The 54580-nt window shown below is 63.6% G+C and carries 61 protein-coding genes and 1 pseudogene (1 of these 62 cut by a window edge); 25 read left to right on the top strand and 37 right to left on the bottom strand.

The features are described from left to right. Positions 1-71 precede the first annotated feature (71 nt). The 5 genes from ACZI8R_RS17580 to ACZI8R_RS17560 all read right to left on the bottom strand — a co-directional run bounded on the left by ACZI8R_RS17580 (position 72) and on the right by ACZI8R_RS17560 (position 5099). The gene (locus ACZI8R_RS17580) at positions 72-899 is read right to left on the bottom strand and encodes a DUF1295 domain-containing protein (protein WP_463380943.1); all 828 of its coding nucleotides are present in this window, start codon (positions 897-899) and stop codon (positions 72-74) included. Beyond that, on the bottom strand, positions 896-2236 hold the full coding sequence (locus ACZI8R_RS17575) for a class I SAM-dependent methyltransferase (protein ID WP_463380942.1): 1341 nt from the start codon (positions 2234-2236) through the stop codon (positions 896-898). Before ACZI8R_RS17575 ends, ACZI8R_RS17580 begins: the two co-directional genes overlap by 4 nt. Continuing rightward, the gene (locus ACZI8R_RS17570) at positions 2233-2976 is read right to left on the bottom strand and encodes a DUF1365 domain-containing protein (protein WP_463380941.1); all 744 of its coding nucleotides are present in this window, start codon (positions 2974-2976) and stop codon (positions 2233-2235) included. The genes ACZI8R_RS17575 and ACZI8R_RS17570 overlap by 4 nt, the downstream gene beginning before the upstream one ends. After that, entirely contained in the window at positions 2973-4316 is a 1344-nt protein-coding gene (locus tag ACZI8R_RS17565; protein WP_463380986.1) for an NAD(P)/FAD-dependent oxidoreductase, read from the bottom strand. Before ACZI8R_RS17565 ends, ACZI8R_RS17570 begins: the two co-directional genes overlap by 4 nt. Positions 4317-4433: 117 nt before the next feature. Continuing rightward, positions 4434-5099 carry a fasciclin domain-containing protein gene (locus ACZI8R_RS17560; protein ID WP_463380940.1) on the bottom strand — a complete coding sequence of 222 codons (666 nt, stop codon included), beginning with the start codon at positions 5097-5099 and terminating at the stop codon, positions 4434-4436. A 192-nt stretch (positions 5100-5291) separates the two neighbouring features. Here ACZI8R_RS17560 and ACZI8R_RS17555 point away from each other — a divergent pair, with 192 nt between their 5' ends. Together ACZI8R_RS17555 and ACZI8R_RS17550 are read left to right on the top strand one after the other, a co-directional pair. After that, positions 5292-5861 (top strand): lipocalin family protein, encoded by a 570-nt coding sequence (locus tag ACZI8R_RS17555; RefSeq protein ID WP_463380985.1) that lies wholly within the window; start codon positions 5292-5294, stop codon positions 5859-5861. A gap of 2 nt (positions 5862-5863) precedes the next feature. Further along, the gene (locus ACZI8R_RS17550; RefSeq protein ID WP_463380984.1) at positions 5864-7210 is read left to right on the top strand and encodes a TIGR01777 family oxidoreductase; all 1347 of its coding nucleotides are present in this window, start codon (positions 5864-5866) and stop codon (positions 7208-7210) included. A 15-nt stretch (positions 7211-7225) separates the two neighbouring features. Here the strand turns inward: ACZI8R_RS17550 and ACZI8R_RS17545 are convergent, their stop codons facing one another. Then, the gene (locus tag ACZI8R_RS17545; RefSeq protein ID WP_463380939.1) at positions 7226-8341 is read right to left on the bottom strand and encodes an acyl-CoA dehydrogenase family protein; all 1116 of its coding nucleotides are present in this window, start codon (positions 8339-8341) and stop codon (positions 7226-7228) included. Positions 8342-8515: 174 nt separating this feature from the next. On the opposite strand from ACZI8R_RS17545, the gene ACZI8R_RS17540 reads away from it, so the two are divergent. The 4 genes from ACZI8R_RS17540 to ACZI8R_RS17525 all read left to right on the top strand — a co-directional run bounded on the left by ACZI8R_RS17540 (position 8516) and on the right by ACZI8R_RS17525 (position 12380). Continuing rightward, on the top strand, positions 8516-9748 hold the full coding sequence (locus ACZI8R_RS17540; RefSeq protein ID WP_463380938.1) for an aminotransferase class I/II-fold pyridoxal phosphate-dependent enzyme: 1233 nt from the start codon (positions 8516-8518) through the stop codon (positions 9746-9748). Continuing rightward, positions 9745-11238, top strand: coding sequence for an NAD-dependent epimerase/dehydratase family protein (locus ACZI8R_RS17535; RefSeq protein ID WP_463380937.1), 1494 nt, complete (start codon positions 9745-9747; stop codon positions 11236-11238). Before ACZI8R_RS17540 ends, ACZI8R_RS17535 begins: the two co-directional genes overlap by 4 nt. Before the next feature lie 32 nt (positions 11239-11270). Continuing rightward, positions 11271-11717 (top strand): alternative ribosome rescue aminoacyl-tRNA hydrolase ArfB, encoded by a 447-nt coding sequence (gene arfB, locus ACZI8R_RS17530; RefSeq protein WP_463380936.1) that lies wholly within the window; start codon positions 11271-11273, stop codon positions 11715-11717. A gap of 198 nt (positions 11718-11915) precedes the next feature. Then, positions 11916-12380, top strand: coding sequence for a sigma factor-like helix-turn-helix DNA-binding protein (locus tag ACZI8R_RS17525; protein ID WP_463380935.1), 465 nt, complete (start codon positions 11916-11918; stop codon positions 12378-12380). 10 nt (positions 12381-12390) lie between these two features. Here the strand turns inward: ACZI8R_RS17525 and ACZI8R_RS17520 are convergent, their stop codons facing one another. Then, the gene (locus ACZI8R_RS17520; RefSeq protein WP_463380934.1) at positions 12391-14133 is read right to left on the bottom strand and encodes a cytochrome c biogenesis protein DipZ; all 1743 of its coding nucleotides are present in this window, start codon (positions 14131-14133) and stop codon (positions 12391-12393) included. Between the two features lie 131 nt (positions 14134-14264). Here ACZI8R_RS17520 and ACZI8R_RS17515 point away from each other — a divergent pair, with 131 nt between their 5' ends. Beyond that, complete coding sequence (locus ACZI8R_RS17515) at positions 14265-14723, top strand: hypothetical protein (protein ID WP_463380933.1); 459 nt, start codon at positions 14265-14267, stop codon at positions 14721-14723. Between the two features lie 43 nt (positions 14724-14766). Here ACZI8R_RS17515 and ACZI8R_RS17510 read toward each other — a convergent pair whose 3' ends face one another. The 13 genes from ACZI8R_RS17510 to ACZI8R_RS17450 form a co-directional block, all read right to left on the bottom strand. Then, complete coding sequence (locus ACZI8R_RS17510; protein ID WP_463380932.1) at positions 14767-15018, bottom strand: hypothetical protein; 252 nt, start codon at positions 15016-15018, stop codon at positions 14767-14769. 29 nt (positions 15019-15047) lie between these two features. Continuing rightward, on the bottom strand, positions 15048-15554 hold the full coding sequence (locus ACZI8R_RS17505; protein ID WP_463380931.1) for a DUF3558 domain-containing protein: 507 nt from the start codon (positions 15552-15554) through the stop codon (positions 15048-15050). A 29-nt stretch (positions 15555-15583) separates the two neighbouring features. Further along, on the bottom strand, positions 15584-16024 hold the full coding sequence (locus ACZI8R_RS17500; RefSeq protein WP_463380930.1) for a hypothetical protein: 441 nt from the start codon (positions 16022-16024) through the stop codon (positions 15584-15586). A gap of 54 nt (positions 16025-16078) precedes the next feature. After that, on the bottom strand, positions 16079-16561 hold the full coding sequence (locus ACZI8R_RS17495) for a DUF3558 domain-containing protein (RefSeq protein ID WP_463380983.1): 483 nt from the start codon (positions 16559-16561) through the stop codon (positions 16079-16081). A gap of 44 nt (positions 16562-16605) precedes the next feature. Continuing rightward, positions 16606-17142, bottom strand: a complete 537-nt coding sequence (locus ACZI8R_RS17490; RefSeq protein ID WP_463380929.1) for a DUF3558 domain-containing protein — start codon at positions 17140-17142, stop codon at positions 16606-16608. Then, positions 17142-17582, bottom strand: coding sequence for a hypothetical protein (locus ACZI8R_RS17485; RefSeq protein ID WP_463380928.1), 441 nt, complete (start codon positions 17580-17582; stop codon positions 17142-17144). The genes ACZI8R_RS17490 and ACZI8R_RS17485 overlap by 1 nt, the downstream gene beginning before the upstream one ends. A 54-nt stretch (positions 17583-17636) precedes the next feature. Further along, positions 17637-18152, bottom strand: coding sequence for a DUF3558 domain-containing protein (locus tag ACZI8R_RS17480; RefSeq protein ID WP_463380927.1), 516 nt, complete (start codon positions 18150-18152; stop codon positions 17637-17639). Positions 18153-18163: 11 nt separating this feature from the next. Then, the gene (locus ACZI8R_RS17475; RefSeq protein WP_463380926.1) at positions 18164-18700 is read right to left on the bottom strand and encodes a DUF3558 domain-containing protein; all 537 of its coding nucleotides are present in this window, start codon (positions 18698-18700) and stop codon (positions 18164-18166) included. Continuing rightward, the gene (locus ACZI8R_RS17470; RefSeq protein WP_463380925.1) at positions 18700-19140 is read right to left on the bottom strand and encodes a hypothetical protein; all 441 of its coding nucleotides are present in this window, start codon (positions 19138-19140) and stop codon (positions 18700-18702) included. Before ACZI8R_RS17470 ends, ACZI8R_RS17475 begins: the two co-directional genes overlap by 1 nt. Positions 19141-19161: 21 nt before the next feature. Continuing rightward, positions 19162-19920, bottom strand: coding sequence for an ESX secretion-associated protein EspG (locus tag ACZI8R_RS17465; RefSeq protein WP_463380924.1), 759 nt, complete (start codon positions 19918-19920; stop codon positions 19162-19164). Then, positions 19917-21140, bottom strand: a complete 1224-nt coding sequence (locus ACZI8R_RS17460; RefSeq protein WP_463380923.1) for a hypothetical protein — start codon at positions 21138-21140, stop codon at positions 19917-19919. The genes ACZI8R_RS17465 and ACZI8R_RS17460 overlap by 4 nt, the downstream gene beginning before the upstream one ends. Before the next feature lie 115 nt (positions 21141-21255). Continuing rightward, positions 21256-21951: a YqeB family protein gene (locus ACZI8R_RS17455; RefSeq protein ID WP_463380922.1), complete on the bottom strand. Its 696-nt coding sequence runs from the start codon at positions 21949-21951 to the stop codon at positions 21256-21258. Further along, entirely contained in the window at positions 21948-22562 is a 615-nt protein-coding gene (locus ACZI8R_RS17450) for a TetR/AcrR family transcriptional regulator (RefSeq protein WP_463380921.1), read from the bottom strand. Before ACZI8R_RS17450 ends, ACZI8R_RS17455 begins: the two co-directional genes overlap by 4 nt. Positions 22563-22642: 80 nt before the next feature. On the opposite strand from ACZI8R_RS17450, the gene ACZI8R_RS17445 reads away from it, so the two are divergent. From ACZI8R_RS17445 to ACZI8R_RS17430, 4 genes are all read left to right on the top strand, one after another. After that, positions 22643-22930, top strand: a complete 288-nt coding sequence (locus ACZI8R_RS17445; RefSeq protein ID WP_463380920.1) for an ArsR/SmtB family transcription factor — start codon at positions 22643-22645, stop codon at positions 22928-22930. Beyond that, complete coding sequence (locus ACZI8R_RS17440; RefSeq protein WP_463380919.1) at positions 22927-23313, top strand: VOC family protein; 387 nt, start codon at positions 22927-22929, stop codon at positions 23311-23313. The genes ACZI8R_RS17445 and ACZI8R_RS17440 overlap by 4 nt, the downstream gene beginning before the upstream one ends. A gap of 161 nt (positions 23314-23474) precedes the next feature. Further along, complete coding sequence (ppk2, locus tag ACZI8R_RS17435; protein WP_463380918.1) at positions 23475-24473, top strand: polyphosphate kinase 2; 999 nt, start codon at positions 23475-23477, stop codon at positions 24471-24473. Between the two features lie 211 nt (positions 24474-24684). Further along, positions 24685-26358 (top strand): MFS transporter, encoded by a 1674-nt coding sequence (locus ACZI8R_RS17430; RefSeq protein ID WP_463380917.1) that lies wholly within the window; start codon positions 24685-24687, stop codon positions 26356-26358. Between the two features lies 1 nt (position 26359). Here ACZI8R_RS17430 and ACZI8R_RS17425 read toward each other — a convergent pair whose 3' ends face one another. Next, on the bottom strand, positions 26360-27400 hold the full coding sequence (locus tag ACZI8R_RS17425; RefSeq protein ID WP_463380916.1) for a beta-ketoacyl-ACP synthase III: 1041 nt from the start codon (positions 27398-27400) through the stop codon (positions 26360-26362). Between the two features lie 244 nt (positions 27401-27644). Here ACZI8R_RS17425 and ACZI8R_RS17420 point away from each other — a divergent pair, with 244 nt between their 5' ends. The 4 genes and pseudogenes from ACZI8R_RS17420 (at position 27645) to ACZI8R_RS17405 (ending at position 30569) form a co-directional block, all read left to right on the top strand. After that, a complete protein-coding gene (locus ACZI8R_RS17420; RefSeq protein ID WP_463380915.1) occupies positions 27645-28538 on the top strand; it encodes a hypothetical protein in 894 nt (297 codons plus the stop codon). A gap of 111 nt (positions 28539-28649) precedes the next feature. Continuing rightward, positions 28650-29189: a potassium channel family protein gene (locus tag ACZI8R_RS17415; RefSeq protein ID WP_463380914.1), complete on the top strand. Its 540-nt coding sequence runs from the start codon at positions 28650-28652 to the stop codon at positions 29187-29189. Between the two features lie 29 nt (positions 29190-29218). After that, positions 29219-29644, top strand: a complete 426-nt coding sequence (locus ACZI8R_RS17410) for a pyridoxamine 5'-phosphate oxidase family protein (RefSeq protein ID WP_463380913.1) — start codon at positions 29219-29221, stop codon at positions 29642-29644. Positions 29645-29703: 59 nt separating this feature from the next. Continuing rightward, positions 29704-30569, top strand: a pseudogene (locus ACZI8R_RS17405) (oxidoreductase). A 1-nt stretch (position 30570) separates the two neighbouring features. On the opposite strand, the gene ACZI8R_RS17400 reads toward ACZI8R_RS17405, so the two are convergent. From ACZI8R_RS17400 to ACZI8R_RS17375, 6 genes are all read right to left on the bottom strand, one after another. Further along, entirely contained in the window at positions 30571-31233 is a 663-nt protein-coding gene (locus ACZI8R_RS17400; protein WP_463380912.1) for a TetR/AcrR family transcriptional regulator, read from the bottom strand. Positions 31234-31303: 70 nt separating this feature from the next. After that, the gene (locus ACZI8R_RS17395) at positions 31304-32449 is read right to left on the bottom strand and encodes an acyl-CoA dehydrogenase family protein (RefSeq protein WP_463380911.1); all 1146 of its coding nucleotides are present in this window, start codon (positions 32447-32449) and stop codon (positions 31304-31306) included. 13 nt (positions 32450-32462) lie between these two features. Continuing rightward, positions 32463-33653, bottom strand: coding sequence for an acyl-CoA dehydrogenase family protein (locus tag ACZI8R_RS17390; protein WP_463380910.1), 1191 nt, complete (start codon positions 33651-33653; stop codon positions 32463-32465). Further along, positions 33650-35341 (bottom strand): class I adenylate-forming enzyme family protein, encoded by a 1692-nt coding sequence (locus tag ACZI8R_RS17385; protein ID WP_463380909.1) that lies wholly within the window; start codon positions 35339-35341, stop codon positions 33650-33652. Before ACZI8R_RS17385 ends, ACZI8R_RS17390 begins: the two co-directional genes overlap by 4 nt. Positions 35342-35366: 25 nt before the next feature. Next, complete coding sequence (locus ACZI8R_RS17380) at positions 35367-36101, bottom strand: SDR family NAD(P)-dependent oxidoreductase (RefSeq protein WP_463380908.1); 735 nt, start codon at positions 36099-36101, stop codon at positions 35367-35369. A gap of 12 nt (positions 36102-36113) precedes the next feature. Continuing rightward, positions 36114-36908 carry an enoyl-CoA hydratase-related protein gene (locus tag ACZI8R_RS17375; protein WP_463380907.1) on the bottom strand — a complete coding sequence of 265 codons (795 nt, stop codon included), beginning with the start codon at positions 36906-36908 and terminating at the stop codon, positions 36114-36116. 135 nt (positions 36909-37043) lie between these two features. Between ACZI8R_RS17375 and ACZI8R_RS17370 the strand changes: the two genes are divergently transcribed. Further along, a complete protein-coding gene (locus ACZI8R_RS17370) occupies positions 37044-37892 on the top strand; it encodes a 3-hydroxyacyl-CoA dehydrogenase family protein (protein WP_463380906.1) in 849 nt (282 codons plus the stop codon). 52 nt (positions 37893-37944) lie between these two features. Here the strand turns inward: ACZI8R_RS17370 and ACZI8R_RS17365 are convergent, their stop codons facing one another. Together ACZI8R_RS17365 and ACZI8R_RS17360 are read right to left on the bottom strand one after the other, a co-directional pair. After that, positions 37945-39096 (bottom strand): acyl-CoA dehydrogenase family protein, encoded by a 1152-nt coding sequence (locus ACZI8R_RS17365; protein ID WP_463380905.1) that lies wholly within the window; start codon positions 39094-39096, stop codon positions 37945-37947. Between the two features lie 69 nt (positions 39097-39165). Continuing rightward, complete coding sequence (locus tag ACZI8R_RS17360; protein ID WP_463380904.1) at positions 39166-39573, bottom strand: hypothetical protein; 408 nt, start codon at positions 39571-39573, stop codon at positions 39166-39168. 460 nt (positions 39574-40033) lie between these two features. Here ACZI8R_RS17360 and ACZI8R_RS17355 point away from each other — a divergent pair, with 460 nt between their 5' ends. The 3 genes from ACZI8R_RS17355 (at position 40034) to ACZI8R_RS17345 (ending at position 42226) form a co-directional block, all read left to right on the top strand. Beyond that, positions 40034-40741 carry a TetR/AcrR family transcriptional regulator gene (locus ACZI8R_RS17355; RefSeq protein WP_463380903.1) on the top strand — a complete coding sequence of 236 codons (708 nt, stop codon included), beginning with the start codon at positions 40034-40036 and terminating at the stop codon, positions 40739-40741. Positions 40742-40849: 108 nt separating this feature from the next. After that, complete coding sequence (locus tag ACZI8R_RS17350; protein WP_463380902.1) at positions 40850-41464, top strand: maleylpyruvate isomerase family mycothiol-dependent enzyme; 615 nt, start codon at positions 40850-40852, stop codon at positions 41462-41464. An 18-nt stretch (positions 41465-41482) separates the two neighbouring features. Then, entirely contained in the window at positions 41483-42226 is a 744-nt protein-coding gene (locus ACZI8R_RS17345) for a dienelactone hydrolase family protein (RefSeq protein WP_463380901.1), read from the top strand. A 14-nt stretch (positions 42227-42240) separates the two neighbouring features. On the opposite strand, the gene ACZI8R_RS17340 is transcribed toward ACZI8R_RS17345, so the two are convergent. Together ACZI8R_RS17340 and ACZI8R_RS17335 are read right to left on the bottom strand one after the other, a co-directional pair. After that, positions 42241-42837, bottom strand: a complete 597-nt coding sequence (locus tag ACZI8R_RS17340; RefSeq protein ID WP_463380900.1) for a maleylpyruvate isomerase family mycothiol-dependent enzyme — start codon at positions 42835-42837, stop codon at positions 42241-42243. Between the two features lie 72 nt (positions 42838-42909). After that, on the bottom strand, positions 42910-43875 hold the full coding sequence (locus ACZI8R_RS17335) for a sigma-70 family RNA polymerase sigma factor (RefSeq protein ID WP_463380899.1): 966 nt from the start codon (positions 43873-43875) through the stop codon (positions 42910-42912). A gap of 103 nt (positions 43876-43978) precedes the next feature. Here ACZI8R_RS17335 and ACZI8R_RS17330 point away from each other — a divergent pair, with 103 nt between their 5' ends. Further along, the gene (locus ACZI8R_RS17330; RefSeq protein WP_463380898.1) at positions 43979-44926 is read left to right on the top strand and encodes an esterase/lipase family protein; all 948 of its coding nucleotides are present in this window, start codon (positions 43979-43981) and stop codon (positions 44924-44926) included. Positions 44927-44938: 12 nt separating this feature from the next. Here the strand turns inward: ACZI8R_RS17330 and ACZI8R_RS17325 are convergent, their stop codons facing one another. The 4 genes from ACZI8R_RS17325 to ACZI8R_RS17310 form a co-directional block, all read right to left on the bottom strand. Further along, a complete protein-coding gene (locus ACZI8R_RS17325; protein WP_463380897.1) occupies positions 44939-45886 on the bottom strand; it encodes an alpha/beta hydrolase in 948 nt (315 codons plus the stop codon). A 72-nt stretch (positions 45887-45958) separates the two neighbouring features. Next, the gene (locus ACZI8R_RS17320) at positions 45959-46813 is read right to left on the bottom strand and encodes an alpha/beta fold hydrolase (protein WP_463380896.1); all 855 of its coding nucleotides are present in this window, start codon (positions 46811-46813) and stop codon (positions 45959-45961) included. A 97-nt stretch (positions 46814-46910) separates the two neighbouring features. Beyond that, a complete protein-coding gene (locus ACZI8R_RS17315) occupies positions 46911-48632 on the bottom strand; it encodes an FAD-dependent oxidoreductase (RefSeq protein WP_463380895.1) in 1722 nt (573 codons plus the stop codon). 15 nt (positions 48633-48647) lie between these two features. Next, positions 48648-49637, bottom strand: coding sequence for an AurF N-oxygenase family protein (locus ACZI8R_RS17310; protein ID WP_463380894.1), 990 nt, complete (start codon positions 49635-49637; stop codon positions 48648-48650). Positions 49638-49874: 237 nt separating this feature from the next. Between ACZI8R_RS17310 and ACZI8R_RS17305 the strand changes: the two genes are divergently transcribed. From ACZI8R_RS17305 to ACZI8R_RS17290, 4 genes are all read left to right on the top strand, one after another. Further along, positions 49875-50318: a DUF4383 domain-containing protein gene (locus tag ACZI8R_RS17305; RefSeq protein ID WP_463380893.1), complete on the top strand. Its 444-nt coding sequence runs from the start codon at positions 49875-49877 to the stop codon at positions 50316-50318. 15 nt (positions 50319-50333) lie between these two features. Continuing rightward, positions 50334-50630, top strand: a complete 297-nt coding sequence (locus ACZI8R_RS17300) for a DUF4193 domain-containing protein (protein WP_463380892.1) — start codon at positions 50334-50336, stop codon at positions 50628-50630. 106 nt (positions 50631-50736) lie between these two features. After that, a complete protein-coding gene (locus tag ACZI8R_RS17295) occupies positions 50737-51723 on the top strand; it encodes a TIGR03557 family F420-dependent LLM class oxidoreductase (RefSeq protein ID WP_463380891.1) in 987 nt (328 codons plus the stop codon). 91 nt (positions 51724-51814) lie between these two features. Next, positions 51815-52759: a zinc-binding dehydrogenase gene (locus ACZI8R_RS17290; RefSeq protein ID WP_463380890.1), complete on the top strand. Its 945-nt coding sequence runs from the start codon at positions 51815-51817 to the stop codon at positions 52757-52759. Positions 52760-52877: 118 nt separating this feature from the next. Here ACZI8R_RS17290 and ACZI8R_RS17285 read toward each other — a convergent pair whose 3' ends face one another. Continuing rightward, positions 52878-53312 carry a nuclear transport factor 2 family protein gene (locus ACZI8R_RS17285; RefSeq protein WP_463380889.1) on the bottom strand — a complete coding sequence of 145 codons (435 nt, stop codon included), beginning with the start codon at positions 53310-53312 and terminating at the stop codon, positions 52878-52880. An 89-nt stretch (positions 53313-53401) separates the two neighbouring features. Continuing rightward, positions 53402-53827 carry a winged helix-turn-helix transcriptional regulator gene (locus ACZI8R_RS17280; RefSeq protein WP_463380888.1) on the bottom strand — a complete coding sequence of 142 codons (426 nt, stop codon included), beginning with the start codon at positions 53825-53827 and terminating at the stop codon, positions 53402-53404. A gap of 58 nt (positions 53828-53885) precedes the next feature. Between ACZI8R_RS17280 and ACZI8R_RS17275 the strand changes: the two genes are divergently transcribed. Beyond that, positions 53886-54580: the 5' portion of an alpha/beta fold hydrolase gene (locus ACZI8R_RS17275; RefSeq protein WP_463380887.1), read on the top strand. The gene runs 157 nt beyond the window's last position; 695 of the gene's 852 nt are visible here — the first part of the coding sequence; its start codon is at positions 53886-53888; its stop codon lies beyond the right edge, outside the window.

Genomic DNA, 54580 nt, shown 5'->3' with positions numbered 1-54580 from the left:
CTGGCACGTCCCCCTTCAGGGGGCGACGACTGCGTAACGGGGCGCGGCGGCGTCAACGTGGCCATCACGATTCACCTCGGTTCCGCTGAGCGTGGTGGAAGGGGAAAGAAGAAGCTGGTGCGCTGCTGGTAGTCCCGATAGCCGGGCCGGGCAATCATCGACTTCTCGAGGAGGCGAGCGCCGGTTGCGTACACAAGGAACCACGTCATGATTGCTGGTGACAGGACCGTGGCAGCTCCAGGCCACACGGCGGCGGCGATCAGCCACAATCCCCACCACACACAGGCGTCGCCGAAGTAGTTTGGATGACGCGTCCATGCCCACAGCCCGGAGTCCATGATTCGGTGGCCGTTCACCCGACTTCTGGCGGCCGGGTCCGCTTTGAACCGTTCCAGTTGACGGTCGCCGACGCTTTCGAAGACCACTCCGACGGCCCACAGGATCACCCCGAGAACGACGATCGTGGCGCCTGCGCCGTGGGCGGGGCCACTGACGGCCGAAATCTGCAGCGGAAGCGACACGAACCACTGGGCGAGGCCCTGTGTCAGAAATATCTTTCGCAGCACGACCGGTGTCGAGTTTCCGCCCGATCGCTCGAGCAAGTCCACGTAGCGCGGGTCCTCGCCCTTCCCCGAGGACTTCGCATACATGTGCCACGAGAGTCGTAGTCCCCACACGGCGACCAGGCCGAGCAACAACCATCGTCTCGATGCGTCACCGCCTCCCACCGCGGCGGCGACAAGGGCAACGAGCACGAACCCGAGGCCCCAGGAAACGTCCACGACGTTGTACCTACCGATGCGCCTACCGATGAGGAAGGTGCACAGCTGGAGTGCAACGACGACCAGGAGACTGCACACGGACACCGCCGTGAACTGCGACAAGGAGAAGCCGTTCACGACGTCACCGCAGGCGGTGTTTCGACGGTTCCGGCCTTCTCGAGCACGATCTGCTGGACGTCTATGTACCCGGAGCGAAACCCGGCTTCCGAGTAGCTCAGGTAGAAGTGCCACATACGGCGGAAGGTCTCGTCGAACCCGAGTTCGTCGGCCCGGGTGCTCTCGGCAGCGAATCGCTCCTTCCACAGTCGAAGGGTTTCCGCGTAGTGCTGTCCCATGCTGAGCCGTTCCCGGACGCGTAACCCGGTGTGGCGTTCCGTCACCGACTCGATGGCCTCGGTGGAGGGTAGGAATCCACCGGGGAAGATGTACTTGTGCACCCAGGTGTACGTGTTGCGGGTTCGGATCATGCGATCGTGTGGCATCGTGATCGCCTGCAGCGCAACTTTTCCACCTGGCGCGAGGAGCGTGTCGAGTGTGCGGAAGTATGTCTCCCAGTACTGGTGACCGACTGCCTCGATCATCTCGACGGACACGATTGCGTCGTAATCACCGTCTACCTTGCGGTAGTCGAGCAGATCGACGTCGACACGATCCGAACACCCCGCCTCTGCAACCCGTTCACGCGCGAGTTGTCGTTGTTCCTCGGACAGGGTGATCGACCGCACGACGGCGCCACGTTCTGCCGCCCGGATGCACAGCTCACCCCAGCCGGTCCCGACTTCGAGCAGTCGGGTGCCGGGTCCGACACCCGCAGCATCGAGCAGGCGGTCGATCTTTCGACGCTGTGCCGCCACGAGATCGGTAGAGGTGGGCTGGATCTGGGGGACCGGTGCTCGTAGCACGGTCGCGTTCCGGACGCGGCCGACCTCGGTGGGTGTCGACGAGAACAGGGCGCTGGAATACGTCATGGTCTCGTCGAGGAAGAGTGCGAACATGTCGTTGGACAGGTCGTAGTGACGAGCGATGTTGGAGCGCGTGTTCTGCTCGGCTCCCAGTTCGTGCACGGGGTGACGTGCCACATACAGGGCTCGCAGCGACTGCAGCGGCCGCGGAATCAGATTCGCCATCCGGGCTGCGAAAATCCCGAGGACATCTGCAAGGTCGGGAGAGGTCCAGTCGCCCGCCATGTACGACTCGCCGAAGCCGATCAGTCCGCCTGCGCCTACTCGTCTGGCGAAGGCGTCGGGATCGCGAATGATCATGCGTGGCAATATCTCGCGCTCCACGTGTGCGCCCACCAGGGCTCCGTCCGGGTACTCGATGCGGACGTCGAGATTGCCTGCGGCCCGGCGGAACAGTCGATCCGCGACTTTGGCTGCAGCCGCGGCACGCACACCCGAGGGAACGTCGGGGGCAGGTGCTCGGTGCGTCTGGTTCCGTGTGGCGTCTCTCATCGGGCAGGGTCCTTCCGGAGGGTTCCGGGCCGGGGGACGACGGGGAGACCGCGTGCCCACAACCGGATTCCTTGAATACGAATGCGCGCCGAGACGACGAGCGGCGCGAGGGGAGTGCGTAGCTGGGTGGTCAGAATTGCGGCTGGGGTCACACTCCGTCGGCATCCCCGCACCGTTGCGGTGAAGGCAGGCTGACCTTCTCGACGGAGAACCACCGTGGACTCGAGGGTGTCGCCCGGCTCCGGCAGGGTCATCTCGTAGTGGCCACCGACATCGTTGAACGGCGAGACATAGAACTGTTTGTCGGTACGCGCACGGCCGTCGTCGTCGAGTTCCACGACATAGCTGTGCCGCTCCCCGTACGTGTTGTGCACCTCCGCGACGACGCACCGAAGACGGCCGCCGGCGTCGTGACACCAGTAGAGGCTCAGTGGGTCGAACACGTAACCGAGGACGCGTGCGTTGAGCAGTGCGGTCACTCGTCCGCCACCGAGATGAATGTCGCGACACCCGAGGAAATGGTCGAGCCGATTCCTCAACGTGTCCGGGGTGCCTTCCGGGGTCGGCTCGAGGTGGTCCCCGGCACGAAATGATGCGAGCGGTCTCAGCCAGCGCGGTCCCACCGGAACCTTGTCGAGGTCGATGTACCAACTGCTGCTTCGGTACTCGAAGCTGTTGCGGATGGGCGCGATTCGCGCGTGCCGAATCGTCGTGTCGTAGATGACGGGCGTGTCTGTCATGCCGACACACCTCCTCGATCGGGATGGTGCGCTGTCTCTACGGGGCTCTCCTCGTCCCAGGACCCGCCGATGCGTTCCGCCGCACGAACACCCGAGCGCGCGCCGTCCTCGTGGAAGCCCCAGCCGTCGTATGCACCGGCGAAGGCCAGGGTGTCCGAGTGCAGTTCGTCCACGCGCGACCGGGCCGCCACCGAATCGGGGGTGTACAAGGGGTGCTCGTACGTCATCTCGGCGATAACGGTCGCAGGATCCACGAGGTGGGCCCCACCGAGCGTCACGAGAAAGCGGCGGTCCTGCACCGAATCGATGCGCATCAGCCTTGTCATGTCGTAGGTGACGATCACACTGTCGGCACTTCCGTCACCGTTGGTGGGAGCCAAGTAGTTCCAGGAAGCGCGCGCCCCGGTGGTTCGCGGCAAGAGAGAAGTGTCGGTGTGCAACTGTGCGCGATTGACCGAATAGGGCATGGCGCCGAGAATTTCGACCTCCGACGGGGTCGGCGGAGAAAGGAGCGAGAGCGCCTGATGCGGATGCACCGCGATCACGACGGCGTCGAAATGCCGAACCTCTCCGCTTTCGAGAACGAGCCACACACCGTCGTCACCGCGACGTACCTCTGTGATTCGCGTGCTCGGCAGTACTTCGTCGAGTCCTGCGGCGACACGTTCGACGTAGCGAGCGGATCCGCCCGTCACGGTGCGCCAGGTGGGTGAGCCGAACACCGAGAGCATCCCGTGGTGCTCGAGGAACGTGAAGAGGTAGCGGGCCGGGTATCGGCCGGCGTTCTCCGGATCGCACGACCACACAGCTGCGACCAGCGGCGTCATGAAGTGCGTGACGAAATAGGGGCTGAAATCGTTGCGATCGAGGAACTCGGTCAATGTGGTGCCGGCGTCTGGGCCGTCGAGGAGAGTTCGCGCTCGCCGGTGGAAGCGTACGACTTCGCCGAGCATGCGCCAGTACCTCGGACGCGCCAAGTTTCGCGGACTTGGGAACAGACCTCGAACCCCCTTCGCGCCGGCGTACTCGAGCCCGCTCGCCTCGTCGCGGACCGACATCGACATGTCGGATTCCTGGGTCCGTACGCCGAGCTCGCAGAAGAGTCGGAGAAGTGTCGGGTAGGTGCGGTCGTTGTGCACGATGAAGCCGGTGTCGATGTCGACGACTGCGCCCGTGTCGAGCTCGAGCCGGTGGGTGTGGGCATGGCCACCGAGCCTCGAATCGGCCTCGTACAGAGTCACGCGGTCGTTGCGGGACAGAACGTGTGCCGCCGTCAACCCGGCGACTCCGCTGCCGATCACGGCGACGTTCCTGGGTTCCCTCTTGTCCATGTCTGGTATTCGGAACCGGCGGGTATTCGGATGGGCAGCTGCGGGTTTCGTACCAGCGCCTATGGCGCAGAACACGCCCGCGCGCATCGGCTGTATGCGCACGGGCGTGTGCTGTGAACGGTTCGACTATCGAGGCATCAGAACCGAATCGACCAGGTACACGGTCGCGTTGGCGGTGTGGACGCCGCCGCAGATCACGTTGGCATCGTTCACCTTCAGTGAATCGCCGGACCCGGTGACGTCGACCGTCCCGCCTTCGACCGTCGTCTGTTCGCCGGCAATGTCGCTCGGCGCGATCTGTCCCGGGACGACGTGGTAGGTCAGAATTTTCTCCAGCATGGCGGAGTCGGTCTTCAAGGTGTCGATCGTTGCGGGGTCGATCTTCCCGAAGGCTTCGTCCACCGGCGCGAAGACGGTGAATTCTCCGCCGTTCAAGGTGTCGACGAGGTTCACGTCGGGATTCAACTGTCCGGACACAGCGGACGTGAGTGTGGTGAGCAAGGGGTTGTTGGCCGCCGCGACCGCGACCGGATCCTGTGCCATGCCGGTCACCGATCCGGGCCCTTCCGGCACGGTCTCGGCGTAGCCGGCACATCCGGGGCCGACGAGATCTGCGGCCGGATCCGCCATGGCGCCGGGCTCGGAAGTCATACCGCCCTCCATGGCTTCTGTGGTCGTCGCGTCGGCTCCCGTTCCTTCTGCGGACGAGTCGTCCTCCGACGAACAGGCGGCGCCGAGCAGCACCAGCGACGAGCTGGCTGCGATTGCGAGAACACGGGTGGTGAAGTTCATGGGAAAGCCTCTCTCCGGTGTGGGTGCACGAGCGCACCGTCGATTGCACTTCGGAGCGGTGGGTACACGCGGATGGGTGAATTGTCGAAGTTTCGATCCAGCAGTCCCGCGGGTCCGAATACCGTGAAAGCCGAAAGAAGGGGAGCAATGAGGCTGAAGAAGTTGTCCATCACGACGGGGGTGGCCTTGATCATGTCGAGCGCAGGCGCAGGTACCGCGCTCGCGCAGCCGACCGGATCGACCGGAATGCCCGAGCCCCTCGCACCCGTTGCGTCTCTCGACGTACCGAGATACCTCGGCGCCTGGAATCAGTTGTCGGCGATCCCACAGCCGTTCAATCTCGACTGCGCACGTGACACCCGTGCCGAGTACACCGTGATCGATGCCGCGAACGTCGGGGTCGCCAACACGTGCAGCACGTGGTCCGGAGGCTCGAGCGGAATCACCGGAAATGCACGCGTGGTGGACCCGGCAACGAATGCGCAGTTGCACGTGAGTTTCCCGAGCGTGCCGTTCCAGAGTTCGCCCGATGGTCCCGCCAACTACGTGGTCACCCATATCGCGGACGACTATTCGTGGGCGCTGGTCGGTGATCCGGCCCGCACGTCCGGTTTCGTTCTCTCCCGTTCGCCGAATGTGTCCCAGGCACAATGGTCCGAGATCCGGGCGACGGTCGAAGCGAGGGACTACAACGCGTGCCTTTTCCTCACGTCTCCGACCACCGGCGGCCGGGAGTCGATCCAACCGCTCTGCACGGTCTGATCATGGGAATCGACTACTCGAGCATCGTCGACGCACCGCGAGACGAAGTATTCGCCTGGCACGCGCGGCCGGGTGCTTTCGCTCGGCTCTCTCCGCCCTGGCAGCCGATGCGACTGGTGCAGGAAGCAGCGTCGCTAGAGTCCGGACGGGCGCAACTGAAATTGCCGGGTGGGGTGCCGTGGATCGCCCAGCACGAGGCGGCTGCGTACGACCCGCCACATCGCTTCGTCGACCGCTCAGTGGCGTGGCCGGCGAAGGTGTTGGTGCCGTGGCGGCACACGCACACGTTCGACGAGGTGACATCGCAGTCGACGCGAGTCACCGATCATGTCGACACCCGGGTGCCGGCTGCGCTGTTGCGGTCGATGTTCGTCTATCGGCATCGAGAACTGGCCGACGACCTGGCGCGCCACGGATGGGCGCAGGGCCGGGAACAGAGCCCACTCACCGTTGCCGTCACAGGAAGTTCGGGACTCGTGGGGAGCGCCCTCACCGCGTTTCTCACCACCGGCGGGCACCGAGTGATTCGTCTCGTTCGTCGCGATGCCCGCGGTGCGGACGAGCGGCGTTGGGATCCGGATGCGCCGGCTTCGAACCTTCTCGACTCTGTGGACGCCGTGGTGCATCTGGCAGGCGCCTCGATCGCGGGACGATTCACCGACAGTCATCGCCGCGCGATCCGCGACAGCCGAGTGGGGCCGACCCGCCGGCTCGCTCAGGTGGCCGCCGACGCCGACAATGGACCGGAGGTGTTCGTGAGTGCCTCGGCTGTCGGGTACTACGGCCCGGATCGGGGCGACCGCACGCTCACCGAGGAATCCGAAAGGGGAGACGGATTTCTCGCTGAAGTCGTGGCCGACTGGGAAGGTGCTTCCGCCCCCGCCGCCGAATCGGGCGTGCGCACGGTGCAGGTGCGAACAGGGATCGTGCAGACACCGCGCGGAGGTGTGCTTCGTCTGCAGTGGCCGTTGTTCGAGGTGGGTATTGGTGGCCGGTTGGGAAGCGGACGGCAGTGGTTGTCGTGGGTGGACATCGACGACCTCATCGACGTGTACCACCGAGCTCTTTTCGATCGCGAGCTCTCGGGCCCGGTCAATGCAGTGTCGCCCGAACCGGCACGCAACTCGGACTACACCGCAGTGTTGGCATCCGTCCTGCGTCGACCCGCACTGCTACCGGTGCCGAAGATCGGGCCCGAAATGCTTCTGGGAGAGCAGGGTGCACGCGAACTCGCGCTGGCAGATCAGTGGGTGTCGCCGGCAAAGTTGATGGCGTGCGGCCACACCTTCCGGCGCCCCGAACTGGAATCGTGTCTTCGACACCAGCTGGGGCGTTTCCGGAACGCATGAGAGCGCCGGTCGCGTTCAGACGAAGGCGAATTCGTCTCCTGCGTGGTACTTGGCCAACGTCTCGGAGACCGAGCGCCGTGATGGCGGGTGGAAGGCGAAGGCGTGGATGGCGCCGGCCAGGTATCCGATGTCGGTGGACTTGATGAAGGCGATTCCGCCGAGCGATTCGATCGCGGCAGACGATGCCCGTACCAGAGCTTCACGAATAGCGATTCGGCACAACAGAAGTCGTACCGATATGTCCTGTCCGCGCTCACCCTCGTCGACTGCGCGCGCGATGTTCTCCACCGCGGACATGGCGTTCTCGATGTCGGCGGCGGCGCGGACGTAGCCCTCGTAGTCGTTCTTCTCAGCGGCCAGCAGCCGTTCGAGGAGGGAACTCGCAGCGCCCAGATAGTTTGCGGTGATCAGCATGCCGAACCACAGGTAGCCCGTCATCTCGTGCTCCCCACCGGGGTCGTCGTCGCCCATCACGAGCACCAGGTCCTCGGGGATCTCCACGTTCTCGAGGTGGACCTCGTCGCTCTCGGCGCCCTCGAGGAACCACGACTCCCAGAACGGGCGAACGGTGACGCCGGGGGTATCGGCCGGAACGAGTGCGATGGCCCGTTCGCCGTCGTCCAACTCGACGCTCGCGGTGAGCAGGTTCATCGAACTCGACAGACTGCACGGCTTCTTGCTGCCGTGGATGATGTAGGTCGAGCCGTTCTTCTTCGCGGTCATGGTGGGGATGAAGACGCTGCCACCACTCACACCCTCGGAGAATCCCGACGCGATGACGGCCCTCTGCTCCACCAACCCCCTGATGAGGGCGCGGTCCTCTTCCGTCGAGCCACGCGCGAATTCGTTCAAGGTGGCGAGCGAGAGGTGATGCATGGTGGTGGCGGCGCCGAGCGCGGGCGAGCGGCTCCCGATGGCGCGCTGGACGCGAACCGCGTCGAGCGCACTGGCGCCGAGGCCGCCGGCATCCTTCGGGATGGTGAGGGCAGTGCCCCCTGCTTCGCTGAACTTCGCGATTGCACCGCTGCCCCTGGCCTCGAGGGTGAGCAGCGGGGTCTCGTCGAGATACGTGGCAAGTTTCGGCAGGTAGGACTGCAACGCTTGCCGTTCACGCGTCATCAGTGCGGTCATGTGCGCTCCTCGAATCGTGCGAGAGCGCCCCGGGTACCCGGGGACTCACTCAGTGGTTCGGAGCGCTCGCCGATCCGGTTTGGTTTCGCCGTCCACCAATCCGCATCCGTGTGCGTGTCGAACCACACAGAGAGCCCGATCGAACGTCCGCATACAGCGAGGAGATTGGTATCGATGGCTGTCAACAAGTTGATCAAGCGTCTCGAAGGCGACGACCGAGTGGAGGTGCTCAGAGCCGGGCGCGGACAGGAGGGGAACCCGTACTTCCGTGTCATGGAGTCCGCTACCGCCCCCGTGGTGCGCGTCGAGGGTGAAGACAGGATCATGCTCGGATCGAACAACTACCTCGGTCTCGCAGATCACCCGGACATTCACAAGGGTGCTCAGGAAGCGCTCGACCGGTTCGGCGGCGCCGTAACGGGCAGTCGGTTACTGAACGGCACGATGGATCTCCACCTGGAACTGGAATCGGAGATCGCCGCCTGGCACGGAACCGAGGACGCCATGGTCTTCACCACCGGCTACCAGACGAACTTGGGGACGATCAGTGCCCTCATGGGCCCAGGTGACGCCGTCATCGTCGACACTTCCGCCCACGCGTCGATTCGCGACGGGTGCAAGCTGTCGGGCGCCGAAACCATCAAGTTCCGTCACAACGACGTCCTGGATCTCGAGCGCGTTCTCTCGGAGGCGGACGGCCGTTTCGACGCGGTGCTCGTGATCGTCGACGGTCTGTACTCGATGGAAGGTGATCTCGCTCCGCTGCGTGCCATTACAGCGGTGTGCGACAGGTTCGGCGCGGCGCTCATGGTGGACGAGGCGCACAGTCTCGGGTTGTTCGGTGCGGATCGGACCGGCGCTGCCGAACTGTTCGGAATCGACCGAGACGTCGATGTCCGGATGGCGTCGATGTCCAAGAGTCCCGGCTCGACCGGCGGGTTCATCGCGGGTTCCAGCGATCTTCTCGATTCGCTGCGCGTGAATGCCAAGGCTTTTCTGTTCACCACCTCGGGCGTACCGGCGGCAATCGGGGGGTCGCTGGCCGCTGTTCGCCTGATCAGGAGCGAGGAGGGTGCACAACGCGCCGCGCAAGCGCTCGCGAACGCGGCTCTGCTGCGTGCCGGACTCGCCGACAGTGGGCTCGACGTCAGCGAGCTGTCCACTCTTCCCAGTGGAGAGAAGACTGTGACGCCCATTGTCGCGCTTCACGTCGGTGACGATCTTGCGGCAATGAACCTGTGGCGAACGCTGTTCGCGAAGGGGGTGTTCACCAGTGCCGCACTGTATCCGGCAGTACCTCGATCCGGTGCCATGCTGCGTCTGTGCGTGATGGCGACGCACACGGAAGCGCAGATACAGCAAGCGACCTCCATCATTGCCGAGACCGTGACCGAGGCGTCGGCATGAGAGTTGCCGTCACCGGCGCCACAAGTGATTTCGGTACCGCGATTCTTCCTGTGCTGCTGGAAGACCCGGAGATCGACGGCGTGATCGGACTCGGCCGTCGCCCTCTCGGCCGCAGTCACCCGAAGCTCGAGTCGGTCAGGATGGATATCCGTGACCCAGAGATCGAAGACGTGTTCCGAGGCTGTGATGCAGTAGTCCATCTGGCCTTCGTCGTGGAAGAGATTCGCGACAAGAGCGTCACGCACGACATCAACCTTCGTGGTTCCCGCAACGTCATCGACTCGGCGGGGCGGGCGGGGGTGCGCCGTGTGGTGATTGCCTCGAGCATCAACGCATACGGCCCCGACCTCCACCCCGCGCCGGTGGACGAAAGCGTCTACCCGGCAGGCGATCCGGTTCGCTACTACTTCCACGACAAGGCGGAGGTCGAGCACTACGTCGAATGGTGGATGCGGCAGCATCCGGGCGAGATGGCCATATCCATGCTGCGCCCCACGTATATTGTCGGCCCGGACTTCTCGAACGACGGCATCGACCAGCTGACCGGAGCGGTCGGCGCTTTTCCGAGGGCGGACGTTGCTGCGTACCAGTTCCTACATCAGCGGGACATGGCCGACGCCTTCCATCGTGCGACGAAGCAAGATCTGGTCGGGCCGTTCAATCTCGGCCCCCGTGAGTGGGTGGGTGTCCGCGAACTCGCGGCCATGCAGGGTCAGAAGATGTTCTCGGTGCCGGAGAAGCCGGCGATCGCGATCGCGAACCTTGCGTTTCGACTGCGGCTCACACCGTTTTCCGGACAGTGGGTGACGGCGGGGGAGGTCGTCGTCGATTCGACACGACTGACCGAAGCGACCGGTTGGCAGCCCACGCTCACTGCGCGCGAAGCTGCGGCGATCATGATTCTGTTGCAGGGCAAGGCATTGCTACGCGCCGGCGATGCCCTTGGTCGGCATGACGCGTGCGAGCTGGCACTCGAGCCGGCCTCTGCCTTCGTGGGTGTGGACGGTCGCGACGTCGAGCACGACCAACTTCCGGTCCGCGACGGTTCGGTCCACGTCGAGATTCACCGCGGTGCAGACAACGGCGGGACGGTTGTCGTTCCTGCCCCGATCGGTTTGCATGCGCGCTATCTCACCTCGGTGGCGGCCGAACTCGTCGAGCACGGTGTGAACGTCGTACTGGTCGACCTACCGGGGCACGGGCTCAGCACGGGTAAGCGTGGTCATGCGCTGTCGCGGCCGGTGGCGGAGGCGTTGATCGCAGCCGAGCTTCATGCGCGCCGCCAATTCGGCGGTGACCCGAAAACGATCAGGTTCGGTGTGCCCGGATCTGCTCGCCCGAGCCGTCTGCCCGCATTGTCGAGGCGGACGACGCGCATCGATCCGGCGGACGGATTGCTTCCGAAGCGGGTGCGTCATGACGGCGGCCTCACCGGTCTCACTGTCGTAGGGTCCGTGCAGGAAGCGGCCGACCTCGCGCAGGCGCACTGACCGAGATCCGCTGTGGGTGCCAGACTGGGAGCATGAGTGACGATGACGGCGAGGTGAGCTCGGATCTCGCCATCACCCGTTCGTTGACGGTACCGGCGGCGGAACTCGTCTGGCGCTTCTCTCGATCGGGCGGCCCCGGTGGACAGGGCGTCAACACCACCGACTCCAGGGTCGAGCTGGCGGTGGACCTGGAGACCTTGTCGACACTGACCGCCACGCAACGGGAGCGTCTCGAGGAGAGGCTGCGATCGAGGCTGGTGGGCGGCGTTCTCACCGTCGTGTCGTCCGAGACCCGGTCGCAGCTGAGGAACAGGAGAGCAGCCCGGACCCGGTTGGCCGCGCTACTTCGGTCCGCACTGCTCACCGAACCGCGCACGCGGCGTCCGACCAAAGCGACGAAGGGCTCGCAACGGCGTCGGCTGGAATCGAAGAAGAAGCGGGGACAGGTCAAGGACCTGCGAAAACGCCCCGAATCCTGATTCCCCCTGTGAGTGGTTGACGAGTCTCTGGACTCTCGGACCACTCACGGGAGTGGGCCGTAGGTATGACTACGTCTCCTCCTTCAGGGGGAAAACCCCCAGTGCAAATTGGGTACTGGGCCTGATGTGGTCGCGCTCACGATGTCGCACGATTGATCGTGAAGGCGAATCGGTGCTGGTGAACGGGGGTTCGATCAGATGAGTGATCTCGACGACGAGTTGCGTACGGCGGCGGCCGACGCGGATTCGGGTGATCCCGATGCTGTCGAACGTGCCCTGGCGGTGCTGTGGCCACCGATGATGCGTTTCTGCAGGGCAAGGATCCCGGCGGGACCGGAAGCGGAGGCTCGCGCGGCGGAACTCGCCCGAATGGCCTGCCTGAAGGTCACGAGGAATCTGCCGGCGATCGCGCGGGCCAGACATCCGCACCGAGAGGTCTACCGGATACTGCGCAGCGTGGCGGCGAAAGCGCGTATCGCGCCCGCCGGCCCCGAATCGGGTCTACTCGGCGATCTCGACCCCACAGCCCGTGAGGTCGTGACCTTGCGGATCATCGACGGACTGTCCGCGTACGACACGGCCGGATTGCTCGAACTTCCCGTGGGACGGGTGCTCATGATGCAACACCAGGCGATGCAGACGCTGCGCGCCCAGGTCGCCTGAGCGCGGGCTCTCACCCATAGGTGAAGGAAAAGGCTTGCAGCCCTTCGCTGAGTTCGACCTCCAGCTCCCCGGGCGCATTGGTTTTCGCTTCGTGTACGGGATGCAATGTCGGTGGGCCGGAGATGTCGAGCACGCGCTTCTCGCCGTTTTCCGTGATTGTCACCGAGCCTTCGCCGCCGACGACGAGGTACACGTCCTTCGCTCGGTACCGGAGATTGATCCCTGCGCTCTCCCCGAGTGCCGTGGCTCCCTGATAGTCGAGACCCCACCTGCCGCGCAGCGCGAACGAGTTGTCGGGCTGATCAGCTGGATAGTCGAACGTTCCTTCCCCACTACGGTATTCGTTCTCGCCTCCGTAGTTGATCCGCTTGCCGACACTCAGGTACGTCTCCGGGGTTGTCGGCTCCCGCGGTGTTCGATCGACGCCCTCGGCAGGGGCGGGCAGCGCCGCATCGCCCTGAACGTCCTGTAGCAGTTGACGGATCAGGCTCTCGGTCACGTCGTAGTCGCCCTCCCCGAACTTGACGTGCCGCACGGTGCCCTCTGAGTCGATAAGGTAGTGCGCCGGCCAGTACCGATTGCGGTAGTTGGTCCAGGTGGACAGATTGTTGTCCTGCGCGATGGGGTAGGTGATGCCCAGATCACGGGCCCCGGCCTCCACATTGCGGGTCTCTTTCTCGAAGGCGTACTCGGGTGCATGTACGCCGATCACCTCGAAACCTTCGTCCTGGTAGGTCTCGTACCACTTCTGGACGTGGGGGATCGACCGCTGACAGTTGATGCACGAATAGGCCCAGAAATCGATGAGCACGACTTTGCCGCGCTCGGCTTTCAGATCGATGGCCTGACCGTCGGGGGTGTTCAACCACTGTGTGATTCCGGTGAGATCCGGTGCGGTCCCGCAGCTTTCCAGCTCGGTCGCGCCATTGGTGCACTTGTCGAGATCTCGGTTCTGATCGTTGACGATGCCGCCGAGGTTCAGCTTGTCCTGGACGTTCTCCGAGTCTCCGACCTTGTCCTGGAGGGCGGTGGTGTAGTCGGGAACGGCGCGTTGGAGCAGTTGAGGAAGGTCGAACACGAGACCGACTGCCAGCGCGATCATCACGACACCACCGATCACGCGAATTCGACGTTGGTGGCGCCGAAACGTCGTGACACGTTCTGCCACACGACGACCGGCCAGCGCGAAGAACAGTAGCGGGATGGCGGCGCCTATCGAGAAGGACACGGTCAGTACCACGGTGTCCACACCGATCTCACCGGTGGATCCGGCGACGGCGATGGCCGCGAGGACCGGGCCCGCGCACGGGACATACACGGCGCCCAACGTGAGCCCGAGTACGAAACCTCCTCGCTCGGTGCCTACACGGCGTTGCGGTATCCACGAGAACGGCTTCTCGAGGGCCTGCTCGAACCTCGGGACGATGAGTCCGATTCCGATCAGGATCAGCACGACGAGGCCGGCCCATCGCACCAGGTCCTGGGGTAGTCCCAGCGCGGACAACAGTGCCGACCCCAGCAGGGTGAAGGTCGCGAAGCTCAGGACCAACCCCGCGATCACCAGGTAGGGGCGGAGCCGTGATGGTCGGGTCGCTACGGCTACGGCGCCGCCTTGCTCGCTGCCGGCCGGATTGTCGCCGCGCGCGCTCTGGACACCGCCGGACAGGAAGATGACCGGCAGAACCGGAAGGATGCAGGGCGAGATGCCGGTGATCAATCCACCGACGAAGCCGATCAGAGCGAGTGTTCCCATGCCCGGTATTCGGCGCTGCGACCACCGCGGATCGGTGCATGTGCCCCGGAAACACCTGACCTGACCGGGTAGATCGTGCAGGATGGGGGTGCCGGTCCCGAAGTGCTCGCAGACGAACGGAATGGTGTGTCGTGAAGCAGTTTGCGAAGTGGTTGTTCGGTCTACTCGCGGTGGTGGTCGTTTTGGGGATCATCGTCGCGGTATTCCTGTACTTCAATGCTGGAAAAGAGGACACCGAAGAGCGCACCTTGGCCGATGCGCAGTATTCGATCGGGGGCAAGCCCACTACGTGCACGGAGTTGTTCGGGGCGCCGTGCGATTACACGATGCAGACCGGATACAACCGCTGGGGCGCGCACCTCGAGCAGTTCGTGAACTCGGGGGCGTACGGGTCGTTCGCTAGAGACATCGGATTCGTACCTTCGGCGAAGCTGAGTTTGCAGGCGTGCAATATCTCCAGCACACCCGGCCGAACGTCCCTCGACTTCCTCGACACGGCGAAGGTCGACCATCCGGATGCGCCGACTGGTGAGCTGCTGGTGTTCTGGAACAAGTCGCGTCAGGAGCTGTGCCCCGAGACGATGGGGTAGGACTGGTACCCGTGCCATTCGTGCGAACACCCCACGCCACTGTTCACTTCACCGACATGAACGAAACGAGCGCGTGTGAATAGGGGTCGCGTGAGAGGTACGAGCATGCCCGGCTCTGGAACGGCTCTTCGCGGTCGTCGTAGCGCTCTGAGGTCTTTCCGTTGGTTCCGGCTGCTGCTTGCGCGTCGGGTCCGAAGATGTCGCAGGGGTGGGCGGTCAGGCGTGGTTGTTCTGTTTCAGTGACACCGTCCTCCGAGGATCCACAGGCCGTCAGTCCGACAGCGAGCGCAACCATTGCGAAGGCTGCTCCGCCGGGCCTTCGGGTCACAGGTGTTCGGGGAAGTACGGGCTGAGGTCTTGCGCGATCTTCATTGCGAGTGGGCATGCCTGTTCGGCGGTTTCGATGTCGCTCTGTTCGTAGCCGACCATGACTTCGAGGACGCCGGGGTCGAAGTCGACTGAGGCGAGGCATTGGAGCCCGCCGGGGAAGTCACTCAAAATTGTCCGTCGGCCCGCGACCTCAGTGTCGTCAACACGTGTGAATCTTTCGTCGTCGACGATATCTGTGAACGGCATTCCGTTGGTAGACACCACAGTCGAAAAGTATGGGTCTCGCGAAAGGTACGAGCATTCGAGCCGCTGGTACGGCTCGGAACGGTCTGGAAAATGTTTAGGCTCTTTGCCATCGATCCCCGCAGCCGCGATAGCGTCCGGTCCGAATCCGTCACATGGATGGAACGCGAGCATCGGGATCGGCTCAGGTGTGGGCTCGGAACTGTCGGACGACCCGCATGCTGTTATGGGCAAAGAGATTGCGGTCAGCACGATCACGCAGCTACTGACTTTTCTTAGTGACAACATCAGACGTTTTCCCCTGAAGATTCGATTGCTTCGGTGTTGATGCCTTCTTGCTCGTCGTATGCTCGAAGGACTGCTTCGAACGTGGACTTCATGTCCTTTGCGTAGCTCTCATGTGCGCGGAACAAGCCCAAAGCTGAACTCGACTTGGCGATTTGCCCACCGCCCACTGCCTTGTCCTGAAATTTCTGGGCGAGGAGCTTTGCCGAATCGAAGTGGTCCTCGCCTATACCGAGAACATCTACACGAAGCTCACTATGCGCGCGATCAGCGAGTTCGGACATTGCAACCGCGTGATCGTCGCACAGCTTGATGCAACGCTTGATGCCTTCGCGGTCGATGCTGAGTGGGCCGCCGCTGACGGCGGACTCGGTGACTTGTTTCCACACGCCGCCGACGGGCGCGGCGGGATCACCGATTTTCGTTGTCTCCGGGTTGCTCATGTCAGTTGTCCAAATCCTTCTCTGCCAACGCTGTTCGGCGAGATCGTGTGTGCGTCACAGGTGCTCGGGGAAATACGGGGCGAGGTCCTGTGCAGTCTTGAGAGCGAGTGGGCAGGCTTGTTCCGGTGTTTCGATGTCTCCCTGCTTGTATCCGACCATGATTTCGAGAACGCCGGGGTCGAAGTCGACGGAGGCGAGGCATTGGAGTCCACCTGGGAAGTCATCGAGGACGGCGCGGTGTCCTGCGATGTCGACTTCCTGGGTGCGTGTAAAGCGGTCGTCTTCGTCGACATCGGAGATGGGGAAGCCGTTGAATGAAACCAAGACTGATGAGTACGGGTGGTCTGAATAGTATGAGCAGGCCCGGCGTTGGTACAGCTCTTCTCGATCTGCGTAGCGTTCCGGTTCGGTACCGTCGATACCTGCTGCGGCCTGTGCATCGGGTCCGAAAATGTCACAGGGATGGGCGGTCAGGCGCGGTTGTGGTTTTGGTTCCGCGTCACCGTCGTCCGAGGACCCACAGGCGGACAGTGACACAGCAACCGCAACCACTGTTAAGGCCGCTCCGCAGAGCCTTCGAGTCACAGGTGTTCGGGATAGAACGGGGCGAGGTCCTGTGCAAACTTGAGTGCTAGTGGGCAGGCCTGTTCCGGTGTTTCGATATCGCCCTGTTCGTAGCCGACCATGACCTCGAGAACGCCGGGGTCGAAGTCGACGGAGGCGAGGCATTGGAGCCCACCGGGGAAGTCATCGAGGGCAGCGCGGTGTCCTGATATGTCGACTTCTTGGAGCCGTGTGAAACGGTCGTCTTCATCGACGTCGGAGATCGGGAAGCCGTTGAAGGAAACAAGCGCTGACGAGTACGGGGCACGGGACAAAAACGAGCAGGCCCGACGCTGGTAGGGCTCTTCACGGTCGTCGTAACGTCGCGGAGTCTTTCCGTTGATGCCTGCTGCGGCTTGCGCATCGGGTCCGAAAATGTCGCAGGGGTGAGCGGTCAGGCGTGGTTGTGGTTTTGCTTCCGCGTCACCGTCGTCCGAGGCCCCACAGGCGGCGAGAGGGATGACGCAGACAGCTACTGCAAGAGCAACCGTTCTGATCCTGCTCTGGCGTGACATCAGACGTCTTCTCCTGTGGCATTGATGTTCTCGGCGTTGGTGCGCTCTTGTTCGTCGTACGCACGCAGAACAGCTTCGAAGGTCGACTTCATGTCTCTGGCGTAGCTCTCGTGGGAGCGGAACAATCCCATTGCTGAACTTGACCTGTCAATTTGCCCGCCGCCCACAGCTTTATCTTGGAACTTCTGAGCGAGCAGTTTGGCCGATTCGAAGTGGTCTTCGCCGATGCCGAGCGCGTCTACGCGAAGCTCGCGTCTGGCACGTACAGCGAGCTTGCCCATCGCGTCGGCATGTTCGTCGCACAGCTTGATGCAACGCTTGATGCCTTCGCGGTCGATGCTGAGTGGGCCGCCGTTGACAGCAGATTCGGTGACTTGCTTCCACACGCCGCCGACGGGTGCGGCGGGGTCGCCGGTGTTCGTTGTTTCCGGGTTGCTCATGTCAGTTGTTCAAACCCTTCTCTACCAACGCTGTTCGGCGAGATCGTGTGTGCGTCACAGGTGCTCGGGGAAGTCGGGGGCGAGGTCTTGCGCGATCTCGAGTGCGAGTGGGCAGGCTTGTTCTGGTGTCTCGATGTCGCTCTGTTCGTAGCCGACCATGACTTCGAGGACGCCAGGATTGAAGTCGACGGACGCGAGGCATTGCAAGCCGCCGGGGAAGTCGTCGACGACGGTCCGGTGACCGGCAATGTCGATCTCCTGCGTGCGTGTGAAGCGGTTGTCTTCGTCGACATCGGAAATCGGGAAGCCGTTGAACGAGACCAGTGCTGACGAATAGGGATCGCTCGACATGTACGAGCAGGATCGGCGTTGGTAAGGCTCCTCTCGGTCTTCGTAGCGTTGGGGCTCACGCTTATCGATGCTGGCGGCGACACGCGCATCTGGTCCGAAGACGTCACAGGGGTGTGCAGTCAGCGGTGCTTGTGGTTCTGCCTCTGTGGGGGTCGCCTCCGAGGATTCGCAGGCCGTCAGTGAGACTACGAGTGCAACGGTGGCGATCGCCGTACTCACGAACCTCGTGGTCACAGGTGCTCGGGGAAGTACGGGGCGAGGTCCTGTGCGGTCTTGAGCGCTAGTGGGCAGGCTTGTTCTGGTGTCTCGATGTCGCCTTGTTCGTAGCCGACCATGACTTCGAGGACGCCGGGGTTGAAGTCGACGGAGGCGAGGCATTGCAGGCCGCCTGGGAAGTCGTCGACGACGGTGCGGTGTCCGTTGATGTCGACTTCCTGGGTGCGTGTGAAGCGGTCGTCTTCGTCGACATCAGAGATTGGGAAGGCGTTGAACGAAACGAGCGCGTGTGAATAGGGGTCGCGTGAGAGGTACGAGCATGCCCGGCTCTGAAACGGCTCTTCGCGGTCGTCGTAGCGCTCTGGTTCTGAACCATTGATACCAGCGGCCGCTTGCGCGTCGGGTCCAAAAACGTCACAGGGATGGGAGGTCAGACGAGGCTGAGGTTCTGGCTCGGTGGCCGCGTCGTCGGAGGAGCTACAGGAGACGAGCGGGAGAATGACAACAGCGATACCAATGGCTGCCGCAGCGACACTTTTCGTGCGTGACATCAAACGTCTTCTCCTGTGGCATTGATGTTCTCGGCGTTGGTGCGCTCTTGTTCGTCGTACGCACGCAGAACAGCTTCGAAGGTCGACTTCATGTCTCTGGCGTAGCTCTCGTGGGAGCGGAACAATCCCATTGCTGAACTTGACCTGTCAATTTGCCCGCCGCCCACAGCTTTATCTTGGAACTTCTGAGCGAGCAGTTTGGCCGATTCGAAGTGGTCTTCGCCGATGCCGAGCGCGTCTACGCGAAGCTCGCGTCTGGCACGTACAGCGAGCTTGCCCATCGCGTCGGCATGTTCGTCGCACAGCTTGATGCAACGCTTGATGCCTTCGCGGTCGATGCTGAGTGGGCCGCCGCTGACGGCGGACTCGGTGACTTGTTTCCACACGCCGCCGACGGGTGCGGCGGGGTCGCCGATCTTCGTGGTTTCCGGGTTGCTCATGTCAGTTGTCCAAACCCTTCTCTACCAACGCTGTTCGGCGAGTTCGCGCTGAGCGCGCAGCCCGCGATTGATCAAGGAATCGACCGACGACGCCAAGAACTGTGGATCGGCAGGCACCGCGGCATTCATGTCACGTGGTCCGATCATGTAGCGGCCGTCGCGGGCGAGGTCGATCCAGCGTGCGGTACCCAACTCGCCCCGTACGTGCCGCGGTCCTTGGAATACCCGAACCACACCCTGCCCGGCGAGGCCGGCCCGCATGGCGTCCTCGAGGTGGGGCTTCGATGCGGCAGCGCCCGCGCTTCGCAGAACGTTCTGTGAAGAGTAGTCCTCTTCGGGTTCGTCATTTCGCGCGAATGTGCGCTTGCCTGCGGCATTCTGGGGAATCTGTCCGATGAGCAACGACGCTAGATCCTGTCTGATGCCGGACCCGAGGATGACATCGCCTCCGCTGGCGGGTGTCGTTCCTGGTTCTTGCACGGCGATCGCGCACCACCGCTGCAGCTGGGCGCCGATCACTCTGATCGGCTTCTTCTCGTATGTCTGACCGGCGATTTCGACGAACACCTCGGGTTCGGCAAGAATTCGAACAGCCATACGTACGTCCTGGCGGTCATCCCCGGCGAATGCCTCGCGGATCTCGCGCTGCTGATACTCGAACGCGTTGTACGTGCGGGCCGAACTGATGAGTGCCAGTGGGTAGGGCTGGCGATCCTGGCCTGTGTCGTGCCAGAGCGCGCCGAACTGCTCGCCCCGCAGCCGCCAGTTCTGAATCCTCATGCGCCGATCACCGGGGGCGCGACAGCGGGCATCTTTCCGATCAGTTCGTTGCCGTTGTCGAGTGTCACGAGATAGCCGGGCGTCTTGTGCTCTTTGTCGTCGCTACCGCCGGCTCCACGGCCACCGCCGCCGCCCATCATGCCGCCCATCCCGCCGCCGCGAGCACCGCCTCCTGCGGCGCCCGCACCCGCTCGACCTCCGGCACCGATTCCGCCCGCGCCGTTAGGGGAGCCGAGACCTTTCGGACCGCCGAGGCCAGCGGGTGCTCCACCCACGAGACCGCCTCCGATCCCGCCGGCCCCGCCTCCGAGACCGCCGCCGATGCCACCGGCCCCGCCTCCGACGCCACCACCGTGGCTGCCGCCGCCCAGTCCGCTGCCACCGACGCGACCCGAGTCGCCGAGACTGGCCCCGCTCGTGCCGGGCATTCCTGTCATGGAGGGATTGCCGGGAACCGAGGACGCTGCACCCGTAGATGCGGGGCTCTGGTCACCGGTCGATGAGGTGGGGCTGGTTCCGGTGCCGTCCGATGGAGTGCCGGGCGTCGCGCCGTCTGGGTCTCCGGTCGACGGGGCGCCGGTAGGAGAGCCGGTTGTGGGCGCGCCGGTGGGGCCACCAGGGGAGCCCGGTCCGCTCGGGCCCACCGAGGGGCCGCCGCTGTCCGGTCCACCGGGAGCCACTGGGTTGGGTGGATCCACGGTCTCGGAGAGGCGTGGGATGACCGGCACATTGCCGTCTGTATCCATGACGCCGGGCCGGTAGATGTTGTTCATTGCGGCCACGGCCTCACCGTGGCGGCGGTAGTGCTCGTCGTCGGTACTCGTCTTCCACGGCGTGATGTCGTCCCACAGGCTCTGGTTCTGCGGTTCGGGGATCGCGCCGCCCTTGAGTCGAGAGGCAGCGTCATAGATGGGCTGGAAAGAGCCCGCGACCTCACCGAGCTTGGTCTGCACCCCCTCGGCAGTGGTCCCGTAGGTGTCGACCTTGTCCAGGGCGTTGGAGGCTGCGCTTCCTTGCCAACTCTCGCCGATCTCGCGCCTGATCGCATCGGTGAACCCGCTGATCTTGGTGAAGCCCTCCACCCCTAGAGCGGTCCAGGCGCTCTGAACCTGATTGATCGTGGCCGGGGTCATCGACTGTGCCGCATCGCGAAGCTCTTCCGGGCTCCAGTCGTCTGTCTGGAAATACTCCGGGTCGTGAACGTAGATCGGTTCGGTCATGAATCCCCCCTGTAGCGATACGGGCCCCCAGCGCCACACTCACCAATATTGGACGCGCGGCTACCCTATCTGGTTCCCGATATGGGCAGAATGTCAGATCGCTACCGCGGAGGTCCTATACGCAGGCGGTTCGCCAGTACTGCCTCTCGTGCTCGTCCTTGACCACCACTCCGAGGTCGGTGAGCTCGCGTCGGAGCAGTCGCAGGTCGTCGTCATCGCCGCCGTCGTCCAGCGCCTCTTTACGAGCCCGAAGCAGTGCGTGAGCATCCGCTGAAAGGGAAGTGGCCCCGTCGACCCAGCGTGTGAACTCCGCGGCGTGTGGGTCCTGCTCATGCCAGACATACCCGTGTGCACGAAAGGCCGACTCGGTCCGGGAACGATCCAGATCGGAGGGTTCGCGTGCGAGCTCGGATCCATCCTTACCCAGCACCACGAGGTTGCCGTCGTCGGTGAATGCGCCGGCGATGTCTCGTTCCGCGAGCTCTATCGGGTCTTTGTCCGACCGCGCGATGGCCACGTGGTCATCGGCGACGGTGACCGTGACGAATTCTGCGGATGTGAGCAGCGCCAGAACTGCACCCACCACGATTCCGACGACGATCGCGGCAATGGTGGTCTTGGTGCCGATGACATCGGACAGTTCGGTTATCTTGTCCTGGTTGGGAAACCAGGCGAGCCGAGCGATCCAGCCCGGAAGTTTCGAGGCCACGAAGCCGACAACGCCGCCCAGGACGGGTAGCGCGGTCCACAGTAGAACGTGTATCCACACCGAGTGGCGGACGACGCTCGGCGTCTTGGTCGATTCGGTCATGATTCGTCCCCTTCCGGTGCGGATATCGCATTCACGAACAACTCCGACCATTGATCTGCGAACTGGCCGTGGTCGGATTCGGGTCGAAGTTCGAGTTCACGAGGGACGTGCCCCATCGCGTTGGTGAGCACCGACGCGAACACCGAGGGGTCGGCGGTCCGGAACTGTCCGTAGGACTGCCCTTCGGCGATGAACTGGACCAATTCGTCCGTGTCGTTTCCACCTCTTCCGCCTGCGGCGCCTCGTGGTGCCTGTTGCCGTATCTGGGCCAGCGCCGACATTTCCTGCTTGTGTTCGGTGCAGTACCGGACATAGCGCGTGAGCATGCTTTTCAGTGCGCCGGGATAGCTGTCGGGCTCAGGTCCGCCGCCCATCGCCGTGTCCAGACGCTGCTCGATCGTGCCGAGTGTGACGTTCATCAGATCCTCCTTGGAGTCGAAGTGGTAGCTGATGAGTCCTGCGCTGATCTCTGCATGGCGTGCAATCCGGGTGAACGTTGCCGCCGCGTACCCGTGCACGGCGATGGCCGCGACGGTCGCCTCGACGATCTGCGAACGACGGGACTCCTCGATGAACGAGCGCTTCGGTCTCGAATCATTTCTTGGTTGCACAACCAGAATATTAAATGACTGACCAAATTTTGTAAACGCTCCTTTTGACATGCAAGTAACGGCTTGCCTATGGTTGACGTGTGGCCGATGTGTTCAAGGCGCTTGCCGACCCGACCCGTCGGGCAATCCTCGACGAGTTGCAGCAGCGTAGTGATCAGACACTGTTCGAACTGTGTGGGCGGCTGACGATGAACCACGGGCTCGCCTCCTCGAGGCAGGCTGTTTCGCAGCATCTGGATGTCCTCGAAGAGGTCGGTCTGGTGATCGCCCGACGCGAGGGCCGCTACAAGTTCCACCGTCTCGACACGTCCCCGCTCGAGGTCATCGCGCAGCGGTGGCCCACCAGTATTCGAAGAGGAGAATCATGAGAATCAACGTCACCAGCGTCTTCGTGGACGACCAGGACAAGGCGCTCCGCTTCTATACAGATGTCCTCGGCTTCCAGAAGAAGACCGAAGTTCCGATCGGTGAATTCAAGTGGCTGACCGTGGTCTCACCGGAGGAGCCCGATGGCACCGAACTGCTCCTCGAGCCAGATGTGCATCCCGCGGTAGGCCCGTACAAGGAAGCGCTTGTCGCAGACGGCATCCCGGCAGCGTCCTTCGCGGTCAAGGATGTCGCGGCCGAATTCGAGCGTTTGCAGGGACTCGGCGTGACGTTCACCCAGGAACCCGTCGACATGGGCACCGTCACCACGGCGGTTCTCGACGACACCTGCGGCAACCTCATTCAGATCGCTGCCGAGCACTGAGCTCAGGTCAGTAGTTCGCCGATGCGAGTGAGTGTGGCTGCCGCACTCGTCGAACGCGTGATCTCGCTCGCCCGGCGCCGTTCCCGGCAACATCGAACTCTCGCCGGTACCGTGTGACCAGTACGTCGTCGCAGTCGGTCGTGGTCGAAAGAGGAAATGTAGTGGTGAAGAACAAGCCGACGACGGTATCCGCAGAGGATGCGATCAAAGCCTTTCATCGGGCCCCACACGGTGCCGGACGGTCGCGAGCCACGCGTGCTGCCCTTCGGCGCGCGCTCGCCGAAGCCGATCTGCTCGACGACCTGGGCGGCCTCAGCGTTCGTGAGTTGAACGACGATGTGGTGCTCCTCGGCCCGGACGGCCGCGAAGTGGACACCTGGAAGCAGGACTATCCGTACGACGAACTGCTGAGCAGGGAAGAGTACGAGTACACGGTTCGGTCGTTGCAGATCGAGATGCTCAAGATGCAGTCCTGGGTCAAGGACACCGGACAGCGCGTGGTGGTGTTGTTCGAGGGCCGCGACGCCGCGGGCAAGGGTGGAACCATCAAGCGATTCACCCAGCATCTGGACCCGCGAGGCGCGCGCGTCGTGGCACTGTCCAAGCCGACCGAGCGTGAGAGCACCGAGTGGTACTTCCAGCGCTACATCAGTCAGTTGCCGTCGGGCGGCGAGATCGTGTTGTTCGACCGCTCTTGGTACAACCGCGCGGTCGTGGAACGAGTGATGGATTTCTGCACCGAGGAACAGTACGAGGAGTTCATCGAGCAGACGCCGCCGCTCGAGAAACTTCTCACCGATTCGGGGATCCACCTCGTGAAATTGTGGTTCTCGGTGTCGAGGGCCGAGCAGCGAACCAGGTTCCTCACGCGCGTGATAGACCCGGTCCGGCAGTGGAAGCTCAGCCCCACCGACCTGGCGTCGTTGGACAAGTGGGACGACTACACGCGTGCCAAAGAAGCGATGTTCGACACGACCGACACCGAGTATGCGCCGTGGACGGTGGTGCGCAGCAACGACAAAGAGCGCGGTCGTATCGCGGCGATGCAGTGGGTGCTGTCGACGCTCGACTACCCGACCAAGAACCAGGACGTGGTCGGCACACCTGATCCGCTGATCGTGGGATCGCCGGATCAGGTGTACGAACAGAGCGAGACCTAGGCGGGATCTTCGGCGTAGGCGAGGCGGCGCAGCCCCTACGCGTTCCTGTCCGCGGACGCTCGGTGACGAACCCGGGGTCTGCTCACTACGCCTGATCGGGCGCTTCGTTGTGTCTGCCTGGTCGTCTTGTGCTGCATCCATCCGGTCCATTACCCTCCAGGTGTCTGTTACTTACAGTAACGCTAAAAATAGCCCGCTGGGAGGACTCGTCATGGTCGCGTCGCAACTCGAAGCCCCGGAAGGGCCGGTGGAGTCGTCTGCGCGCGAGCGCCTGTTCGCGCTCGCCGCGCTCGTCACTTCCTGTCTCGCGGTTCTGCTGGTGCTTCTGGACAACACGGTCGTCGTAGTGGCATTGCCGACGCTCGCGAACGAGCTCGGTGCAGGTTTCAGCAGCCTGCAGTGGGTTGTGGACTCGTATACCCTGCCCTTCGCGGGCCTGCTGCTCATGTTCGGTCATCTCGGCGACCGGTTCGGTCGACGCCGCGTCATGCTTGCCGGTCTGGTCGGTATTGCGGTGATGTCGATTGTGGGCGCGCTGGCAACGTCGGTGACCACCGTGCTCATCGCACGTGCCGGCATGGGAGTTTCGGCTGCAGCAGTCTTTCCAGCGACTCTCGCGATCATCACCACGACTTACACGAAGCCGCGCAGTCGTGCGCTCGGTATCGCTGTCTGGACCGCCATGGCAGGATTCGCCGTCGCGATCGGCCCGACTATCGGCGGCTGGCTACTCAACCACTTCACGTGGCATTCGGTGTTCTGGATGAACATCCCGATTGCCGCCGTCGCCGTCTGCCTGACTCTCGCGTTCATTCGCGAGACTCGTTCCGAACGAACCGGTTCCGTCGACTTTCTGGGGATACTCATCTCGATCGCAGGAGTGTTCCTTCTCGTCTGGAGCTTCATCGAGGCGCCTCGTCACGGCTGGGTGTCACCGCTGACCCTCGGTGGGATCGCGGGTGCACTGATTCTTCTTGGCCTGTTCGCCTGGTGGGAACTACGCGCCGACTACCCTGTGCTGAACGTTCGACTCTTTCTCATCAGACGATTCGCCTTTCCTGCTCTTGCACTGGCGGTCTCGTACTTCGCCATGTTCGGCTTCTTGTTCATCGTCAGCCAGTACTTCCAAGGAGTGCTGCTGATGGACCCCCTCACTTTCGGGATCCATTCGCTTCCGTTTGCCGCGGCGGTAGGCCTCTCGGCGCCGGGTGCGACATGGCTCGGATACCGATACGGGCACGCAGTCGTCGTGGTGTCGGGGATGGCGGTCTTGGCGGTCGGGTTGTTCTGGGCCGCGCAGGCCACGGTCGAGACGACCTACTGGGACATTCCTTTCGGTTCCATGATTCTCATGGGCGCAGGACTGGGAATCGTCACCGGCCCTGTCACCGATTCGATCATGGCTTCGGTTCCTCGGGACGAGGCGGGCGCAGGCTCCGCGATCAACGACACGACTCGTGAGGTGGGAGGCGCGCTCGGCATCGCGGTCCTCGGCTCGATTCTGTTCGGCAAGTACAGCGAGGTGGTTTCCGCCAAGCTGGACTCCTACGGCCCCGTCGTGGACAGCTTCCTGACTCCAGTTCAGCGCGACCTCGTCGTCAATTCGCCGGTCTCGGTTCTCGAGATACTGGGCCGTCCCGGATTGCCGCCGATGATCGCCGACCTCGACGACCCGAACAGCCTGGTCTTCGTCATGCAAGACGCTGCGATGCAGGGGTGGAGAATGTCGGCGATGCTGATGGTGGGCAGCGTCGTGGTCACGGGAATCGTCTTCGCGATCTTCATGCCGTGGAAACGGGGTGGTTCGCTCATCGACGAAGCCACCTCGGCCGACCAGGACGAGCCGGCTTCGGCCCAGTTGTCGAACGCGGGGGATCCCGTGTGAGTCAGGAAGCGATCTTCGGCATCGTGACCACCTGGCCGGCGTAGGCGAGGCCGGCGCCGAAGCCCATCAACAGTGCCGTGTCACCTGGCTTCGACGCACCGGTTCGCAGCACTTGCTCCATCGCCATCGGGATGGACGCGGCGGACGTATTGCCCGACTCGATGATGTCCTCCGCCACCACGGTCCGTTCCGGCATGTGGAGTGCGCGCGTCAGAGCCTGAGTGATGCGGATGTTCGCCTGGTGGGGGACGAAGACGTCGAGGTCCTCCATCGATACTCCGGACTTTTCCACTGCAGCACGGCAGGCCTTCTCGATGAACGTTGCCGCCCACCGGAACACCGCTGTGCCCTGCATGCGGATGTAGGGCCGGACCGATGTGCCGCCCGAGGCTTGGGCAGCAGCGACCTCGGCGAAGTACTCCTGAAAATCCTTGTCCTGCTGGATGGCGGCGGTCTGACTTCCGTCCGAACCCCACGCGACAGGGCCGATCCCTTCCACGTCCGAAGGGCCGACAACGGCGGCACCCGCACCGTCGGCGAAGATGAACGCCGTCGAGCGGTCGGTGCGATCGAGGAGATCGGTGAGTCGCTCGACGCCGATTACGAGAACGTTCTGTGCGGTCCCGGCTCGCACCATGTCGGACGCGGTCGCAAGCGCATGGCAGAAGCCTGCGCAACCTGCGGATACGTCGAAAGCAGGACAATCCGCCATGCCCAGTTCCGTCGCGACCACAGCGCCCGCGGACGGGCCCAGCACCATCATCGACGACGTGGCGAGGACGACGCAGTCGATCTGATCGGCTGTGACACCGGCTGCGGCGAGGGCGCTCTTGCTGGCCTCGACGCTCATGCTGACGATGGTTTCGTCGTCGCCGGCGAATCGGCGCTCCTTGATGCCCGAGCGGGTCTGAATCCATTCGTCGCTCGAATCGATGGGGCCGATGATTTCGGAGTTCGGGACCACACGCTTCGGCCGGTAGACGCCGAGCCCGAGAATTCGGGTGTGCTCGGCACCTCGTTGGGTGGTGATTGAACCGGACATGTCGTGCTCCCTCGATTTGTGGCAGACCGTCTGCCAACATACTCCGTGAATTTCGGCGGGCGAACCTACTGATCAGTAAGTATGGAGCCGGCGAATCGTGTTGCCTTCCAACATCGATTCGCCGGAAATTGCCCGCAGATTGCTCAGGGTTCGATACGTTCTCGTCGCTATAGCCGACGACCATCCGGTTCGAGGGGGAGGAGCCCGGACTACGCCGGCCACTTCGCCTCGAAACGGAGATCGAATGGGACGTATCGACCGCACTGCCCGCTACGGAATTGCCCTCGCCATGACGGGAGCGATGGCGATGTCGCCCATCGCCCTTGGTTCGGCACACGCACAATCTGTCGAACAATTGGACTCGGTGGTGGACCGGTCGATAGATGCGTCCCCGGGCCGTGACTCGTCGGCGTATTCACCGCCGAGTCCGGAAACCGTCGACGGAATCGTTGCGGGAGTAGCCGACCTCATGGGCGGCGGAGATGCTGCGGTGGATGCCTACGACCGGGTAGCGGTCGACGGAGCAGTGACGGCACTGGTCGAGCAGGGCGATCCGCACGCCGGCAACGGCATGTATGCGGTGCGCGACGACGCGAATACCGAGTCGCCGTTGATAGTGCAGATTCCCCATCCGATCTCGGAGTTCGAGGTCGAGAAGATGGGTACGCAGTTGTTCTCGGAATCCGAATCGAGCCTCTTCATGTTGGCGGGCGCCCATCGGACTGCAGGTGGCGGCGCTGCTGATGTGGCCCATCGTGAGGACACTGCGTTCGCAGCGGTCAACGAGGCCGTCGTGAAACCCGGGACCACCGTCGTGCAGATTCACGGTTTCTCGCAGGCAAATCATCAAACGGATCTCGGCGACGTCGTACTCTCCAGTGCCCAGGACGATCCGTCACCGGCAGTGCACCGACTCGACGAGGACCTGCGTGGAGGGGGCTTCGAGACCTGCCTTCACGACGGTGAGAAGTGCAAGGAACTGGCCGGGACCACGAACGTCGAGGCCGACGCAGCACGCGCGCATGGTGCGGAATTCATTCACATCGAAGTGAGCCAGGACGTTCGTCGTGATGCCGGTGAACGCACACGCCTCGTCGACATGATCGCCGAGTCACTGAAGGCTTCCGGTATCGGCTGACCCCGACCAATGTCACACGGGTTCTCGTGGGTTGAACCTGTGTGACATTGGTCGAGGGCGGGGTGGGTGGAATTGGACCCGCTCGGGGGCAGGGCGCAGCACTATTGACAGGTGACGGTCGAAGAACCACGTCCTGACCAATTGTCCCGAGCCCAGCGGCGTCGGTTGCTGGCCGGTGTTACGGCACGGGTGATCGTGGTGTCGAGTGTGCTGCTCACTCTCTACTTTTTGATCCCGTTCCGGGGCTTGGACGAGTGGGGCCCATCGCTCGGGTTGCTTCTCGGGTTGGCGGCTGTGGTTGCCCTCATCGGACTGCAGATCAGTCGGATTCTGCAGTCCACTCACCCTGAACTGCGAGCAATCGAGGCCCTCGCGGCGACGATTCCGTTGTTCATCCTGATCTTCGCCTCGGGTTATTACGCCCTGTCCGTTGCCGACCCAGGCAACTTCACCGATACCTTGACCCGCATCGACTCCCTGTATTTCACGGTCACGGTTCTCGCCACCGTCGGCTTCGGCGACATCGCCGCCGACAGTCAGTTGGCGCGAGTGCTCGTCACCGTGCAGATGCTTGCGAACATCGCGCTCATCGCGGTGGGGGTGAAGTTGCTTGTCGGGGCGGCCAGGCGCGGGAAGCTAGAACGCGAATAGGTGTCGGGGGTCACATCTACCGTTGGCGCATGGCACTTTCGAAGGAAGAACGAGAGCAGTTTCTGGCGGAGCCGCACATCGGGGCGTTGTCGGTCGTCGAGCGTCCCGACCGCGCCCCGCTGACGGTCCCCATCTGGTACCAGTACGTTCCAGGCGGCGAGTTGTGGGTGCGAACCGGCCCGGATTCACGCAAGGCGCGCGCTATTCGGTCTGCGGGACGCTTCAGCCTGCTGGTGGAGCGCACCGAACCGACCGTGCGATACGTGTCGGTGGAGGGGGCCGTCACCAGTATCGGACCCTCCAGTGAGGAGGAGGCGCGCGAAATGGCGGAGCGATATGTCCCCGCGGACAGGGTGGCCGAGTTCCTCGAGTTCGAACGAACGGAGCTCGGCGAACACGCCGCCATCCGTATGCGGCCGGAGCATTGGCTGTCCGCCGACATGGGTTCTGCGTAGGCACGAACAGACCGTCCGTCCGGCTGCGGTGTGACCGCCGCCGGGTCTAGCGTCGAGGGATGGACACCTACTCTCTCGGTCCGCTCACCGTGCGTCGTGTCGGCTACGGCGCGATGCAGCTCCCGGGTAGTGGTGTATTCGGCCCGCCGCGCGATCACGGCGAGGCAGTGGCCGTCCTCCGCCGCGCGATCGAACTCGGGGTGAACCACATCGACACCGCCCAGTTCTACGGGCCCGATGTGTCCAACGAGCTGATTCGCGAGGCGTTGTACCCGTACCCCGACGACTTGGTTCTGGTCTCCAAGGTCGGCACGGTTCGCGACGATCAGGGCGGCTGGATTCCGGCACAGCGGCCCGAGCAGTTGCGTTCGTCGGTCGAGGGCAACCTGAAAGGGCTGGGTGTCGATCGTCTCGGGGCGGTGAACCTGCGTCTGATGGAAGACCACGATCGGCCCGAAGATCAGAAGGTGCCACTCGGCGATCAGCTGGCCGAGATGGTCGCGCTACGCGAAGAGGGCAAGATCGCCGGCGTCGGAATCTCGACTGCGACTCGCGCCCAGGTGGAGCAGGCGATCGCCGAGGCCGACATCGTGTGTGTGCAGAACGGGTTCAGCCTGGTCGACCGGAAAGACGCGGACGTGCTGATCTGTGCCACGACGCCGGCGTCGCCTATGTTCCGTTCTTCCCGCTCGGATCAGCGTTTCCGAACCTGCCGAAGGTCACCGACAACGCGACGGTGCAGGCCGTGGCCGAGCGGATCGGCGTCCCGGCTTCACGGGTCGGTCTGGCGTGGTTGCTCGCGCATCGTCCCAACGTGTTACTGATTCCCGGTACGTCGAGCGTTGCGCATTTGGAGGAGAACATGAAGGTCGCCGATGTCGCACTCTCCGACGACGACATTGCGGAGCTCGACAACGCGGTCTGAGTCACCCGAGAAGGTCGGAGTATTTGTCGCGGTCGGACTGGGGGAGGAGCGTGTTCAAGGCGAATCGAGTCTGGGACCGGACGTATTGGTCGAGCGTGTAGCGGCTCCCCAGGTGCCAGCGCTTCAATGCCCAGCCGTGGGCCATCATCATCAGGTCGAAGACCATGAGATCCACGTCCACCTTGTTCATCACACCGGCAGCGATGCCGTCTTCCAGGACGGTGCGAAGTGGTGCAGAGGTCTCGATCTCGAGTTCCTTGATGCGGTCGCGTCCGGCCTGGTCGAGAGTGCGGCTCTCGCGGTACGTCAGCACCGTGGCGTCGAGGTTTTCGTCCACCACCTCGATGTAGCGCCGGATACCGGCCGCAAGCCGTATCACCGGGTCGGTGCCGGCCGCCTCCATTGCCGGTTCGAGCTGATCGCGGAAGGCGTCGAGGATGTCGATGATGGTGGCGAGGAGTATTTCTTCCTTGCCGCCGAAATACTTGTAGATGAGCCCCACGCTGATGTTGGCCTCGTCGGCAAGTGCCTGCATCGACATCTGATGGAAGCCGGTGTGCTGCATGACCTTGACGGCCGCATCGAGGACTTGCCGACGGCGTGACGACGTCCGAACGGCACGGACAGCCTCGTCGACGGCCAGTTCGACCCGATCAGCCGGCATTGTGCACTCCTCCGTTGACGCCCAGTGAGCGGCTATTCATTGTGTCTCACCTTATCCAGCCCGGTTTCGCTCAGATACCGAGATCCTTCGCGACGATCGTCTTCATGATCTCGGTGGTTCCGCCGTAGATGGTCTGGATACGCGCGTCGACGAAGGCGCGCGACACCGGATACTCCCGCATGTAGCCGTATCCGCCGTGCAATTGCAGGCAACGGTCCGCCACCTTCGCCTGTAGTTCGGTTGTCCACCACTTGAGCCGTGCCGCCCGGGCGGCTGTCAGCTCACCCCGGACGTGCTCGGCGATGCAGTCGTCCAGATACGTGCGTGCGATGTCGAGTTCAGTGGACAGTTCGGCAAGGACGAACTGGGTGTTCTGGAAGCTCGAGACCGGTTTTCCGAAAGCCTTCCGTTCCTTGACGTACTCCAGGGTCGTCGCGAGCACGCCCTCGGCTGCGGACACCGCGCCGATCGCGAGAGACAGCCGTTCCTGCGGAAGGTTGTGAACCAGCTGGTAGAAGCCCCTTCCTTCGTCGCCCAGGCGGTTGCGTACGGGCACGCGCATGTCGGTGAACGTGAGTTCGCTGGTGTCCTGTGCGTGTAGCCCGATCTTGTCGAGATTGCGTCCCTTCTCGAAGCCGGGCGTATCGGCTTCGACGACCAGCAGCGTCAACCCCTTGTGGGGGTCGGCCGACGTCCGCGTGGCGACGACGAACAGGTCGCCGTTCTGTCCGTTCGAGATGAAGGTCTTGCTGCCGTTGACGACGTAGTCGTCACCGTCGCGAACCGCTGTGGTGCGGATTCCGGTGAGATCGCTGCCCGTTCCGGGCTCGGTCATGGCGATGCCGAGGACAGTCTCGCCTGCCACCACGCCGGGCAACCAACGCTGCTTCTGCTCGTCGTCGGTCATGTCCGTCAGATAGGGCAGCACTACATCGTTCTGCAACGAGAAGGCGATGGCAGCAGAGGCTGCACCGACCCGACCCACCCCGTCGATGAGGATTGCGTTGTAGCGGAAGTCGTCGACGCCAGGGCCGCCGTAGGCCTCGGGCACGGGAAACCCGAGCAGTCCTTGCTTTCCGGCGTCGGTGAACAGTGAACGGTCCAGCGCACCGGCGCGGTCCCACTGCTCGTCGAACGGCACGACCTTCTCCCGTACGAATCCGCGAACAGCATCGCGGAATTGGCGGTGCTCGCTCTCGTGGACGAGTGAACTCATGATGGTGCTCCTGTCAGCGGAAAGCGTCTTCGCCGGTGAACTTCTGGCCGAGGATCAGCTGGTGCATTTCGGGTGTGCCCTCGTAGGTGAGTACGGATTCGAGATTCACCATGTGCCTGATCACCGGGTATTCGAGAGAGATGCCGTTGCCGCCCAGGATCGTTCGTGCAGTACGGCAGATGTCGATTGCCTCGCGGGTGTTGTTGAGCTTGCCGAAGCTCACCTGATCGGGCCGCAGCCCGACACTGTCCTTGAGGCGCCCGAGGTGCAACGACAGGAGCTGGCCCTTGTGTAGTTCCAGCGCCATGTCGGAGAGCTTCGCCTGGGTCAGTTGGAACCCCGCGAGCGGCTTTCCGAACTGATTGCGCTGCATCGAGTAGTCCAACGCGGCCTGCCAGGCCGAGCGAGCCGCGCCCATCGAACCCCACACGATTCCGTAGCGAGCCTCCGACAGACTGCTCAGCGGACCCTTGAGGCCCTGGTTCTCGGGCAGCAGTGCGGTGGCGGGCAACCGCACGTCGTCGAGCACGAGTTCGCTGGTGATCGACGCGCGCAGCGACATCTTGTGCTTGATCAGGGGAGCGCTGAATCCTGGTGTGTCCGTGGGAACGATGAAGCCTCGAACGCCCTCGTCCGTCCTGGCCCAGACGACGGCCACATCGGCGATGGAACCGTTGGTGATCCACATCTTCCGGCCGTTGAGAATCCAGTCGTCGCCGTCGCGGCGGGCGAACGTCTTCATCGACGAGGGGTCCGAGCCCGCGTCCGGTTCGGTGAGGCCGAAGCAACCGATCAGCTCTCCGGCCGCCATCCGCGGTAGCCACTCGTTCTTCTGGTCCTCCGAGCCACAGTTCCAGATCGAGAACATCGCGAGTGAGCCCTGAACCGAGACGAGCGAACGTATCCCGGAGTCGCACGCCTCGAGTTCGAGACAGGCGAGGCCGTAATGGACGGCCGAGGAGCCGCCACATCCGTATCCCTCGAGATGCATTCCGAGAACACCCAGTTTGCCGAACTCGCGGGCGAGCTCACGGGCGCCGGGCAGGTCGCCGGCTTCGAACCATTCGGCGATATGTGGCGTGATGTTGTCCGCACAGAATTTGCGGACGGTGTCCCGGACGGCGATCTCGTCGTCGGAGTACATCGAATCGATGTCCAACGGGTCGACGGGGTCGAACTTCGCGGGCTTGGCGTGGGTGCTCATGAGTCGATCCTCTGTGATCCGGCCGTGGCAGGCACCACCGAAGGGTAGTCGAAGGAGCCGGCAGCGACTTCCTCGACAGCGGTTGCCGAGGCTTTGTAATGGAGCTTCTTACCTGTGGCGGAAACCGGGAGCGATTCCACGATGCGATAGGCGCGTGGACGCTTGAAAGCAGACAGCATCGGATGAGTGCGGCAGTGCCGATCGAGATCGTCGGCGTTCACAGTCGGGTCCGCGAGAACTACGTACGCGACCACCGCCTGCCCCCACTTGTCGTCGGGTACACCGACCACGAGACTGTCCGTGACGGCGGGATGCGCGTTGAGGGCTTCCTCCACCTGGACAGGATGCACGTTCTCGCCACCGGACAACAGCATGTCGTCCTTACGTCCGACGATGGTGACGAACTCGTTCTCGTCCCAGGTTGCGAGGTCGCCGATGTGCAGCCAGCCGTTCCGGAACTTTTCCTTTTCCTGCGCGGGAGAGTCGAAGTAGGCGTTCGCGCCCTTCGGGGAACGGACGATCACCTCGCCGACCTCGTTGCCGTCGCGTGCGACCGTTTCGTGTGGTTCGGCCAGGCGATCGTCGAACACTCGGACCACCAGAACGTCGTCGTCGATGCAGGCCCGGCCCGCCGTGCCGGCCATCTCGGGTAGGTCGCTCGGACGGAGGAAGGTGTTCCAGAAGCCCTCGGTGCTTCCGTAGCCGTTGAAGATTCGCGGTGTGAGAACCTGCTGGTAGCGAAGCGCGGCCTCGCGTTCGAGGGGTGCTCCCATCGTGACGATGCCCCGAAGGCTCGACAGGTCGCGAGGCCGATTCTCTTGCGCCGTGGCCAGCATCGCGAGGTTGGTGGGGGCACCGATCAGGAACGTGATCCCGTGTTCCTGCACCCAGTCGAGAGTGAGCTCCGGGTCGAAGGTGCGCATCGGTATCAGCGAAGAGCCGAGGTAGAACGTGGGGTTCGGCCCCGCGCAGTACAAGCCGCCGCGATGGAACCACGGAGTCATGTTCAGCGTCTTGTCCTCCGGGGACAGCGGGAAGTGCATGATCACGTCGTGGGCGCTGAAGATCTCGATGGTGCTGTTCAGCGGCACTCCCTTGGGCATACCCGTGGTTCCGGAGGTGTACAGCCGGGTGGTTTCGTCGAAGGCGGTCCGGCTGAGGTCGGGCAGCGCGACGGTGTCGGCGACGAGATCGTCGAACCGCAACGATCGAGCGCCCTCACACGCGACCGGTTCGCCCGGTCCGACGGCCACGATCACGTCCGGGGTGTGGGACGAGCGCGACAACGCGTCGCGCACCATGTCACCGATCTCGGTGTCGTACACGAAGACGCTCGGCCGACTCGAGTCGAGAATGGTCGTGGTCTCACCGGAGGCGAGACGGAAGTTCATCGGCGATCCCACTGCGCCCGCGGCCTGCGTCGCGAGATACAGCTGGGCGAATTCCGGCCCGTTGAACAGCTGATACGCGACGACGTCCCCAGCCGAGACTCCTGCGGCCACCAGTCCGGTGGCGAGGCGATCGACTCGGTCACCGAGTTCGGCGTAGGTCCACGATTCCCCGGTTGCGGGGGAGTGCAGAGCCGGCCTTGCTCCGTAGCGATGCACGTTGCGCCGAAAGCCGTTGAGGTATGTGAAATCGTTCTCGAAATACCTGCGATACGCGGCAGCGTCATAGGTGTAGGTCACGATCGTCCTCCGTCGAGTCGGCCGGTCAGCCGGCCATGGTGAGTCCGCCGCTGACGCTGATCACCTGTCCGGTGATGAACGACGAGGCATCGGACGCGAAGAAGAGGACCGGTGCTGCGACCTCTTCGGGCTGGGCGAGACGACGGAATGGAATCGCCTTCACGAGTGCTTCTTTCAGCTTCTCCGGCTGCGCCTGGAACAGCGGTGTGTCGGTAGGGCCGGGGCACACGCAGTTCACGTTGATCTGGTGGCGAGCCATCTCGCGAGCGAGTGACTTCGACAGGGCGATCACCCCGCCTTTGGCGCCGGCGTAGATGCTCTCGCCCGCGCTGCCGATGCGGCCGGCGTCGCTGGCGAGATTGACGATCCGTCCCCCGCCACCTGCCTCGACCATGCCGGGAAGGAAGGCGCTGCACATGTGCACCGGCCCGAGATAGTTGATGGCGACGACCTTCTCGGCGAATTCGGTTGTCGCGTTCAGGAACTGGTCCGTTCGGTCCCAGCCGGCGGCATTGACGAGAACGGTCGGAACGCCGACTTCTGCTGTCACCCGATCGCGCAAGGCATCGACCTGGGTGCGGTCGGCGATGTCGACCTGCATGGGGAAGATGGCCTCGGAATTGTCGGCAGCGGTCTTCGTTGCTGCGTCGAGGTCGAGATCGGCAGCCACGACTTTGTCTCCGCGTTCGGCGAGTGCGAGTGCGACCGCGCGCCCGATTCCGGAACCTGCTCCGGTGACGACGGCGATGGTGTTGGTCATCGTGATACCCCTTCAGGCCTTGACGTACTTGTTGAAGTCGGGAGTGCGCTTCTCGGCGAATGCAGCAGCACCTTCGAGCCCCTCCGGCGAATGCGTGAACAGGTCCAGTGCGGACATCGCCAGGTTGCTCAGTCCGGCCTGGTGATCGGTGTCGGCGTTGAACGACTGCTTGAGGAAGCGGATTGCGGTGGGGCTCTTGGCCGCGATCTCGGCGGCGACTGCCTTTGCCTCGTCGAGCAGAGAGTCGGCGGGTACCACCCAGTTGACGAGTCCCCAGCGCTCGGCGGTGGCCGCGTCGTACTGACGGCACAGGAACCAGATCTCGCGGGCGCGCTTTTCCCCGACCACGCGGGCGAGGTATGCGGAGCCGAACCCGGCGTCGAAGGAGCCGACGCGCGGCCCCGCCTGGCCGAACTTCGCAGTCTCGGACGCGATGGTCAGGTCGCACAGCACGTGCAGGACGTGTCCCCCGCCGACGGCGATGCCGTTGACGGCAGCGATGACGGGCTTGGGGACGTCACGGATCAGCTTGTGGAGGTTTCCGATCTCGAACATGCCGGACTCGGTGGGGCCGTAGTCGCCCGTCTCTGCGCGCTGCTTCACGTCACCGCCGGTGCAGAACGCCTTTTCGCCGGCTCCGGTGAGGATGATCGCCTGAACGTCGTTGTCCGCCCATGCGGTGCGGAAGGCCTTGATGAGCTCCTCGACGGTGCGTCCACGGAAGGCGTTGTACCGCTTCGGGCGATCGATCGTGATGATCGCGGTCGGTCCCTCGACCTCGTATCGGATGTCCTCGTAGTCGGTCATGACCTCTCCTCTTCTCCATTCGGACCTGCGCCGATCCAATGAGTGAATTGATGTTCAATACGAATGAACCTACATTCACTCTTGATACTGTGTCAAGGGTCACGTGAGCACGAGTCGAGGAGAAGAGAGACGAAGATGAGGAACTTTCCCAAGCGAGTGGTGGTCGTCGGCGGTGGCCGCATGGGCATAGGTATCGCGCACACTTTCGCCGCATCGGGCAGCGAAGTGGTGGTGTGCGAGCCCGGCGATCACGCAGCTGCGACAGGTCGGCTGATCCAATCGCTCACACGTGCGCAGGAGCGAGGGAAGCTCTCCGAGTCGGTCGCCGAAGTTGCCGAACGGGTCCGGGTGATCCCGGCCGTTGCGGACCTCGAGGGCGATGCGGATCTGGTCGTCGAGGCGGTGCCCGAGGACATGAGGCTCAAGTCCGGCGTGCTCCGCGAGGTGGAGGCAGCGGTGTCGGACGACGCCGTCATCGCCACCAACACCAGCTCGCTGTCGGTGTCGGAGCTCGCGGGCGGGCTGGCGGCTCCGCAGCGTTTCCTCGGTATGCACTTCTTCAACCCGGTGCCGGCGTCCGCGTTGGTCGAGATCATCCGTCCCGAAGGCGTGGGCGACGAACTGATCGAGGACATGACCGCGTGGGTCGCACACCTGGGCAAGGAGCCCGTCGTGGTCAACGACTCGCCGGGTTTCGCAACGTCCAGGCTCGGGGTGATGCTGGGGCTCGAGGCCATTCGGATGCTCGAAGAGTGCGTGGCGGATGCCGAATCGATCGACAAGGCGATGGAACTCGGCTACCGGCACCCGATGGGCCCGTTGCGCTCGACCGACCTCGTCGGTCTGGACATCCGGTTGGCGGTCGCCGAGTACTTGCACGGCAGGCTGGGAGAGCGGTTTGCGCCCCCGCAGCTGTTGCGGGACAAAGTCGCTCGCGGCGAACTCGGCCGAAAGTCGGGGAAGGGTTTCTACGACTGGTCCTGAGTGGACGAGAACGGGCCCCGGCATGTCGATGCCGGGGCCCGTCCTTTTCTGGTCAGAGAAACGCGCTGATTCCTGTCTCGGCGCGGCCGATGAGCAGTTTCTGGATCTGGCTGGTGCCTTCGTAGAGGGTCATCACTCGGGCGTCGCGCATGAACTTGGCCACCGGGTATTCGTCGACGTACCCGTATCCGCCGAAGATCTGGATGGCGTTGTTTGCCGCCCGCACTGCCGCCTCGCTACAGAAGTACTTGGCCTTGGAAGCCTCGACGCCGAACAGCTCGCCGCGCTCGATGAGATCGGCTGCGCGCCAGGACAGCAGTCGGCCGGCGTCGGCGTCCACCGACATGTCCGCGATCATTTCCTGGACGAGTTGGAAGCTGGCGATGGGTCGGTCGAACTGCTTGCGTTCCTTCACGTATTCGACTGAGGCGTCGAGGCAGCCTTGGATGATGCCCACGCACCCTGCGGCCACGGAGACGCGACCCTTGTCCAGCGAGTGCATTGCGATCGAGAATCCTTGCCCCTCTGCCCCGAGCATGGCGCTTGCGGGCACGCGGAGATCCGTGAAACTCAACTCGGCGGTGGCCTGACCTCGGAGGCCGAGCTTGCCGTGTATCTCCCGTGACTCGAAACCCGGCGTGTCCGTGGGGACCAGGAATGCGGATACACCCTTGGGGCCGGGGCCGCCCGTGCGAGCGAAGACCAAGCACAGGTCGGCCCAGGTGCCGTTGGTGATGAAGATCTTGGATCCGTTGATCACATAGTGGTCGCCGTCGCGAACCGCCCGTGTCTTGAGATGGCCTGGGTCGGAGCCGTTGTCGGGCTCGGTGAGTCCGAAGCAGCCGAGCGCATCGCCGGCGGCGATCCGCGGTAGCCACTCGTGCTTCTGCTCCTCGGTGCCGTGCGAAAGGATCACCTTGCCGACCAAGCCCATCGAGACCGAGACGATGCCCCGCACGGCGGAGTCGGCTCGGCCGAGTTCCTCCATGCCGATGCAGTACGTGATGTAGTCGCCCCCGAGCCCCCCGTACTCCTCCGGGATGGTCATCCCGAAGAACCCGATCTCGCCGAGCTTCTTCACGATGCCGGTGTCGACAGACTCGTCGCGATCCCATTGAGCGCGATAGGGCACGACCTCCTTGTCCAGGAAGTCGCGAGCCAACTTCTTGAAGCTCTTCTGTTCGTCGGTCTGTTTCAGGTCCATGGAGTGTCCTAGGCGCGTAGTGAATAGTCATTCATTGTAGGTGAATATATGTTCAATTCGTCGTGAGGGTCAAGACCGCTGCGGGTGAGGTCGCACTGCCATTGGGCCATTGAGTAGATCGCTGTCGATCGTGATCGGTTGATCCGTCGCCGCGGGCCAGGTCTCGAGTTCGTCAGCGGCCGAGACGTCTTCGATGCAGTCGTTGCTCCCGCCGATGAAAGTGGATGGAAAGTCGAAATGCGATGTCACGCACCACTCCCGGCCCTCCGGCCACCACATGTGGTGTTCCAAGCCGTGGAAGGTGTCCACTGCCCGCGTTATCGGTCCGCGTAGCAGGTAGTACCGGAAGCCGGCGATCGTCAGCCTGGGTGTCTCGGTGGGAATGCCTTGAAATGCGGTGTTGCCCTCCCAGAAGGCGAACCAGCAGTCATTAGGTGTGGTCGTGTGAGCGCGAAGGAGTTGCGCGAGTGTCGCCACCTGGTCGCGCCACGGCAAGACGGGCCTCTGAGGGGTCGAGCGCGGCCTTCCCGGTAACCGCGAAAGCATCACCTCGAGTTCCATGGACGCGTGCGCGACGCACCCTGACTCGCGTGCAATATCCGACCAGCGCAGTAGATCCGCTGCGTTGTCGGAGACGGAAGAAACTGGTTGGAGTACACGCGTGTAGGCGTCGAAGCCGACCGGGACGAGGGTTCCGACCGTGGTTGGTCGTGAAGGTCTGATTTCGTCGCTGACCCAGTGGATGGATGACAGGTCGTGCTGCAAATCCGAATCGTGCCACTCTGGTTCCATTCGGCCAGTCTCGCAAGGTGAAGTGTGCCCATGCACTTTTCCGGTGATTGTTGCCGTGTTCGTGGTGCAAGCACCTCTGGTTAACCCCCTTAACTTTGTGTAGAGTCGCGAAGGTTGACATAGATAACCCCAGCTGGGAGGCGGAATGGCGAGGCAACGCACACAGGCCGATGGTCGGCCTGGCGTGCGTGTGGACGACATCGTGCGAGTGGGGCGTGAGTTGGGGATGGCGCGGCTGAGCCTTGCCGGCGTCGCCGCCGAGTTGGGTGTCTCGACGCCTGCCCTCTATCGCCACATAGACGGACGGTGGGAGCTCGAACGGCTGGTCGGCGAAAGCCTGCTTGCAGACCTCGAGCTACAGGATGATCCGGCAGAGGACGTGCAGCGGCACCTGTTGTCGTTCGCGATGCAGCTCCGCGAATTCTCGCTGGCCAGGCCCGGGCTGTCGTCGTACATGCAGGTTCTGTTCCCCCGTGGAGCGTCCGGGCGCGCGCTACTCACCGCCGAGATGAACATGCTCGTCTCTCGTGGTTACACTCCCGCTGCCGGAATCACGTTGTCGGGAGCTGTCGCATCGCTGACGATCGGTTTCGTCGTGGCCGAGGAGCACCCCGCGGTGTCCGCAGATCCGGCCGGGTACGAACGCGAAGTCGCCGCAGTCGTCCGTGCGATCGCCGAGGATACTGTTCTGGGGCCTCCTCACCTGGAGTTGCCCGTCGTCACGCCGGCGGACTACACGAAGGCCCTGCTGACGGCCGCGATCGGCGGGCTCGTCGCGGCCGTGCCACCGCACCGTCCGATCGGCGCGGTGTTGGGCGATCTTCTTGCGCAACACCGGCCGGACGAGGTTTAGCAGGCTGCCGCTCGACGAGGGCGAACTCGCGGCACAGGGGGCCGCGAGTTCGCCCTTCACGGAGTTGTTCCGGTGGTGCGGACAGGGGCGGTCTGCAAGGGTGACCCGGTGAACGAAATCTGGTCGTCAGTCCATGTGGAGCGGGCAGCGCTGATCGATGACCTTGCCGGCTTGAAGGACGAGATGTGGGCTCACGCCTCACTCTGCGGGGACTGGACGGTACACGACGTTGTCGCGCACCTGATCGACACCGCAAAGACCACTCGCCTGGGGTTCGTCCGCGCAATGGTTCGGGCCCGCTTCGACTTCGATCGTCAGAACGCCCAGGGCGTGGAGCGTGAACGTGGCGCGGCACCTGGCGAGACTTTGGAACGACTTCGGCAGGTGGCCGACCGGACCTCGACCCCACCGGCACCACTCGGCAGCCGACTCGTCGAAGAGATCGTGCACGGCGAGGACATACGACGGCCGTTGGGCATCGTGCGTGTGTATCCGCCGGATGCGGTCGAGAGTGCCCTTCGATACCAGGCGCGAACTCCCGACTCGTTCGGCGGCGCAAAGCAACTGGCCGCTGCAGTCAGGTTGCAGGCCACCGACACGGGTGCCTCCATCGGCGAAGGCCCCGAGATCAATGGTCCGGCGTTGGCGCTCCTCCTGGCCATCTCGGGACGCAAAACTGCCGTAACAGACCTCGCGGGCCCAGGTGTGTCTGTGCTGGAATGAGTGCATCCAGGAGGTTTCATGCGCACCGAGACAGTTCATATCCCCACCGACGACGGCGTAGCCGACGCGTTCGTGGCTTTTCCAGATGACGGCGAACAGCATCCGGCGGTGCTGTTCTACACGGACATATTCGGGATCCGGCCCGTGTTGGAAGCGAGGGCATGCCAGCTGGCAGAGCGCGGATATTACGTGTTGGTACCCAACATCTTCTACCGGCATGGTCCCACTCCGCTCGTCGATCTTCCGGCGCACATCGGCGAAGATGCGCGCCCGGCCGCCGTCGAGCGGCTGATGCCCATGATCAAGTCGCACACGGCCGACCGTGCGCTACGGGACGCCGATGCGTATCTCGGCTTCCTCGCCACACGCCCTGAGGTGGCCGCGGGCCCGATCGGCACCATCGGCTATTGCCTCGGCGGAGTCTTGGCGCTGCGCACGGCAGCGCCGCACCCCGACCGAGTGGCGGCTGTGGCCGGATTCCATCCCGGCGGGTTGGTCACCGACGCACCCGACAGCCCGCACCGCCTCATTCCAGGGATCAGCGCCGAAGTGCACCTGGGTCACGCAGAAGGGGACATGACCGCGGACGCGCTGAACGAGCTCGACCGCGCTCTGGACGCTTCGGGGGTCGCCTACACGTCCGAGGTCTACCCCGGCACGATGCACGGCTTCACCATGCCCGACACCGATGCTTACTCCGAGGCAGCGCTGCAGCGTCATTGGGATCGTCTGCTGCCACTACTCGACCGCACGCTGGGCTGAGGTGCGAGGGGCCGTCATCCCGTTTCGGAAATTCCTCGTCGGCCGGTGACGATCAGCAGAATGTCCTTGGCGGGTAGATGCACGGTCCGTCCATCGCCGATGCTGTAATCGCAGTCGGTGGCCTGCAGTCGAACGCCGGACAGGTCGACCCCGAAGTAGTCGAGTTGGCGTTGTCCCGCACCACCGAGCACGGTGCAGATCCGGCTGACCGGCGGGCCTGGCAGTGCCAATGCCTCGGTGATGTCCAACCCGTGAATCACGTCGTGACTCAATGCGCCCAGCTGTCCGTCGCCGGGTGGTCGCCACGGATGCTCGATATTCTCGGCAAGGCTGCGGTGTAATTCGGCATCGGTCAGGCGGTCGGTGTCGCGGTGGGCGATGCGGTCCGAGAATACGTTGAAACGGCCTCGAGCGGCGACGATGCCACCGAGGATCCGCAAGGTCGAGTGCCGGTACGGCAACGTGATGTGGGCGACGACCTCGCGCACCTCCCAGCCGGCGCAGAGGGATGCGTGCGCCCACTGCTCCGGAGTCAGCGACTCCAGAGTCTCTGCAAGGTGTCGGCGTTGGGCGAAGGTTTCGATCGCCAGTGGGTCGGTTGCGGTGGTCATGATGCTCCTGCCGTCGGAAACGTGTCACCACTTGTACGAACGGCGGGGCCCGAACTCATCGGGCTCGGGCAATCAACTTTTCGCGAGCATCTTCGGGAGCCCGAACTCTGCAAACCGATCGGCCGTGCCCAGGAAGGTGACGATCTCCGATATCTTCCCGTTCGATGGCGTGACCTGGATCAGAGCGAACGGGCTGTGCGCGCCATCGTCGTCCGGTCGGTATTGCCCGAACCCGGGCGCCCCGTTGATGATCGTCGGCAGCAACCGTGCGCCGGCGCAGCTGTCGCTGAGCGCCATCAGGCGAGCGATCGTGACACCGCCGCGTAGCCACCAGGTGAACGGCGGCATCGACGTCGTCGCGTCGTCGTGCAACACGGACACCAGGGCGTCGACGTCGTGAGTTTCGAAGGCACGGACATAGCGGTCGAGCAAGTCACGTTGGTCGGGGTCCGTCGGATCGTGCACGTCGGCTTTCGACAGATTCACCGAGTCCATTCCGCTTCTCGCGCGCTGTAGGGCACTGTTCACCGCAGCAGGCGAGCAGTCCATGACAGTGGCTGTTTCGGCGGCGCTGAAATGCAGCACGTCCCGCAGGATCAGAGCAGATCGCTGAGATGGCGTCAGGTGTTGTAGTGCGGCGACGAATGCCAACCGGACCGTCTGGCGTTCGATGACGATCTCACTGGGATCGGTCGCCGTGAGGATGCGCGCATCGGGCATCGGCTCCACGAAGTGGTCGGCGGAAAGAGGAGTGCCCAAGGGGTCGCCGACCGTCGCGGCGGGACTCATGTCGATGGACAGTGCCCTGCGCTGGGAGGCGCGCAACATGTCCACGCACACGTTGTGGGCGATGCGGTGGGTCCACGTGGAGAGTCGAGCTCTGGTGGGCTCGAAGTTCTCGAAGTTGCGCCACGCTCGGATCAGGGTTTCTTGCACGGCGTCGTCGGTCTCGCCGGAGCCGCCGAGCATCCGATAGCAGTAGGCAGTGATCGGACCGCGAAGTAGCTCGAGTTCCGCGAATTCGGTCCGATCAGGCACAACGGAAGTCTAGGTCTCGGGGACTGCCGTCCGTCGACCACTCGGGCATACGGATTTCGCCAAAACATGCTTCTCGTACTAGAACGCGTGTCAGATTGAGCGGATGAAGATACGGGGACGGATTCTGGCAATGGCAGCGAGCGTCGCTGCTGCAACCGCTTTGTTCGGCTCGGGGGGAATTGCACACGCGGAGCTTCCGGTGTCGTTCAATTTTTTCGCCGGCATCCCGAACGAATTTGCTGATCCGGGCGGATCCCTCCCTGGATCCAACGACTTCTCCTGCAAGCCTTCGGCCGAGCATCCGAACCCGGTCATATTGGCCCACGGCACCGGTGGCTCACAGCAGACCAACTGGGGGACGTACGTTCCGTTGCTGAAGAACGAAGGCTATTGCGTCTTCGCACTGACCTTCGGTGCGCCGAAGGGCGCCCCGTGGCCGGTGACCGCGATCGGCGGTATGGGGCTCATGGAAGACAGTGCAGGTGAGTTTGCCACCTTCGTGGACGAGGTCCTGAACGCGACGGGTGCCGAGAAGATCGACGTCGTCGGGCACTCGCAGGGCACCATCATCCCCACCTACTACGCGAAATACCTTGGCGGAAAAGACAAAATCGACAATTACGTGTCGTTGTCGCCCGCCTGGAACGGATCGCAGGTCGGGGGGACAGGCACGATTCTTCCACTCGCACGTCAGCTCGGCATTGCTGCCGAGAACTTTCCCATATGTCACGCGTGCGCGGAGTTGGATCCGGCCGGCCCGTTCGTGACCAAGCTCCGCGACGGCGGCGTCTACCTCCCGGACGTTACCTACACCAACATCGCCACGCGCTACGACGAACTGATCGTCCCGTACACGTCCGGGCTCGAGGCGGGCGGACCCAACGTACACAACATCGAGGTGCAGGAAGGGTGTTCCGTCGACTACACGGAGCACGCCGGGATCGCCGGATCGCGTCGTGCGGCGTACTTCGTTCTCAACGCACTCGACCCGGGCAACCCGCGACCGGTGCCGTGCGACCGGGCGGCACCGTTCAGTGGAAGCGCATTCTGACCGGTGCGGCGGTCAGAGCGTCCGACGTAGGAAGGCTGTGACGTCACCGATGGCGGTGTGGGCGGCCGGCACGACACCGGGCAGGGACATGAAGCCGTGCACCGCATCCGGGTAGTTGATCAGGTCGGTGTGTACACCGACTGACCGCAGGGCCTCGTGGTAATTCTGGCCGTGATCGCGAATCGGGTCGTGCCCGGCCGTGAGAATCAGAGTCGGCGGCAGGCCCTCGTGTGAGACGGCGCGCAGAGGTGACGCACGCCAGTCCTCCGTGCCGTGATCCTCGGCAAGATAGGTGTTCACGAACGCGTGCATGAGGTCCGCGCTCAGTACCGGGGCGTTGGCGTTCTCAGTCTCCGAATGCCACTTCTGGTACATGTCGACTGCCGGGTAGATCAAGACCTGGCTCCGCAGTGCCGGGCCGGCGTAATCCCGAGCCTGCAGCGCGACAACAGCGGCAAGATTGCCTCCGGCGCTGTCACCCATGACGGATATGCGGCCGGTGTCGCCCCCGATTTCGTCTGCGTGGTCTCGGACCCACTGCAGCACGGCCCACGCGTCGTCGGTGGCGGCAGGGAAAGGATCTTCTGGTGCGAGTCGATAGGCGGGGGAGACGACAAGTGCGCCAACCTGTTCGGCGACCCGGGTGGAAAGCCACCGGCTCTGTTCGGGCGACCCGATGCACCAACCGCCGCCGTGGTAGTTGACGACGACAGGCAATGGTCCAACAGTCTCGCTCGGCCGGTGAATGCGGAGCCTGATCTGGTGGCCCTCGGCCTCGACTTCCATGTTCTCGATTTCGACGCCCTCGGCATCGGTGCCGGCCACGAACCTCGCCGGCCGGCTGGCCACCAACCTGGCACGACTCTTACGTAGGGCGATCATCTGATCGGCATCGGCCGGTGTTGTGGCGAAGCGACGCATCCCGGCACCGAACAGACGGGTTCGCAAGGGAAGTGGCATGGTGCTCACGGTATCTTCTCACTCTTTGTCGTGGAGGGGGCTTACGGTAGAGGCCTACCCGCTGACAGGCGCCTAGAGCGCGAGCATCGCCTTGGCGATCTCGTCGGTGGCCGAGTCGGGGATGGCGGTTGCGGCCTGCTCGAGCACGAGTAGGCGTGCGTCGGGGATCTCGCGTGCGAGTGCCTCGCCGTTGCCGACCGGAAAGAACGGATCGTGACGGCCGTGCACCACGAGTGTCGGCATCTCGAGTTCGGACAGGCGCTCTCGCCAGCGTGGCGTGCAGTCGATCTTGGAGAACACCATGCCCATCTGGTTGGCCATTTGGACCGCGGGCTCCGTGCCCGGCGTGCGGTCGAAGATGCGCTCGGCAGTGATGCGGGCGGCAACAGGGTCGTCACCGAGGATCTCAGCGCCTCCTGCGGCATAGGCCCCCACCGCATTGCGGTCCGACCAGTCGGGCATCGGGCGAGCGAACGACCGGTCCATGGTCGCAGCGTCGTGGTCGGGCAGGTCGTCGTCCACCGGGCCTGGTGCGACCGCGCGAGTTCCGACCAGCGTGAGCGCCGAGAACGACTGCGGGTGATCGAGGGCCGCAACCTGAGCGACCATCCCGCCGATCCCGATTCCTGCCAGGTGCACCGGCCCCTCGCCGAGACCCTGGGCGAGCGCGGCCGCATCGGCCGCGAGGTCACGCAGCGTGTACTCCGGCGAATCGGGGTCGACGGTGGTGGACGCACCCGAATCTCGCAGGTCGTGGCGCACCACGTGTCGCCCGCCGTGGGCGAGCCTTTCGCACAGGGCGTCCGGCCACGAGAGCATGGTCGGCCCGCCTACGAGTAGGACAAGGGGCGCATTTGCGTCGCCGAAATGTTCGGTCCCGAGCGTGACCCCGCTGGGTGTGCGGAACTGCGAGCCCGTCGAATCCATCGCCAACCTCCGGAACTGGTGCGTTACTGCGCCGTACGCTACGCACCGACCACCTGGACCGGTAGGGCGGCTGACAGATTGTCTACGAGGGGTGCCGTCAACGAGGAACTCTGCGACTGAACCGGCGTGAGGCCGGCGCTCGCGTCGGTTCACGGGCAATGGACATCAGTTCGCGGTCGTCGGTGATCTTCGTGCGTACTCGGTTGTGAGCAGCGCCGCGTCGCCGTTCCTCCTTGTCGATGGCGTGCCACCCCGCAGTATCGATGGCGGTGTTACGGCGTTCGTGTACCAACTGCTTCAGCGCAGAGGAGTCTGCGAGGGGTTCGTTCAGACGGCCGGTGTTGAAGTCGTCGACCAGATGAGCGACGGTCTCCTGCGCACAGGATTTGTTCGTGCCGATGAACCCGCTCGGACCCCGCTTGATCCAGCCGGTGACGTAGGTCCCCGGGGACACCACCCCTCCAGGCTCGTCCAAGCCGCGTCCATCCTTGTTGGGAATGACCCCGGCCGACTCGTCGAAGGGAACGCCGGCGATCGGCGTTCCGCGGTAGCCGATCGAGGTGAGCACAAGCCCGGCGTCCATTGTTTCGGTCCGCTCGGTGGAGGCGAGTCGCACCGATCCGTCATTGTTCTCGACGAATTCGTTCCGGATGAACTCGATGCCAGTGACGCTGTCGGTGCCGTGGACAGCCTTCGGCGAGAGTAGATAGCGGAACACTATCCGCCTTCTCCCCGTACCAAAGGGTCGCTCTCTCACCTGTTGCAGCTGGCGGAGCTTCTGCCTCACTGAGTGCGTCAGTTCATCGCGCTCGAGCAGAGTTTGCGTATGCGAATCGAGTTCAGCCTCGACCGAATCGATCTCCACGTCGACGTCCGATTCGAGCAAACCTGCAAACTCGGGCACCGTGAATGCGGATTGTGCAAATCCGCGACGAGCGACGATAACGACTTCTTCGATTCGACTCGTGCGCAAAGCATCCAGTGCGGTGGTCGAAATGTCGGTCTTTGCCAGCTCGTTCGGATCTGCGGTGAGTATGCGCGCGACATCGAGCGCCACGTTGCCGTTGCCTACGATGACTGCCCTACGGTGCGAAAGGTCGAAGGTGTCCTCGGCATGGTCGGGATGCCCGTTGTACCAAGCGACGAAGTTGGTCGCCGACGTGCTTCCAGAGATTTCGGCCCCCTCGATACCGAGAGAGCGGTCTCGGGATGCGCCGACGGCGTAGATGACCGCGTGGTGGCGAGCGAGCAGCTCTTCATGTGAAACATGTGTGCCTACTTCGACATCGAGGTAGTACTCGAAACCCGGTTGAGCCGCGATGGCGTCGTAGAGACGCCCGACCTGCTTGGTCTTCTGGTGGTCCGGGGCCACTCCGGCGCGAACCAGTCCGTGTGGCACCGGCAGACGGTCGAAGACGTTGACTCGCACGTTCGGCTGCGTGAGCAACTCGTCGGCCGCGTACATCGCGGCCGGGCCGGCGCCGACAATCGCCACCCGCAGTTCGCCGCGGTCCTGGCGGAGCCGAGGCGCGTCGATGACGGGCGCAAGCGACGGCCACTCCCGGCCACTCTTGTAGAAGTCCGAGTTGATCTGGAGGAACGGTTGCTGGGCCTCCGTGAGTTTGGTGTGCGGAACGATCGCGTCGACCGGACATGCGGAAACGCAGGCACCGCAGTCGACGCACGATGCGGGGTCGATGTGAAGCATTTCGGCGGTCGCGAAGTCGGGTTCGTCCGGTGATGGATGGATGCAGTTGACCGGGCATGCGTAGACGCAAGACGCGTCACTGCAACAGGATTGGGTTACGACGTGGGGCATCGGTGACCTGCGCGATCAGGCTGCGCTACGGACGGGTTCGCTGCGGTAGCGCGACGACTTTCCGTCGATCTTGCACGCCTTCCAGACAGCGCGTGACATGGGGTTGGACAACCCCGCTTCGTCAGCCAGCATTCGCACGTCACCGAAGTAGTTGCGGAGCGTGCGTCGCGATCCAGGTGAGCCCCAGAACAGGTCCTTGCGAACCGATTTCGGGATGTCGAACCGGCGCCAGAACGATCGTGGCGGTATGACGATGACATCGCAGAGGACGCGCATCGTGATGGGCATTGCAAGAGAGAGCAGGAACCGGCCCGGCCGGGACATCTTCGGCACTCGACGTTGCAAGAACTCGTGTGCGAAGGAGATGTGACGCGCCTCTTCCGCGACATGGATCATCATCACGTTCTTCATGATGGGGTGCAGATCGTCGCCACTACGCAAGAAGGACTTCTGGATGTGGTCGATAGGTTCTTCACCTGCGAGGACCCCGACGAAGAACAGTTCCGGTAGAGGCCCGGCAGCAAGCGGGACGAAAGGTGCCAGTGCTCGCATCACCCGTCCCATCCCGGGGGCGTCGGCGCCGATTCGGTTGACCATCTCCTGAAACATCAGGGTGTGGTTGCACTCCTCGATGCACTCGTGGGTGCAGTACCGGTACTCGGCCGAATTGTTCGGCAGAGAGAAGACGTACTGCATCATGCCGCGGATGAGGATGTTCTCGAACTGGAGGCCGACTTTCGCCACGTTGGCCTGTCGCCACATGCCGATTTCGATTTGCTTCTCGGTGGGGAGGCCCTGGTACCAGGGGTGTGCGCCGAGCGGATCGTTTTCGGGACTCAGGATCCACCGCGAATCGTCTGGGGTCACGGCGAACTCCGGTGAATCCCAATCGATGTCGATGTAGGGATCGAAGTGCTTGTGTACCGACGCCTCGGCGAGCCCCAGGAGTTTCGAATCGTAGGCGTCCTCGGAAGCTTGGCGGTCCTGACTGATGGACAGAGTCATCAGAGTCTCCAGTTCGTATGGTTTCGTACCCGGGCCTCTGGGGTGGTGCGTCTCGTGCGGGCCGTCCAGGTTACGGGTGCGTTCGCCAGTTAATATAACTCGAGGTTACATATACATGCAAGGGTTCGCCCCGGGCTGGTACGGCCGTGCGTTCTACCCGAACGAACGGTTTTGGTTTCAGCTTCTTCGGGTACAGAACAGGACCCCTTGGTACTCGACGGCAGGAAGGAGCTCCTGATGACACGGTCACCGATTCGGTTCGCGGCAATGACTGTGGGCATCCTGTTCCTGGTGGTGGGAATCCTCGGCTTCATCCCCGGCGTCACCACCGACTACGACATGCTCACGTTCGCTGGGCATCATTCCGAAGCGAAACTCCTCGGAATCTTCAACGTCTCGGCCCTCCACAACATCGTCCACATGCTCTTCGGTGTTGCCGGGATCGCAATGGCGCGCATGGCCATCAGCGCACGACTGTTTCTGATCGGTGGGGGCATCGTCTACCTGGTGCTGTGGATCTACGGGCTGATCATCGATGAATCCGGCGGCGCAAACTTCATTCCCGTCAATACGGCAGACAACTGGCTGCACTTCGTCCTCGGGGCCGGGATGGTCGCTCTCGGTTTCGTGCTTGCGCGGCGCAACATCACGGAATCGGCCGATCCCGACCTCGTCCCCTAGCCGAGAGGAAACCCAATGCCTACCGACTACGACGCACCACGCAGCAACGACGCCTACGTGCCGCCCGAGGAATCCGTCGAAGAATTGAAGGCCCGTGGGAGTGAAGCGCAATCCCCAGTTGCCGACGTCGAAGACGTGGATACCGCCGAGTCCTTCGAACTGCCCGGCGCCGACCTATCCGGTGAGGAGCTCGCGGTACGCGTGGTTCCGCAGAAGTCGGACGAGTTCACCTGTAGCGGATGCTTTCTCGTCCATCACCGCAGTCACCTTGCCGACCCGGAGAATTTGCTGTGTCGCGATTGTGCCGACTGAATCTGTGCAATGACGCCATCGACAACTGCTCGGGCCGGCCAGCTGTTTGACATCGGTCGATGCGGTTACTTCTAAGGGACCACAGCCTTCGACATGGGGATGAAGAATGGAAATCGGCTACAAATTGGCTTCCGAAGCCTTCGGGCCCAACGAGCTGATCCGTCAGGCCGCGGCCGCAGAAGCGGCCGGGTTCGATTTCGTGGAGATCAGCGACCACTACCACCCGTGGCTGGACAATCAGGGGCATTCTCCGTTCGCCTGGACCGTGCTCGGCGCCATCGCAGCCCGCACGGAGCGAATCGAACTTGCCGCCGGCGTTACGTGCCCGACTGTCCGGTATCACCCCGCGATCATCGCTCAAGCCGCAGCCACACTTGCACTGGTCTCGGACGGGCGGTTCACGCTCGGGCTCGGCTCCGGTGAGCGGCTCAACGAACACGTTGTCGGATCAGGATTTCCCGATGACGTCCCAGAACGTCATCAGCGGCTCCGTGAGGCGTTGGAGATCATCACGCTGCTCTGGCAGGGCGGATACCGTTCGTATCAAGGTCGATACCTGTGCGTGTCGGATGCTCGTGTGTTCGATCTTCCCGAGAATCTGCCGTTGATCGCCGTCGCCGCCGGCGGTGCCCGCTCGGCGCGCATCGCCGCGGAACTGGGTGGCGGCTTGTTCGCCACCGAAGCCAAGTCCAAGATTGTGCAGCGCTATCACGCTGCCGGAGGATCGGGCCCACGTTACGCCGAAGTACCCATGGCTTGGGCGCCCGACGAGCACAGCGCTGCTCGAGCGGCACTGGACACTTCTCGGTGGGCGATTACCGGCTGGAAAGTGATGAGCGAGCTACCCAATCCGATCAATTTCGAGGCCGCGACGACCACGGTCCGAGAAGAGGACATTCTCGACAAGTTCGCGTGCGGGAACGACCCGAGACGTTTCGTCGAGGTGGCCCAACAGTTCGTCGACGCCGGATTCGACCATCTGGTGATGCAGAACGCCGGCCCTGATCCGGACGGCTTCATCGACTTCTACCAGCGCGAACTCGATCAGCGGATGCGCAAGCTCTCGCCCACCCAAGTTGCGCGCGACGGCTGACTGGCGCAGGCGGACCTCTGTTTACGCGTCTTCGTGCTGGGTAGACGAAGAATCGCAGTCAGTCGGGGTGACGAACGGAACGGAGTGTGTGATGCGTGCAGCAGTGTTGAAGGATTTCGGTGGTCCGGATCTGTTGGCCGTCGAAGAAATCGAAACGCCGCTGCCGGGTGCGGGAGAGGTCCTCGTGCGTGTTCGAGCTTCGAGCGCAAATCCGGTGGATGCCCTCGTGCGTGAGGGGGCTCTCAACCCGAGCTTGTGTCTGCCTGCGGTGATCGGCAGTGACGTCGCCGGCGTCGTGGAACAAGTGGGTGACGGCGTCACCGGTGTGTCGGTCGGTGACGAGGTGTACTACACCTCGGAGTTGGCCGACGGCGGCGGTGCTTATGCGCAATACCATGTTGCCGCAGCGCCTATTGTCGCGCCGAAGCCTCAGTCGCTGTCGCACACCGAGGCGGCCGCGATCCCGCTTGCCGGTGGGACGGCTTGGGAGGCGATCGTCCGTCGGCTGGCTGTGCGGCCCGGCCAGACCGTACTGGTGCACGGCGGATCCGGCGGGGTCGGATCGTTCGCCGTTCAGTTCGCGAAGGCTGCGGGAGCCCGCGTACTGGCCACCGCCGGCCCGGATAACCAGCAGTTGCTGCGCGAACTCGGCGCAGTTCCGATCGACTACAAGAACGACGACTTCGTCGAGATCGCGCGCGAGTCCACCGGCGGCAACGGTGTCGATGCCGTTCTCGACACCGTTGGCGGAACCAATGTGGCCCGCAGCCTCGGTGCCGCTCGAGATGGCGGCAGCGTCGCGACCATCCTGGCGCCCGAGGGGCAACTCGACGATCTATACCAGCGCAACCAGACTCTGCACGGAATCTTCCTCACCCGCGAGGCCGAACGGCTGAACGAAATGACTCCGCTGTTCGAGCGTGGACAGGTGCGCCCACTCGTATCGCAGACCTTCGATCTCGACCACATCGATGATGCACACCGGCAGCTCGACAACGGCCACAACGGCGGCAAGCTCGTCATCGAGATCGACTGAAGTCAGCCGCCGAGGCTGCTCACGGTGGTCGTGAGTTGCGCCATGCCGAACGAGTGCCAAGATGCGGCACTGTCATCGCCCACGACCGTTGGCTCGGCTCGGAGGAACGCGACGGCCCTCACTGGCCCCGTGGCACCGGCGAATTCGTGAACCAGATGATCTCCTCGCGCATCCCGGCGCTGCGCCAGCCATCGGGTGTTCGCACGAGGCTGTGGTGGTAGTAGCCGCCGCAGACGCTGAGTTCGTCGAACCCGGGAATTTGCATGGGGTTGTAGAACTGCGCGCGCATCGTGGCCGTGTCGTCTTGGAAGTCGGTGTCCACGTTCATCACGTAGTGCATCGTCATCGAAAGCAACTGCAATGAGTTGTCGAGCCACTCGACCACTTCGTCGACGGTCCCCGAGATCCCGAACGGCGACGACCGATAGTCGATGACGGCATCGTCGGTGAAGATGGAACGATAGCGCGTCCAGTCCCGGTCGTCGACGGCGCTTGCGTATGTTGTCAGGAGCTGCCGTATTTCCAGGATATCTTCGGGGCGCTGCGTATCCATCGCTGAATCTCCTCGCGGTAGGTCGTTCCGGTTGGGGTCAGCGTGCCATCGGCATCGTGATGCGTGTGCTCATTGCGGAACTTCGGCCATCAGGGGATGCCGCGTTGTCGGGATTCGTCGATCTCGGCCATGTGGAGTTCGGCCCATTCGCGGAGTGCGGCGATCGGTGCGGTCAGGGACAGTCCGAGGTCGCTGAGGCGGTAGTGCACGCGGGGCGGGGACGTTGCTTCCACTCGGCGCTCGACGAGGGAGTCCAGTTCGAGGCTGCGTAGGGTCTGAGTCAGCATCTTCTTGGAGACTCCGGGCATGCGCCGTTGCAACTCGGCGAACCGGATCTCGCCAGGATGTTCGTCGCCGAGAACCTTGATCGCCATCGACGTCCATTTGCCGCCGATCCGATCCAAGAGTTGCCGCGTCGGACAGGCGGGGTCGAAAAGGTCGCCGCGACGCCCGTCCGGAGTGATGGTTACCTCGAGGTCCCCTGGTGTCGACAAAGTGCCGTCTTCCCTACCCATCTGTCCACTCCTATCGTTACCTGGTAACCAACCGTAACCACTAGGAGGTCGAGTGTCGATGCCTGCGATCACGGAGACGAGCGTTGTCACCAACGGAACGCGACTGAACGTCGCGGTTGTCGGTTCCGGGCCGCCGGTCCTCTTGATGCATGGCTTCCCGCACACCTGGCGGGTCTGGTCCGATGTGATTCCCCGACTGTCCCAGCACTATCGGGTCATTGCACCGGACCTTCGTGGACTGGGAAACAGTGATCGGGACGCCTCCGGGTACGACGCACGAAACCTGTCCAAGGACATGATCGGCTTGCTCGATGCACTCGACACAGAATCGGCTGCTGTTGTGGCTCTTGACGCCGGAGTCCCGGCGGCCTTTCTCGTCGGCCTCGAACATGCCGACCGAGTCTCTCGTCTGGTGCTCATAGAAGCGACTATCGGGCTCCTACCGGGAGCCGAGAACTTCTTCGCCACCGGTCCGCCGTGGTGGTTCGGCTTCCATGCGGTTCCCGGGCTGGCCGAGTCGGTGCTCGAAGGCCACGAAGCCGAGTACCTCGACTTCTTCCTCGCGGCCGGCGCCGCGAGTGGGAACGGAATCCCGTCCGAGGTTCGGGATGCGTTCGTCGAGGCATACAGTGCGCCGGACTCATTGCGCTGTGCATTCGAGTACTACCGGGCCATGCCGCAAAGTGCGGCGCAGATTTTCGAATCGACTTCGACCCTGCGACTGAGGGTTCCGACCCTGGCAATCGGTGGACA

This window comes from Rhodococcus huquni, assembly GCF_055231055.1.
This window is presented reverse-complemented; position numbering and strand designations above follow the sequence as displayed.

Bases quoted from the DNA above. Each gene is read 5' to 3' on its own strand.
- ACZI8R_RS17575 (WP_463380942.1), bottom strand. From the start codon at position 2,236: ATGAGAGACGCCACACGGAACCAGACGCACCGAGCACCTGCCCCCGAC.
- ACZI8R_RS17570 (WP_463380941.1), bottom strand. From the start codon at position 2,976: ATGACAGACACGCCCGTCATCTACGACACGACGATTCGGCACGCGCGA.
- ACZI8R_RS17560 (WP_463380940.1), bottom strand. From the start codon at position 5,099: ATGAACTTCACCACCCGTGTTCTCGCAATCGCAGCCAGCTCGTCGCTG.
- ACZI8R_RS17555 (WP_463380985.1), top strand. From the start codon at position 5,292: ATGTCGAGCGCAGGCGCAGGTACCGCGCTCGCGCAGCCGACCGGATCG.
- ACZI8R_RS17550 (WP_463380984.1), top strand. From the start codon at position 5,864: ATGGGAATCGACTACTCGAGCATCGTCGACGCACCGCGAGACGAAGTA.
- ACZI8R_RS17545 (WP_463380939.1), bottom strand. From the start codon at position 8,341: ATGACCGCACTGATGACGCGTGAACGGCAAGCGTTGCAGTCCTACCTG.
- ACZI8R_RS17540 (WP_463380938.1), top strand. From the start codon at position 8,516: ATGGCTGTCAACAAGTTGATCAAGCGTCTCGAAGGCGACGACCGAGTG.
- ACZI8R_RS17535 (WP_463380937.1), top strand. From the start codon at position 9,745: ATGAGAGTTGCCGTCACCGGCGCCACAAGTGATTTCGGTACCGCGATT.
- arfB (WP_463380936.1), top strand. From the start codon at position 11,271: ATGAGTGACGATGACGGCGAGGTGAGCTCGGATCTCGCCATCACCCGT.
- ACZI8R_RS17525 (WP_463380935.1), top strand. From the start codon at position 11,916: ATGAGTGATCTCGACGACGAGTTGCGTACGGCGGCGGCCGACGCGGAT.
- ACZI8R_RS17520 (WP_463380934.1), bottom strand. From the start codon at position 14,133: ATGGGAACACTCGCTCTGATCGGCTTCGTCGGTGGATTGATCACCGGC.
- ACZI8R_RS17510 (WP_463380932.1), bottom strand. From the start codon at position 15,018: ATGGTTGCGCTCGCTGTCGGACTGACGGCCTGTGGATCCTCGGAGGAC.
- ACZI8R_RS17500 (WP_463380930.1), bottom strand. From the start codon at position 16,024: ATGAGCAACCCGGAGACAACGAAAATCGGTGATCCCGCCGCGCCCGTC.
- ACZI8R_RS17490 (WP_463380929.1), bottom strand. From the start codon at position 17,142: ATGTCACGCCAGAGCAGGATCAGAACGGTTGCTCTTGCAGTAGCTGTC.
- ACZI8R_RS17485 (WP_463380928.1), bottom strand. From the start codon at position 17,582: ATGAGCAACCCGGAAACAACGAACACCGGCGACCCCGCCGCACCCGTC.
- ACZI8R_RS17475 (WP_463380926.1), bottom strand. From the start codon at position 18,700: ATGTCACGCACGAAAAGTGTCGCTGCGGCAGCCATTGGTATCGCTGTT.
- ACZI8R_RS17470 (WP_463380925.1), bottom strand. From the start codon at position 19,140: ATGAGCAACCCGGAAACCACGAAGATCGGCGACCCCGCCGCACCCGTC.
- ACZI8R_RS17465 (WP_463380924.1), bottom strand. From the start codon at position 19,920: ATGAGGATTCAGAACTGGCGGCTGCGGGGCGAGCAGTTCGGCGCGCTC.
- ACZI8R_RS17460 (WP_463380923.1), bottom strand. From the start codon at position 21,140: ATGACCGAACCGATCTACGTTCACGACCCGGAGTATTTCCAGACAGAC.
- ACZI8R_RS17455 (WP_463380922.1), bottom strand. From the start codon at position 21,951: ATGACCGAATCGACCAAGACGCCGAGCGTCGTCCGCCACTCGGTGTGG.
- ACZI8R_RS17440 (WP_463380919.1), top strand. From the start codon at position 22,927: ATGAGAATCAACGTCACCAGCGTCTTCGTGGACGACCAGGACAAGGCG.
- ACZI8R_RS17430 (WP_463380917.1), top strand. From the start codon at position 24,685: ATGGTCGCGTCGCAACTCGAAGCCCCGGAAGGGCCGGTGGAGTCGTCT.
- ACZI8R_RS17425 (WP_463380916.1), bottom strand. From the start codon at position 27,400: ATGTCCGGTTCAATCACCACCCAACGAGGTGCCGAGCACACCCGAATT.
- ACZI8R_RS17420 (WP_463380915.1), top strand. From the start codon at position 27,645: ATGGGACGTATCGACCGCACTGCCCGCTACGGAATTGCCCTCGCCATG.
- ACZI8R_RS17410 (WP_463380913.1), top strand. From the start codon at position 29,219: ATGGCACTTTCGAAGGAAGAACGAGAGCAGTTTCTGGCGGAGCCGCAC.
- ACZI8R_RS17400 (WP_463380912.1), bottom strand. From the start codon at position 31,233: ATGCCGGCTGATCGGGTCGAACTGGCCGTCGACGAGGCTGTCCGTGCC.
- ACZI8R_RS17395 (WP_463380911.1), bottom strand. From the start codon at position 32,449: ATGAGTTCACTCGTCCACGAGAGCGAGCACCGCCAATTCCGCGATGCT.
- ACZI8R_RS17390 (WP_463380910.1), bottom strand. From the start codon at position 33,653: ATGAGCACCCACGCCAAGCCCGCGAAGTTCGACCCCGTCGACCCGTTG.
- ACZI8R_RS17380 (WP_463380908.1), bottom strand. From the start codon at position 36,101: ATGACCAACACCATCGCCGTCGTCACCGGAGCAGGTTCCGGAATCGGG.
- ACZI8R_RS17375 (WP_463380907.1), bottom strand. From the start codon at position 36,908: ATGACCGACTACGAGGACATCCGATACGAGGTCGAGGGACCGACCGCG.
- ACZI8R_RS17370 (WP_463380906.1), top strand. From the start codon at position 37,044: ATGAGGAACTTTCCCAAGCGAGTGGTGGTCGTCGGCGGTGGCCGCATG.
- ACZI8R_RS17365 (WP_463380905.1), bottom strand. From the start codon at position 39,096: ATGGACCTGAAACAGACCGACGAACAGAAGAGCTTCAAGAAGTTGGCT.
- ACZI8R_RS17355 (WP_463380903.1), top strand. From the start codon at position 40,034: ATGGCGAGGCAACGCACACAGGCCGATGGTCGGCCTGGCGTGCGTGTG.
- ACZI8R_RS17345 (WP_463380901.1), top strand. From the start codon at position 41,483: ATGCGCACCGAGACAGTTCATATCCCCACCGACGACGGCGTAGCCGAC.
- ACZI8R_RS17340 (WP_463380900.1), bottom strand. From the start codon at position 42,837: ATGACCACCGCAACCGACCCACTGGCGATCGAAACCTTCGCCCAACGC.
- ACZI8R_RS17330 (WP_463380898.1), top strand. From the start codon at position 43,979: ATGAAGATACGGGGACGGATTCTGGCAATGGCAGCGAGCGTCGCTGCT.
- ACZI8R_RS17325 (WP_463380897.1), bottom strand. From the start codon at position 45,886: ATGCCACTTCCCTTGCGAACCCGTCTGTTCGGTGCCGGGATGCGTCGC.
- ACZI8R_RS17320 (WP_463380896.1), bottom strand. From the start codon at position 46,813: ATGGATTCGACGGGCTCGCAGTTCCGCACACCCAGCGGGGTCACGCTC.
- ACZI8R_RS17315 (WP_463380895.1), bottom strand. From the start codon at position 48,632: ATGCCCCACGTCGTAACCCAATCCTGTTGCAGTGACGCGTCTTGCGTC.
- ACZI8R_RS17310 (WP_463380894.1), bottom strand. From the start codon at position 49,637: ATGACTCTGTCCATCAGTCAGGACCGCCAAGCTTCCGAGGACGCCTAC.
- ACZI8R_RS17305 (WP_463380893.1), top strand. From the start codon at position 49,875: ATGACACGGTCACCGATTCGGTTCGCGGCAATGACTGTGGGCATCCTG.
- ACZI8R_RS17300 (WP_463380892.1), top strand. From the start codon at position 50,334: ATGCCTACCGACTACGACGCACCACGCAGCAACGACGCCTACGTGCCG.
- ACZI8R_RS17295 (WP_463380891.1), top strand. From the start codon at position 50,737: ATGGAAATCGGCTACAAATTGGCTTCCGAAGCCTTCGGGCCCAACGAG.
- ACZI8R_RS17290 (WP_463380890.1), top strand. From the start codon at position 51,815: ATGCGTGCAGCAGTGTTGAAGGATTTCGGTGGTCCGGATCTGTTGGCC.
- ACZI8R_RS17285 (WP_463380889.1), bottom strand. From the start codon at position 53,312: ATGGATACGCAGCGCCCCGAAGATATCCTGGAAATACGGCAGCTCCTG.
- ACZI8R_RS17280 (WP_463380888.1), bottom strand. From the start codon at position 53,827: ATGGGTAGGGAAGACGGCACTTTGTCGACACCAGGGGACCTCGAGGTA.